The organism is Bradyrhizobium sp. WCU1 (genome assembly GCF_053474805.1).
On sequence record NZ_CM130280.1, the window covers coordinates 4,140,716 to 4,198,386 of the forward strand.

A 57,671-nucleotide genomic window follows, 5' to 3' on the forward strand; every position below is an offset into this window, starting at 1 on the left:
CGGCGCTTTCGCGGCATCCGTTGCAGTTCTTCGCCGCGGCGCTGTCGGTCGGTTTCTCTTCGGTCGCCGTGCAGATCCTGATTCCCTATGCGGGCCATCTCGCGCCCGAGCGCATCAGGGGGCAAGTGGTCGGCAACGTCACGAGCGGGTTGATGATCGGCGTCATGCTGTCCCGACCGGCGTCGAGCTTCATCGCCTCGGCGTCGTCCTGGCACGTGGTCTACTGGATGTCGTCGGCGCTGATGGTGCTGCTCGCGTTGCTGCTGCGCAGGACTTTGCCGCCGCGCGTTCCGCGCACCAGGCTCGGCTATCGCACGTTGCTGAGCTCGATGGTGCACCTCGTCCGCAATACCCCGGCGCTGCGGCGGCGCGCGCTCTATCAGGCCAGCCTGTTCGGCGTCTTCAGCTTGTTCTGGACCACGGTGCCGCTGGTCCTTGCCGGCCCCGCCTATCGCCTGTCGCAATCCGGCATCGCGATCTTCGCGCTTCTGGGTGTCGCCGGCGCCGTGGCCGCGCCGATCGCGGGACGCGTCGCGGATCGCGGCTGGACCCGTCCGGCGACGGCAGGGGCGATGTTGCTGACCAGCGGCGGCTTCCTGCTCACTTCGCTCGGTCGGCCGGGTTCGACGCTCTCGCTGGCCTTGTTCGTTGCCGGCGCGATCGCGATCGATTTCGGCGTGCAGGCCAACGTCGTGCTCGGCTTCCGGTCGCTGTTCGTGCTGGGCGCCGAAGCGCGCAGCCGGCTCAACGGACTCTATATGGCGACGTTCTTCCTCGCCGGTGCGGCGGGCTCGGCGGTCGGCGCCTGGGCCTATGCCGTGGGCGGCTGGATGCTCGCGACCGCGATCGGCGCTACTCTGCCGTTATGCGCGCTGATCTATCTTGCGACGGAGCGTGACTGAGATGCGAAGCGTGGCCGTTACACCTGAACCCACGGCTTCTCGCCATGGCGTTCGGACAGCGTGAAGATCTCGACGCCGTCGGCGGTGACGCCGACCGAGTGCTCGAACTGGGCTGACAGCGAGCGGTCGCGGGTCACCGCGGTCCAGCCGTCGGACAGGATCTTCACATGCGGCTTGCCGAGATTGATCATCGGCTCGATGGTGAAGAACATGCCGGGCTTCAGCGGCGCGCCTTCGCCGGGGCGGCCGATATGGATGATGTTCGGCTCGTCGTGGAACAGGCGGCCGAGGCCATGGCCGCAGAAGTCGCGCACCACGCTCATGCCCTGCGGTTCGACGAAGCTCTGGATGGCGTGGCCGATATCGCCTGTCGTGGCGCCGGGCTTCACCGCGGCGATGCCGCGCATCATCGCTTCATAGGTCACCTCGATCAGCCGCTCCGCCTTCCGCGCGATCGCGCCGATCGCATACATGCGGCTCGAGTCGCCGTACCAGCCGTCGACGATGAAGGTGACGTCGACATTGACGATGTCGCCTTCCTTCAGCGGGCGGTCGCCCGGCATGCCGTGGCAGACCACATGATTGATCGAGGTGCAGGTCGAGTAGCGATAGCCGCGATACATCAGCGTCGCCGGATAGGCGCCGTGGTCGAAGGCGAACTTGCGGACGAACTCGTCGATCTCGGAGGTCGGAACGCCCGGCTTGACGATGTCGGTCAGCGCATCGAGGCATTTCGACACCAGCGCACCCGCCTTGCGCATGCCGGCAAAGCCGCTCGGTCCGTGCAGCTTGATCTGTCCGGTCTTGCGAAGCGAGGTGTCGGTGGCGTCGATATAGCTCATGGGCGGGATGTTTCTGCGGGCAAGAGGCTGATTTCAGGCTCTAATTTAATGATCGGCGCGCCCGGCGCAAGCCAAGCTTGGGCATGGGGACAATGTCGAAACGGCTTGATTTCCCAGCTTGAACCGGAACGGCGGCGGCCGCCATCCCAAAACAAGCCACACTTGAACCGCCAAAGCGCGATGAGTCTAGCTGAATCGGCTTGGCGTGGCCTCGGTTCACCTCTCCCCGTCAGGGAGAGGTCGGATTGCGAAGCAATCCGGGTGAGGGCACCTGCTCTCTCGTTAGGCCGCAACCCCTCACCCGATTTGCTTCGCAAATCGACCTCTCCCAAAGGGAGAGGTGAACTTCCGACGCCGTTCCAGCTCGGCTCTTGCCGAGCTTTAACTGGAGACCTCGACCACGCTCTCGACCGGCAGCGCGCCGCCGCGGATGCGGAGTTCCCGCACCGGGTAGGGCACCTTGATGCCTTGTTGCTTGAAGGCGTCCCACAGCGACAGCATGACGTCGCTCTTCACACCGTCCATGCCATCGGGATCGGCGATCCAGAAGGTCAGCGAGAACTTCATGCCGAGTTCGGCGAATTCGGTCAGGATGCAGTTCGGCGGCTTGCCCTTGAGCGCTCGGGCGTGGGCCGTCGCGGTATCGATCGCGAGCTTGCAGACCAGCCTCGGATCGGCGTCGTAGTTGGCGGCGAAGGCGATCTTCACCAGCGTATTCTTGTCGGTGTAGGTCCAGTTGGTGACCTTCTGTGTCACCAGGTCCTCGTTCGGGATCAGGAACTCGCGGCCGTCGCCGGCGGCGACCGAGATGTAGCGGGTCTTCATCGCACTGATACGGCCCTGGCTGTCGCCGATGGTGACGAGGTCGCCCGGCTTCACCGATTTGTCGACCAGCAGAATGATGCCCGAGATGAAGTTGGCGACGATCTTCTGCAGGCCGAAACCGATGCCGACGCCGACCGCGCCGGACAGCACCGCAAGCGCCGACAGGTTGATGCCGACCGCGCTCAACGCAATGGCGACCGCGATCACCATCAGGCCGATGCGAATGATCTTGACCAGCAACACCTGGATCGACGGGGTCAGGTCGGTCGAGCGCGTGATCTGGCCGTCGATGAAATTGCTGGCGATATTGCTCAGCCACAGTGCCACGATCAGCAGCGCGCCGGCCTTGATCAGCAGCAGTGGCGTCAGGCGCAGGCCGCCGACCACGACGGCGAACGAATCCAGCGTATCGGCCGCCCAGTCGAGCTGGCCGACGATGCTGAGCGCGGCGACCACCCAGGCCGCGATCGAGACCAGTTTGACGATGAAGGCATTGTCGATCACCGAGGTCACGAGGCGGATCACGAGCCAGGCCAGCGCCAGCTTGGCGGAAACCGCGATCAGATAGCTGCGGCTCGGCCAGGTCGCGTGCCACATCACGATGCGCGAGATCACCATCAACACCGCGAACACCGCCGTCGAGGCGCTCGATACCATCACGCGGGCGAAGTGCCGGAGCGGCAGCGGCCAGCGGCTCGCCAGTGTCGCCATGTTGACCCGCGCATGAATGGCGGTATCGGCGGCATAGGCGAGGCCAGCGGCGGCGAGGATGATGCCGAACTGCAGATAGAACCACGGCGAGGCGACCTCGGCGCCGACCGAGCGCGCCGCCAATTGGATCGATTCCAGGATGTCCTTCCAGCTCATGTCCATCGGCAAAGTCTCAACTTGAAGCGCGGGTCAGGCAAATGTGATTCGAATGCGAGGGGAGAATCCCGCAACGGCGCTCACCCGACCATCGATACACCACAGTGTCGGGGTGACCTAGGGCAAGGCGGGCGGATTGCCGCTGACGGCAGAAATCGGTTGGCGTCCCAGTGTGGCGACGATAAGGATGCAATTGCAAGTATTTGAGACTTCCGAAGGCGCATGGCATCCCTCGACTCCGTCAGTATAGCGATCCTGCTCGGCGCGGTGCTGGTGATGGCCGGCATCCTGTCCAGCCTGCTGGCGTTGCGGTTCGGCGCCCCCCTGCTGCTGGTGTTCTTGCTGGTCGGCATGCTGGCGGGCGATGCCGGGCCGGGCCATCTCCAGTTCGACGACGTCCGAACCACCTATCTGGTCGGCTCGGTGGCGCTGGCGCTGATCCTGTTCGACGGCGGGTTGAAGACGCGGTTTGCCAGCATTCGCACCGTGCTGGCGCCCTCGATGATGCTGGCGACCGCCGGCGTGCTGCTGACCGCGCTGATCACGGCGCCGGTCGCCCGCTATGTGCTCGACCTCAACTGGACCGAGTCGCTCTTGGTCGGCGCCGTCGTGGCTTCGACCGACGCCGCGGCGGTGTTCCTCCTGGTGCATACCCAGGGCCTGCGGCTGCGCCCCCGCGTCGGCGCCACCCTGGAAGCGGAATCCGGCACCAACGATCCGTTTGCGATCTTCCTCACCTTGATGCTGGTCGAGTTCATTTCGGTCGGCCAGAGCTCGGCGTCGCACATCGCGATGGAGTTCATCCAGGAGGCCGTGTTCGGCGCCATCATCGGGGTGATCGGCGGCCGGCTGGTGGTGATCGCACTAAACTATGTGGCGCTGCCGCAGGGCCTGCATGCGCCGTTCGTCACCACGGCGGCGCTGGTGATCTTTGGCGGCTCGCAGATCGTGCATGCCTCCGGATTCCTCGCGGTCTACCTCGCCGGTATCATCATCGGCAATCGGCCGACGCGCGCGCATAATTCGGTGGTGACCTTCCTCGACGCCGCGACCTGGCTGGCCCAGATCGTGATGTTCGTGCTGCTGGGCCTCTTGGTGTCGCCGCATCGCCTGCTCTCCAGCGCCGGCGGCGCGGTGCTGGTGGCATTCGCGCTGATGCTGGTGGCGCGCCCGCTGGCGGTTCTGATCTGCCTCGCGCCGTTCAAGTTCAATTGGCGCGAGAAGGTCTTCATCGCCTGGACCGGCCTGCGCGGCGCGGTCGCGATCTTCCTCGCCTCGATCCCGATGCTGGTCGGCCTGTCGAAGGCCTATCTGTATTTCGACGTCGCCTTCGTCGTCGTCATCATCTCGCTATTGTTGCAGGGCTGGACCCTGGCGCCGGCGGCGCGCCGTCTGCATGTCGCGCTGCCGCGCGCCGAACGCGGCCCGCGCCGCGTCGAACTGGATCTGCCCGGCCAGCTCGAGCAGCAATTGGTCGGCTATCCGGTGCGGCCGAAGAGCCTGTATTTCCGTCGCGGGCTGATCCCATCCTGGTCGAAGCCGACGCTGGTGATCCGCGAGGAACGCATCCTGACGCCCGTCGAGGCCGATCCGGTCGCGCCCGGCGACTACATCTATCTGCTGGCGCCGCCGGAGCGCGCCGAGGCGCTCGACCGCTTCTTCGTCGACATGGCGCCGTCGAGTGCGCCCGATCCGCATCTGCTCGGCGACTTCATGGTGTCGGGTGAGCATACGCTCGGCGAGCTCGCCGAGATCTACGGTGTCAAGGTCGACGAGAACGCCGCCAAGCTGACGCTCGCGGATTATTTCGACATCAATCTCGACCGCGCGCCGAAGGAAGGGGCCGAGCTTGCGCTCGATGAGATCGTGCTGGTGGCGCGCAGCATCAGCGGCGGCCGCGTCAACGTCGTCGGCCTGCGCCTGCCGGAGGAGGATGAGGTGGTCGTGCCGCAGACGCGGATGCAGACCGTGCGGCGTAAGCTCGCCGACATCTGGGCGTCGGTGGCGGGGGTTTAGAGCATGATCCGGAAAAGTGCGAAGCGGTTTTCCGACAAGATCATGCACAAACAAGCAACTGAGGCGCGATGACGATTCAACCCAATCTTATCGCGCTTTAGGTCGCCGTCACTGCTTGCGCAGGAAGTTCGAATCCGGCGCGAATTTCTTGACCATGTCGGACAGCCCGTCGTCGGCCGGCGGGTCCTTGGAGGCGGCGTCCGGCTTGGACTCGCCCTTGAGCTTTTGGCCGGAAATCTCGGCCAGCGCTGCGAGCAGCGTCTCGTCGAGATTGTCCGCAGCTGTCTTCGCAGGCGCTGTCTTCGCGGCCGCCGGGCTGGTTGTGTCCGCCCGCCTGGTGGCGGCCTCGCTGACGGCGGCGATCGGCGACGCTTCGAGGTTGGCGGATGTCTCCATCGGCATGGCCGGTCGTGCAGCCGGCATTGGTGGTGGCTCGGCGGGCTTCGCGTCCCGGGGGGCACGACCGAACAGCGGCTCCCGCTGGCTCGCCGTCGACGACCGGCTGTCGCTGGCCTTGTCCTTGGCAGGCTTGAAGAGACCGGCGCGTTCGGCGGCGATCCTGGCGGTAGCCTCCTCGACCGTGGCGAGCAGGGATGCTTCCAGCGCATCGGCAGGATTGCTCGGCGAAGCCGTCGGCTTGGCGGCAGGAGCGGGCGCCTGAGGCTCCGGCCGGGGCGGCAAGGGCGGTGGCCGCGATCCTTCGACCGGCGCGGGCGGCGGGGCCGGCTGGCCGCCCCGGGCTCGCGCGATGATGCCGTCGACGATGGCCGAGAGGCGGCTCTTGTCGGGCGCGGCCAGATAGCTGGTCGCGAGCTCGTCGACATATTGCGGGCCGTAATCGGACAGCACCTTGGCGATCTGGGCGAGATCGGGATCGCTTTCGACCAGCCGGCGCCAGGCCTGCCGATCATAGGGCGCCTCCCCCTTCTTGTCCGGCCAGGCCACCCGGCGGGGCTGACGTTGGGGCCCGGTGTCCTGGCCGGCGACCGGGTCGAGGGTGGGCGGCTGCAGCCCCGGGCTGAGACGCGGAGGGGTAAATCCTGTGGTCCCGGCCGGCACGGCACGATCCTCGCGGCGTCGCCGACGCTCGGCGACCTGCAGCGAGATCAGGCCGATGCCCATCAGCAGGAAGCCGAGCGCTGCCCACGAAATCGTGGCGCATAGCAGCCCGCCGATCAGCAGCAATACCCAGCCAGTCAGTCGCACGATGCACCTTTCCCCATGCCTGATCGGGATGCCCCGACGCGGGCCTAGCAGACAAGATGGGCTATCTTATGCCGAGTTTCGGAAAAACGGCCAGCTACCCGCCCGCCGTCAACACCTTAACACCGCCGAACGCGGTGACCTGGCCGCGGCGCAGCATCACGATCTGGGTGGCGAGCTGGCGCAGCTCGGCCGCGTCGTGGCTGACATAGACCATCGGGACGCCGGCCTCGTCGCGCAGGCGCACCAGATAGGGCAGGATCTCGAGCTTGCGGCTTTCGTCGAGCGCACCCAGCGGCTCGTCGAGCAGCAAGAGCCGCGGCTTGGACAGCAGCGCCCGGCCGAGCGCGACGCGCTGCCGCTCACCGCCGGAGAGCTTGCCGGGGCGGCGGTCGAGCAGGGCGCCGATGTCGAGCAAATCGACGACGCGCTTGTGCTGCGCGGGGTCTTCAGTGAGGCCGTTCATGCGGCGGCCGTAGTCGAGATTCTGCCTGATATCGAGATGCGGAAACAGCCGCGCGTCCTGGAACACGTAGCCGATGCGGCGGCGCCAGGTCGGCACATGAATGCCGGAAGCGGTATCGTCGACCGTCTCGCCGTCGATCATGATGGTGCCGCGATCTGGACGCAGCAGCCCCGCGATGGTGTTGATCAGCGACGTCTTGCCGGAGCCGGATGCGCCGAACAAGCCGGTGACGCGGCCCTCGCTGGCGAACGCTGCCGCGAGCGAGAACTCGCCGAGCTGCTTTTGAATGTCGACGCGCAGCATGGTTATTGCCCGTGCAGGCGCGCGGTGGCGCGGCGTGCAAACACTTCGGCCCCGATCAGCGCGCCCATCGCGATCACGATCGAGACGATCACGAGCCGTGCCGCGGCGGTATCGCCGTCAGGCGTCTGGATCAGCGAATAGATTGCCGACGAGATGGTCTGGGTCTCGCCGGGTATGTTGGAGACGAAGGTGATGGTCGCGCCGAACTCGCCGATCGCCTTGGCGAAGCCGAGCACCATGCCGGCCAGCACGCCCGGCAGCGCCAGCGGCAGCGTCACCGTCGCGAACACCCGCCACGGCGCGGCGCCGAGCGTCTCGGCGGCCTGCTCGAGGCGGCGGTCGACGGCTTCGATCGACAGGCGGATCGGCCGCACCAGCAGCGGAAACGACATCACGCCGCAGGCGAGCGCCGCGCCGGTCCAGCGGAACGCGAACACGATGCCGAGATGATCGGCGAGCCAGCCGCCGACCAGTCCGCGCTTGCCGAACGTCAGCAACAGCAGGTAGCCGGTGACGACCGGCGGCAGCACCAACGGCAGGTGCACGGCGGCATCGAGCAGCGACTTGCCCCAGAAATCGCGCCGCGCCAGCAGCCAGGCGAGCGCAATCCCGAACGGGGTCGCCACCAGCGTTGCGATGACGGCGACCCGCAGCGACAGCAGGATCGCCGTCCATTCGGTCGGCGAGATCTCGAACATCAGGTCGTCGGACTGATCAGGAACTTGAAGCCGTATTTCTCGAGGATCGTCTTCGCCGCGGACGAGCGCAGGAAGACGAGATAGTCTGATGTCTCGGGCTTTGCAGTCGTGGTCGCCGCCACCGGATAGATGATCGCCGGATGGGTGTCGGCCGGGAAGGTGCCGACGACCTTGACGCCGGGCTCGACCTTGGCGTCGGTCGAATAGACGATGCCGAGCACGGCCTCGCCACGCGCCACCAGCGTCAACGCCGCGCGCACGCTCTCGGCCATCGCGAATTTCGGCTCGGCGGCCTGCCAGGCGCCGAGCTTCTCCAGCGCGGCCTTGGCATATTTGCCGACCGGCACCGCCTTGACGTCGCCGGTGGCGATTCTGCCGTCACCGGCGAGCTTGGCGAGGTCGAAGCCGGGTCCGATGTTGACGTTGTCGATCCTGGAATCCTTCGGCGCGATCAGCACGATCGAGTTGCCGAGCAGATTGACCCGCGTCGGCTCGTTGATGTTCTTCTGCTTGACCGCATAGTCCATCCAGTCGGTGTCGGCGGAGACGAACACGTCGGCCGGCGCGCCCTGCTCGATCTGCTTCGCCAATGCCGAGCTCGCCGCATAGCTGGCGCTGATCTTGACGCCGGTCTTGGCGGTATAGGCCGCATCGATCTCGTCGAGCGCGTTCTTCATCGAGGCGGCGGCGAAGACGGTGAGCGTCTTGTCCTCGGCGCGCACCGGCGAATCGATCGCGCCGAGCAGGATGACGAAGGCAGTGAGAAGGCCGGCGAGCCTTGAAACGGAAAGTCGTGGCATGGAAGCGCTCCGTGCGAGATCGCGCGCAAGCGAGCGCGCGCAAATCAGGCGTTCAATGAGGTCTGGGCGCGACGCACGGAAGCGCTGTTCCGCGGGTCCCCGACGGACTTACGGTCCTCGGGGATATCGCTCGGAAAACATAGCAGGCTGGGGCTTACGGTAAAGCCACTCTTTGTCGAACGGATCGTCCTATTCACTCGACGGCTGGATCGCGATCGACAGCGCGTTCTCCTTTGAGCCGCTGACCTGCAGCACGAACGGGCTGGCGGCGAGGTCGTATTTCATGGTCTTGCGGATGCCGTCGCAATCGGTCGCGCCGCTGAACGCCTTCGGCTTCAGGACATGCCCGTCCTGCACCAGGTCGACCCAGGCGCCGGCCGAGAGGCTGACGGTATAGAGCCCGGCCTTTGGCGCGGCCTTGAAACTGGTGAAACCGGCGAAGGTGCCGTCCTTCGGCGCGCGCTCCGGCGGCGAGGGCAATTTGGCATCGGTAGGAGCAACCAGCGCCAGCGTGATGGCGGTCGGCGGCAGCGCCGCCTGTTCGCTGCCCGAGGCAAGCTTGGCGCGATCCGGCGCGGTGAGCGCGGCGCGGGCGCGGTCGATCGACCATTTGAACTTGTCGCAACCGCTCGGCTCCTCTGCCGCGAAGGCGGGAGCCGAGACGAGCAGCAGCGATGCGGCGATGAGCGATTTGCGCATGTCTGATCCAATGCAATTATGACGGATGAAACAGATCGGCGCCGCGATCCATGGCTCGATCGCGCTTACGGCGCGACGACGCGGGATCATAACGTACTTCCAGCCGGCCGGCATAGCCGCCTGACGAAGATGTTATTGCTTGGATGTCACTGCTTGGCGTCGGCTGCGTTCAGCACCGTCCTGCAGTCCGCCGGCATCTGCGCCAGCGTCATCGGCGGGCGCGGTTTCGGCGGCTTCGGCGGCGGCTTCGGATGCAGCACCGAATCCTTGAACCAGAAGGCGAGATCGGACGGCTTGCAGCCTTCGCCCTCCGCCTGCGGCTTCTGTCCCTCGCAGGCGGGGCTGCCGGCCGGACATCGCATGCGGATGTGGAAGTGGTAGTCGTGGCCCCACCACGGCCGGATCTTCGACAGCCAGCTGCGGTCGCCCTTGGCCTCACGGCACAGCGCCTTTTTGATCGCCGGATTGACGAAGATCCGCTGCACCGCCGGCTCGCGCGCCGCGTCGCGGATGACCAGCACATGACCTGATGTGAACACGCGCGGATCGATATCGAGCCGGTCGTCGCGCACCATCATGACGGCCGACATCTCCTCGCGATCCTCGCGCGACAATTTGCGATCGGGCATCGGCGTCAGCCAGATGTCGGCGTCGAGCCCGATCTGGTGGCTGGCGTGACCGGACAGCGCCGGGCCGCCGCGCGGCTGGCCGATATCGCCGACCAGGATGCCGGGCCAGCCGGCGTCCCTGTGCGCGTTGGCGGCCAGCCGCTTCAACAGCGCGATCATGTCGGGATGGCCCCAATAGCGGTTGCGCGACAGGCGCATCACCTGCCAGGTGTCGCCGTTGAGCGGCATCTGTGCGGCGCCGGCGAGACAGCCCTTGGTGTAGCCGCCGATCGATCTCGTCGGCATCGCTGCCGGCAGCACCTTGCGTGCGAACAGCTGCTTCGCTCCGATCGTCGGATCGTTGGGGTTGGCGAGCGGCGGCAATGGCTGCGGATTGAGCGAGCCCTTGTCCTGCGCCCGCGCGGAGATGGTGCAGGCGACGAGGGCGGAGATCAGGAGCGGGATCAGACGCAGGCAGGATGTCATTTGGATCACTCTGTCCACGCAAGGCTAGCACGGATTCGTGGCAGACGAACCGCACTCCCATCCCATTTGCTTGATCGCCCACAGGGCGGATTGAGCTTGCCTGCGGCGATCTGCTGTAGTTGCTCTGGCTTTCGTGAGAGCCATGGTGGGAGAATGAAATGCCGATTGACACAGGTTCGGTTCGAGTGAGAGAGGCAACCCGATCAGACCGCGACTTTCTGTCCGCGCTCTCTCCGCGTCTTTCAGGCGTCCCCGGTCCCGCGTGGCATGGCTTGGAAGCGATGGAACAGTTTCAAGACCGCTACATGGCCGCCACCGTGAACCAGGCCGTCGAAAACTCCCGGACGCTCATCGCCGTGTCGGACGATGATGTGCGGTTGGGCTACATCCATATGCAGCCCGGAAAGGATGGCGTCACCGACGAGGCATGTGGCTACGTCGCGATCCTTGCCCTCACGGAGGAGGCGGAGGGGCAGGGCATCGCGAAACTGTTGATGAGCCACGCCGAGGATTGGGCGCGCGACATGAAGTATCGGTTCCTCAGTCTCGATGTGTTCGCCGACAATCGGCGCGCGATTGATTTCTATGAGCGCGGTGGTTTTCGTTCGGAGACGATCCGCATGGTCAAACCGCTATAGCCCGCAATCGGAAGTCGCCGCTTGGGTGCTGCCTTAACCCTGCGATAACCCTGTCACACATTGGCAAACATTCGAGCGCTCGAGGCACTTTCGGTGCATTCATTGTGCAGCCGCGCGTGGATTTACGCTTCCTTCACCACGCGCCGGCTCTGCCACGCCGCAAATCCGCGCCGTGCGTCACTTGCATACCGGCAGCAAGTCGCTCCCGGCACGAACTCGCCTCCTAAGCAGGCATGCTGCGGCTTCTCAACGCGCGCAGCTATTCGTCAAGAGATACCAATTTTTCAGAGACTTATCGCAGAAATGTCGCCGAACTGGAATGCGCGTGGGGCGTGCGATGCCGATGATGCGGCCGAAGAAGATCAAGAAACCAAAGCAGGCCAAACTGTCGGTCCCGCCGGGCCGCCGGTCCAAGCCGGTGCCGAAAATGTCGGGCCGTTCACGCCGTCCCGCGGTCGAGATCGGTGAACTGGTGCGCCAGCGCGCGCAGGCCGAGGCGGCGATCGCCGAGGCGCGCAAGTCGAACGCGCGCCTGCGTGAGGCGATCGACATCCTGCCGCAAGGCATCGTGTTCCTCGACCCCGAAGGCCGTTACACCCTCTGGAACAGGAAATACTCGGAAATCTACAAGCGCAGCTCCGACCTGTTCGAGCGCGGTGCGCGCCTCGAAGACACCATCCGCATCGGCGTCGCGCGCGGCGACTATCCCGAGGCCGCCGGGCGCGAGGAAGAGTGGATCGCCGAGCGACTGCAGAAGATGTACCAGCCGGGCGAGCGGCACGAGCAGGTCCTGGCCGATGGCCGTGTGGTCCTGATCGAGGAGCGGTTGACCTCTGATGGCGGCATCGTCGGCCTGCGTGTCGACATCACCGAACTGAAACAGCGCGAGGCGTCGTTCCGCCTGCTGTTCGACGGCAATCCGGTGCCGATGATCCTGTGCGCGCTCGACGGCGAACGGATCCTCGCGGTCAACGACGCCGCGATCGCGCATTATGGTTATGTGCGTGCCGAGTTCGAGAAGATGACGATCAAGAGCCTTCAGGCGTTCGACGCCGAATTGCCCTGGGCCGCCGGCCGCAGCAGCGACGAGCAGGCGGCGCGGACCTGGAAGCATGTGCGCGCGGACGGCACGCTGATCGACCTTGCGATCTATTCGCGCCAGCTGATGCACGGCGACCAGCCGGCGATGCTGCTCGCGCTGATGGACATCACCGAGCGCAAGCGCGCCGAGGCGCGGCTGGCCTTCATGGCCCAGCACGACAGCCTGACCGGCCTGCCCAACCGTAACCTGCTGCGCCAGCAGATGGACGAGATGCTGCAGCATACCCGCCGCTCGACCGACAAGGTCGCGGTGCTGATGCTGGGGCTCGACAATTTCAAGGCGGTCAACGAGACGCTCGGCCACGGCATCGGCGACAAGCTGCTGCGCGCCGTCGCCAAGCGTCTGCGCTCGACGCTGCGCGAGGAAGATGCGCTGGCCCGTCTCAACTCCGACGAATTCACCATCGTGCAGGGCGGCGTGATGCGGCCCGAGGACGCCGTGCTGCTGGCGCGGCGGATCCTGGATGCGATCAGCGAGCCCTATCTGCTCGAGGGGCATTCGGTGGTGATCGGCGCCAGCATCGGGATCGCGATGTCGCCCGGCGACGGCGAGGATTCCGAAAAGCTGCTGAAGAGCGCCGACATGGCGCTGTCGCGCGCCAAGAGCGATTTCCGCGGCACCTTCTCGTTCTTCGAGGCCGAGATGGATGCGCGCGCCCAGAGCCGCCGCAAGATCGAGATCGACCTGCGCGATGCGATCCAGAACGAAGGCCTGCAGCCGTACTACCAGCCGCTGGTCGATCTCAGCAGCGGACGCATCACCGGGCTCGAGGCGCTGGTGCGCTGGCCGCATCCGGAACGCGGCATGATCTCGCCCGGAGAGTTCATCCCGGTGGCCGAGGAGACCGGCCTGATCAATCCGTTGGGCAGCTTGATGCTGCATCGTGCCTGCATGGACGCCGCGCAATGGCCCGACGACGTGCGCGTCGCGGTCAATCTGTCGCCGCTGCAATTCCGCACCGGCAATCTGCTGGCGCTGGTCACCGATGCCTTGCGGCAATCCGGCCTGCCGGCGCGGCGGCTCGAGCTCGAGATCACCGAGACGCTGCTGCTCGAGAAGAGCAGCCAGGTGCTGGCGACGCTGCACGCGCTGCGCGCGCTCGGGGTGCGGATGTCGATGGACGATTTCGGCACCGGCTATTCCAGCCTCAGCTATCTGCGCAGCTTCCCGTTCGACAAGATCAAGATCGACCAGTCCTTCGTGCGCGACCTCGGCGCCAACCCGGACGCGCAGGCGATCGTGCGGTCGATCGTCAGCCTCGGCGTCGGGCTCGGCGTCACCATCACCGCCGAGGGCGTCGAGACCGAGGCGGAGCTGAGCTGCCTGCGCGCCGAGGGCTGCCACGAGGGCCAGGGCTTCCTGTTCAGCCGCGCCCGGCCGAACGCCGAGGTCATCAGCCTCTTGAAGGCGCAGCGGGTCGCCACGGCGCTGGTGGCGTAGGAAGCTGCCACAACGTCGTTGCGCTGGATCGTGCCACAAATTCAGCGTCGTCCCGGCGAAGGCCGGGACCCATAACCCCAAATGCCGGTCGTTGCGCGCCGCCGGAATGACGAGTCCCATTCACAACATCCGCCGCGGCGTATGGGTCCCGGCCTTCGCCGGGACGACGATTATTTCTCAGTCGTGCTGGCGAAGCCGACCTTGCAGGGTGAACAAGGCGTGGGCGCCCACCATGGTGAGCACCACGTGAATGGTGGGCACGTCGCTGCCTCCTTTGCCCGCCCTGCGAGATCACTCGTTGGGGCTCGCCTTCCGCCGCAAATGATACGTCAGCGCCAGCCCAATGCAGTGGCGCAACGCCGCCTCCGGCAGCTTGCCTCCGACATCGAGCAGGATCGCGCGGTTGCCGCTGTAGCTGAGCTCGGGATAGAGCTCGCGGAAGGTCTCGACCAGATTGGTCTGGCAGTGGAAGTACAGCGCGACCTGATCGGCGGCCGGCTTCACCTGATCGATCCGGACCGTGCTGCCGCTGCCGGTCTCCGGCGTCAAATAGCTCGGCTGGCCCCATTTCAGCGTCTCTTCCAGCGCCCCGACGCCTTTGGTCGCCTTCGCGGTCTCGAAGATCAGCCGCCGCAACGCCAGCAGCTTGGCTTTGACGGGGGCAGGGTAGGCGCCGAACAGCGCATCTGCCGATCTTGCTTGCGCACGCCCTGCCGCCTTGCTGGTCGATGTTGCCGGCTTGCGCATGGAGAGGCTCCGCGAGGGCGTGTGGCGTCTATCTACCACAGTGCCCTGTACGTCACATAGCGCAGCCCCACCGGTCAGGCCGCGTTGCGCAGTCCGGCGAGGAACGTGTCGACGCTGTGCGACAGCGCGGCGGCGTGGTCGCCGAGCTGGCCTGATGTATCCAGCACGTTGCCGGTGAGCGCGCGGGACTGGCCGGCGGCCTCGCTCGCGCCTGCGATATTGGCGGAGACCTCGACGGTGCCGGAGGAGGCCTGCTGCACGCTGCGGGCGATCTCCCGGGTCGCCGAGTCCTGCTGCTCGACGGCGGCCGCGATCGCGGTGGCGATGCCGGAGATCTCGCGGATGGTGCCGCTGATGTCGCCGATCGCGCTGACGCAATTGCCGGTGGCGGACTGGATCGCACCGACCTGGCCGGCGATCTCGTCGGTCGCCTTCGCGGTCTGGCTCGCCAATCCCTTCACCTCGGCGGCAACCACGGCGAAGCCGCGGCCGGCCTCGCCGGCACGCGCGGCCTCGATGGTGGCGTTGAGCGCCAGGAGATTGGTCTGGCTCGCGATCGCGCTGATCAGGCGCAGCACGTCGCCGATCTTCTCCGCGGATGCGGCAAGGCTCGTCACCATCTCGGTGGTCTCCGCAGCCTTGGCGACCGCGCTGTCGGCGACGCGGCTGGAATGGGTGACCTGGCGGCCGATCTCGGTGATCGACGACGCCAGCTCCTCGGTCGCCGCGGCGACCGCGTTGACGCTGGCCGACGCCTCCTCGGATGCGGCGGCTGCCGCGGAAGTCCGTTCCGAGGTGCCGTTGACGCTGGCCGTGATCTCGCCTGCGACGCGCTGCATGTCGCCCGACGAGCGCGCGACGGCGGCGACCATGCCCTTGACGTCGGCTTCGAAGCGGTCGGCCATCTGCCGCTGCAGCGCCTGCTTGTCGGCCGCGGCCTTCACCTTGTCGGCCTCCTGCGCGTCGCGCAGCGACGAGGTCTCGATCATGCTGCGGCGGAACACATCGACGGCCTTCGCCATCGTGCCGAGCTCGTCGCGGCGCTCGCTGCCGGGGATGGTGACGTCGGTGTCGCCGCTGGACAGCCGGTTCATGATGGCGGTGATCGCGGTGAGCGGCCGCGACAGGCCGCGGCCGAGCAGGAACGCGAGCAATATGGCGGCGGCCAGGATCGCGACCACGCCGAGGATCAGATTGCGTTGCGCGCTCGCCGCAGCGGCGGCATAGTCGCTGGTGTCCTTGATGATCTCGAGCACGGCGACGGGCTCGCCGGCATAGTTCTTGATCTGGCCGAGATAGAGCTCCACCGCATGGCCGTCGAGAACGGCGTCGCGCAGCACGGCCGCGCCGTTCATCACGCTCTTGAGCTCGTCCGGGGTCGCGACCACGCTGTCGCCGAAGGTGGACGACAGCCGCTTGAAGTTCTGGCCGTCGAACGAATGCACGGCGAGGTCGATGCCGAAGCGCTTCTTGGCGCGGTCGACGAATTCCTTGCCGAAGGCGACGCCGATATCGACATTGCCCAGCGTCTTGCCGTCACGCATGACCGGGGTCATGCCGAAGATCGAAAGCGCCTCGCGGGCGGGCTCGACGCCGACGATCGGTCTGCCGGCCTTGATCGATTCCACCACGGTGATGCGCCGTGTGGAGGCGTCGTCGCCGAAGATTTTCGGGGTGTGGATCCGGTAGAAGCTCGTCGCCGGGGCCTGCCAGAACGAGATCAGCGGGATGCCCTGCGCCTTGATCGCCGCCCAGGGGGCGCCGAGCAGCTTGCCGAGCCCATCGCGGTCGCCCTTGGCGATCGCCTCTTCGACCGGCGGCAGGGCAGCGATGACGGCGGAGACCGCAAGCGCGGTGCGGCCTTCATAGTCGATGGCGGCGATCACGCTGTCATATTGCAGCTTGAGCTGCTGATCGAGCGCGAGCCGGGTCAGCGCACGCTGCTGGCTGATCGAGAAGCCGCCGAGGATGGCGCAGGCGACCGCGACGGTCAGTGAAATCGCCAGAATCAGGCGAGCGGCAATCGATCGAAGCTTGAACATGGGACCAGCGGAACTCCAGGCATTTGCGCCGCCGGGAAGGTCTCAGAAAAAGCTTAACAACCGTATGTTGCGCCGCCGAAATTCGTGCCCGGACCAGCGTCGCCGGGGCCTACTTTCGTACCATGCGGCTGAGTCGAGATGAGTCCGGTTGCCTCAATCGGACGGCAGACTCGCTTCGCCGCTCCCTGCAAGCGGCAGGGCAATCGCGTATGGGAGAAATCGGTGAGGAGCGTTCCTGTGGCCATCCTTCGAGACGCCCGCCTTTGGCGGGCTCCTCAGGATGAGGTCTGGATTTGCGGCATGGTAGTAGACCCTCATGGTGAGGAGCGCCGCTTGCGGTGCGTCTCGAACCACGAGGCCGAATACGTGCGCAGCCGCCTAGTGAGTAGCCCGCGTGAGCGAAGCGATATGCGGGATTGATCTTGCGATCTGCGTGCCGGTCCCGGATGTCGCTTCGCTCTTCCGGGCTACGCTTGCTGATATGGTTCGAAAATGACCTGAAGCGGAAGCGCTCACTCAGTCCGTCTTCCTTTGCTGAATGGTCACGTGCTCACGCATGTAGTGTTTGTCGACAAGTTTATCGACAAGTTCGACGCACCTTTTCAGCTTGCTCGCTTTTATCTCCCGAATTCGCAGGAAGTTCGTCACAGCATCGGCCTCAGTCATAGGCAGAAATCCCAGCTCTGACCTTTCGAGTTCGCGGCTCAAGTCCTCCGCGAAGATCCAGACCTTGAAGCTGTCAGCCTTATCCGAGAAGGACAGCTCGATTGCGCGGCTCATAGCGCACCTCCCTGCGTAGTCCGTGCGCACCCGGCGATGTTCGGATTTAGGGGCAGGGCCGACATGGCAGATGAGCGCGCGCTCCGGTTCAATCCGATTTCATCGCGCCTCAGCGCGCCGTGGGCGGGGCTGCGAGATTGCCCGACAGGATTGCCTTGCCGGCGTCTTCATACTGCGTGTCGCGGGCCTGGATCTGCTGTGCGATCGCGTGCATGTCGCGAAACCGTCGCTCGAACGGATTTTTCGCGAATACCGCGGTCGCGCCCGACACGTGATAGGCGATGTCGACCACCGCGGCCGACTGGTGGATGGTCCAGGTCGAGGCGATGCGGATCGCGATGCGGTGCGCCTCGGTGATGGGACCGCCGCTCGCAAGATCGCTCCAGACCTCGTGGGCGGTCGCGTACAGATAGGCGCGCGCGGCGCGCAGGCTGGCTTCGGTGCGGCCGATCTGGCCCTGCACCGAATTGTTGTCGCGCATCGCTTTCAGGCCCTGCGGGGTCTTGCCCCGCGCCAACTCGGTCGCCGCATCCAGCATGGCGCGCGCGACGCCGAGCGAGGTCGCGGCGAAGCCCATGCTGAACACCATGTTGGTGGAGAGCTTGTAGAGCGGCCCTCCCTCGCGGCACGCGCTGGGATCGTCGCGCAGCGCGGCGAATTTTTCAGGGATGAAGAGGTTGTCGACCGAATAGGAATCGGTGCCGGTGCCCTTCAGGCCGATCACATCCCAGACGTCGTACATCACAGCGTGCGACATCGGGAACAGGATGGTGCGGATCTCCGGCGAGCCGTCGGCCTTCTTGCGCGGCGAACCATCCGCTTCGACGATGCGGACATGGGCGCCGAGCCAGCTCGCCTGCCGCGAGCCCGAGGCGAAATCCCAGCGCGCGCTGGCGCGGTAGCCACCGGGCTCGGCGCGGACTTCATGGGCGATCGCGCCCCAGGCGAGAATCCCGGGCGCGGTGTTGAAGATCTCGTCGGCCACGTCGGGCTCGAGATAGGCCGCGGTCATGGCGCAGACGCTGCATTGGCCGAGGCACCAGGCGGTCGATGCGTCAGCCTTGGCGATCTCCTCCTGCATCTGCATGAAGGCGTCCAGCGTCGCCTCGGCGCCGCCGAAACGCTTCGGCAGCAGCGCGCGGTACAGTCCGTTCTCGACCAGCGCCGCCGTGACGGCAGGTGTCAGTCGCCGGGTCCGTTCGATCTCGTCGGCCTCGCTGATGATCAGCGGCGCCAGCGCGCGCGCCCGCTCGACAAGGTCTACTCCCTGCGGCCTGTTCATGCGTGTCCTCGGCCCGTTCTGACATTCTTGTTGAGGGCGCGCGATGGTGACCCATCCGGCAGGGGAGGGCAAGGCGGGACGGCGCCGATGCAGGCCGGCTATCCATCACCGACGCGCGAGCGCGGCTGACGCATCCGCGCTCAGGCGGCAGCGCGGCCGAGATCGAGCGAGGGTCGGTGCTTGGTCGAGAAACTCAGCGCCACGGCGACGGCGGCGAGGCCGATCGCGAAGGAACCGGCGTGCAGCCACGTATAGCCATGGAACGTGTCGAACACGTAGCCGCCGGCCCACGGCCCGAGCGCCATGCCGAGGCTCGCGAACGCCGACACCGCGCCGAACACCGTGCCCATGATGCGCGCGCCGAAGAACTCGCGCACCAGCACGGCATAGAGCGGCATCACGCCGCCATAGGCGAGGCCGAACACGACCGACAGCGCGTAGAACTCGCCGAGCTGCGCCACCGCGAGATAAGTCGCGATCGACAGTGCCTGCACCAGCAGGCCGCCGACCAGCACCGGCTTGGCGCCGAGCCGATCCGCCAGCACACCAAGCAGCAGCCGGCCGCCGAGCCCGGAGAAGCCGGCGAGGCTGTAGACCGTGACCGCGGTGAGCGGCGCGATGCCGCAGACCATGGCGTAGGACACCATGTGGAAGATCGGCCCCGAATGCGCCGCGCAGCAGGCGAAATGCGCCAGCGCCAGCGTGATGAATTGCGGCGTGCGCAGCGCCTGCGCCACGGTCCATTCGGTTTGCGGCGCGCTCGCAGCCGTTGGCATCGCGACGTTCGTTCCCTGCGGCGCCGGGCGCACCAGGAACGAGGCAGGGATCAGCAGCACCCATGCGGCGATGCCGATCACGAGCATCGCGAAGCGCCAATCATAGGCCGTGATCAGCCAGCTTGCGGAGGGGGCGACCGTCAGCGGCGAAACGCCCATGCCGGCCGACACCAGCGCGACGGCGAGGCTGCGATGCTTGTCGATCCAGGCGCTCGCAAGCGCCATCATCGGCGCATAGAAGCTGCCGGCGGCGATCCCGATCAGCACGCCGAAGCAGAGCTGGAATTGCCACAGGCTCTGCGCCTGGCTTGCGGTCACCAAGCCAAGCCCGAGCAGCAGGCTGCCGGCCAGCACCACGATGCGGGTGCCGAAGCGATCCGACAGCGCGCCCCAGGCGAACGCCGCAAAGCCCATGCAGAGGAAATCCAGCGTCGCCGCGGCCGACACCCCGGCGCGCGACCAGCCCATCGCATCGGAGATCGGCTGCAGGAACACGGCGAGCGACAGCATGGTGCCGAAGCCGACGCAGGTCATCAGCGCGCCCGCGCCGACGACGACCCAGCCATAATCGAACCGAGCGGCCTTGCTCATGCGTTTCCCCGTTGCGCGGTCTTGCTGTTGTTGGTCCGCGCTTAGGGTGATCGTGGCGCATCCGTCCGCCGCGGGCAAGCTGGCCTGCTCGACGGCCGGACTTCCCGCTATGCATGGACGGCGATTAGCCTAGCCGCACTCCCAGGCGCGCCCGATCGGTGTCCAGACCCAGCACGGGCCGTAGCTGCCGCCATTGTAGCGTCCCCCGCCATGGAATCCGGGGCGGCCGAAGTAATGCCAGTCGCCGCCATACCAATATTGCGGTGAAAAGTCCGGGTAGCCCCGGGCGGCGCCGCGCGGGCCGAGCACCGGAATGGTCTGATTGGGCGGCTGCCGGTAGCCGGGCAGGAAGCCATAGCCATGCCAGCGCGCGCTCTGCCGCTTTTTCGAGGACGCGGCCGAACTCGGGTCCGGCTGCAGCAATGCGAGGATGACGACGAGGAGGGACAAGATGCGCAACATGGCAGGAGCTTAGTCGGGCCGTCCTGCGAAGGCGATTCAAATCATGGTGCGTTTTGTTGCTGGGACAAGAACGGGCAACATGCGCGCATGCGGCGGCGTGTCGCTATCCGCCTCCAGCTGCTTTGCATGGGGTTGTTTTCGAGATTTTTGCTGAGAGCCGGGCTGGCGCGATCATATCAGGCAGGCCGGCGACAGTCCGTGACGTCGCCTCAGCTATCCACCTTGAGCGCGGCGATGAAGGCTTCCTGCGGGATGTCGACCTTGCCGAACTGCCGCATCTTCTTCTTGCCTTCCTTCTGCTTCTCCAGAAGCTTGCGTTTGCGCGTGATGTCGCCGCCGTAGCACTTCGCGGTGACGTCCTTGCGCAGCGCGCGGACGGTTTCGCGCGCGATCACCTTGCCGCCGATCGCCGCCTGGATCGGGATCTGGAACATGTGCGGCGGGATCAGCTCCTTCATCTTCTCGACCATGGCGCGGCCGCGGCCTTCGGCGCGGGTCCGATGCACCAGCATCGACAGCGCGTCGACCGGCTCGGCATTGACCAGAATCTGCATCTTGACCAGATCCGCCGGCTTGTAGTCGGTCAGGTGATAGTCGAACGAGGCATAGCCCTTGGAGACCGACTTCAGCCGGTCGTAGAAATCGAACACCACCTCGTTGAGCGGCAGATCGTATTTCACCATCGCGCGGGAGCCGACATAGGTCAGCTCCTTCTGTGCGCCGCGGCGGTCCTGGCACAGCTTCAGCACGCTGCCGAGATATTCGTCCGGGGTGAGGATCGTCGCTTCGATCCACGGCTCCTGGATCTCGGCGATCTTGACCACATCGGGCATGTCGACCGGGTTGTGGATTTCGAGCTCGGTGCCGTCGGTCAGCTTCATCTTGTAGATGACGCTCGGTGCGGTCGCGATCAAATTGAGGTCGAATTCGCGCGACAGCCGCTCCTGGATGATTTCCAGATGCAGCAGCCCGAGGAAGCCGCAGCGGAAACCGAAGCCGAGCGCGGCCGAGGTTTCCATCTCGAAGGAGAAGCTGGCGTCGTTGAGGCGCAGCTTGCCCATCGCTGCGCGCAGCGTCTCGAAGTCGTCGGCATCGACCGGGAACAGGCCGCAAAACACGACTGGAATGGCGGGCTTGAAGCCCGGCAGCATTTCGGTGACCGGCTTGCGGTCGTCGGTGATGGTGTCGCCGACGCGGGTGTCGGCGACTTCCTTGATCGCCGCGGTGATGAACCCGATCTCGCCGGGGCCGAGCTCCTCGACCTGCTGCATCTTCGGCGTGAAGAACCCGACGCGCTCGATGTCGTAGGCGGCACCGGTGCCCATCATGCGGATGCGGCTACCCTTCTTCATCACGCCGTCGACGACGCGGATCAGCACGACCACGCCGAGATAGACGTCGTACCAGCTGTCGACCAGCAGCGCCTTGAGCGTGGCGTCGCGGTCGCCCTTCGGCGGCGGCAAGCGGGTGACGATTGCCTCCAGCACGTCGGGCACGCCGATTCCGGTCTTGGCCGAGATCATCACGGCGTCGGACGCGTCGATGCCGATCACGTCCTCGATCTGCTGCTTGACCTTCTCGGGCTCGGCCGCGGGCAGGTCGACCTTGTTCAGGACCGGCACGATCTCGTGATTGTTGTCGAGCGCCTGGTAGACGTTGGCGAGCGTCTGCGCCTCGACGCCCTGGCTGGCGTCGACCACGAGCAGGGAACCTTCACAGGCCGCCAGCGACCGCGAGACCTCGTAGGCGAAGTCGACGTGGCCGGGCGTGTCCATCAAATTGAAGATGTAATCCTTGCCGTCCTTGGCGCGGTAGTTGAGGCGCACGGTCTGCGCCTTGATGGTGATGCCGCGCTCGCGCTCGATATCCATCGAATCGAGCACCTGCTCCTTGCCCGCCATTTCACGATCCGACAGGCCGCCCGTCATCTGGATCAGGCGGTCGGCCAGGGTCGATTTGCCATGGTCGATATGGGCGACGATGGAGAAGTTGCGGATGTTGGAAATCGGGGCAGTTGTCATGGGGCGCGGGATAGCATCCGCACCCCCGCGCGGGCAACCATATTGCGGTATTTTGCAGGGATGTGACGGCGAATCACGGGGTGTTTCCCGTAGCCTTGCAATGATCGATTTCCGGGCATGTTTCTGCTAGGTCTTTCGGCCCGAAATCCGTGGATCTGACGATGCGCTGGACCCTTCTCGCCGCCGGATTGCTCGCCATCTTGTTCGCGGCGCCCGCGGCCGCCGACAAGCGCGTGGCGCTGGTGGTCGGCAATTCGACCTATCAGAACGTGTCGCGGCTGCAGAACCCGAAAGGCGACGCGCAGCTGGTGGCCGAGACGCTGCAGCGGCTGGGCTTTGCGCTGGTCGGCGGGCAGGCCCAGGTGGATCTGGACAAGGCCGGCTTCGATGCCGCGATCCAGCGCTTCGGCAGCCAGCTGATGGGCGCGGACGTCGCGCTGTTCTATTACGCCGGCCACGGCATCCAGGTTCGCGGCACGAACTATCTGGTGCCGGTGTCGGCCAATCCGACACGCGAGGCCGATGTCGATTTCCAGATGGTCGATGTCGGCCTGGTGCTGCGGCAGATGGAAGGCGCGGGCACGCGGCTCAACATCGTCGTCCTCGACGCCTGCCGGAACAATCCGTTCGGCGGGCGCGGCCTGCGCGCCGCCGACGGCGGCCTCGCCCAGATCCGCGCGCCCGAGGGCACGCTGTTGTCCTATGCGACCCAGCCCGGCAACGTCGCGCTGGACGGCGATGACGGCCACAGCCCCTACACGCGCGCGCTGGTCGACACCATGCAGAAGCCCGGGCTCGACGTGCTGCAGGCCTTCAATCAGGTCGGGCTCGTCGTCAAGCGCGCGACCGGCAGCGCGCAGCAGCCCTGGGTCTCGACCTCGCCGATCGACGGCTCGTTCTATTTCGCCGGCAATGCGCCGGCACAGGTCGCGACCGCCGATCCGCCGGCAACGGTGATTCCGCCGCAGCAGAACCTGCCGCCGCCAAGTGCGTCGCCGTCGGCGCCGCAAGTGGCGCGCACGCAATCGGACTTCATCATTCCGGATTCCGACAGCCGCCTGCTGTCGGAGATCGATCTCAGCGCGCTCAGCAAGGACGATCTGCGGATTGCCCGCAACGAGATCTTCGCGCGGCGCGGACGCTATTTCAACGCGCCGGACCTGACCGCGCGCTTCAGCAGGTTCGCCTGGTACGTCCCACGCTCATGGGATCCGCCGCTCAATGCGGTCGAGAGCGCCAATGTCGCGCTGATCGATCGCTTTGAATCCGGCGGCGGCGCACCAAGCGGATTCATCTTCCCGGATTCCGACCGGCGTCTGCTGACGCCGGCCGATCTGCGGCGGTTGTCGCGCGATGAATTGCGGATTGCCCGCAACGAGATCTTTGCCCGCAGGGGCCGCTATTTCGATTCCGCCGATCTCAAAGCGTATTTTTCGCGCTTCCCCTGGTATGCGCCGAACAGCTGGAATCCGAAGCTGAACGCGATCGAGGAGGCCAATGTCGCGCTGATCGATCAGGTCGGGAAACGCTGAATGGCCGCGCGAGGGGCGGCCTGCATCGTTGCCCTGCTGGCGCTGCTGCCGCCGCTTGCGCATGCTCAGAGCAAAAGCGAACTGCTCGACCGCCTGGTGCGCGCCTATCCCGATGCGCTCGCCACCCATGACGACACCACGATCACCTGGCGGGACGGCACGGTGATGCCGGTCGACGATGGCGTCTCCGACAAGCCGTTCGATCAGATGCTGCGCAATGCATCGATCCTCGACCAGATGCGGCTGCCCTATCCGTTGGGGCCGGCGGCGCCGCCGGCTGTGGATGTCGATCCCGGCCGCTTCCGCAACGAGGCCTTCTTCAAGAAGATGTATGGCGACTGCAACACCGGTGAGGTCAAGCGGAACCTGGTGACGATCACCTGGCTGCCGAAATCCTGGGGCAAGCCGGTTCAGGTCACACGGGCCAACGGCGTCGCCGAGCGGCTGAAGCAGGTCTCCGCCGAGATCGACGCGCTCGATCCGGCGCTGCGCGCCGCGGCGTTTCCGATCGCGGGTGTGCTATCTTGTCGCGCCGTCGCCGATACCGGGCGGATGAGCATGCATGGCTATGCCGCCGCGATCGACCTCAACCTGAAGGTCTCGGACTACTGGCTGTGGGCGGGCAAAGGTAAAACCATCCCCTACAAGAACCGGATGCCGCAAGAGATCGTCGACATCTTCGAGCGCCACGGCTTCATCTGGGGCGGCAGGTGGTATCACTACGATACCATGCATTTCGAGTACCGGCCTGAGCTTCTCGAGAAGTGAACGGGCTCGTTGGAGGCGTTCTCACGCCAAGCTGATTTCACTGGCCACAAAAACGCGCTAAAGCGCGCCGATGTGCTGGTGAGCAATCACTCATCGCACGTCCGCTTCCACTCGGTATGATCCCTCCGGAAAGCCACGCTCCCCTTTTCCGGGTCATGCCTCAGGCACAGGCCATGTCGACCGCTTCCATTCTTCCTGCCGCCCGGCGCACCACTCGCAGGCTGACGATCCGCCGGATCGCGGCCTGGATTGCCTCACGGGCCATCGATCCCAGAGCCAGCCTGTGGTTCGTGATCGGCTTCGCATTGGTCCACGCGTTTCTCTGGACGCTTATCCTGGTCAAGCTGAAGGCCGCGCAGGACGTCCATATGGACGTCGCGGAGGCCTATGCCTGGGGGCAGCGTTTCCTGCTCGGCTATGGCAAGCATCCGCCGCTGTCGGGCTGGATCGCCGGGGTCTGGTTCAGGATCTTCCCGGTCACCAACTGGTCGACCTATGCGCTTGCGATGGCGACCGTCAGCTTCGCGCTCGTGGTGTGCTGGCTGATCGCGCTGCGCGTCGTGGATCGGCGCCGCGCGTTCTTCATGGTGGTGATGCTCGCGCTCTACCCGATCTTCAACTTCAAGGGCTTCAAATACAATGCCGACCTCGCGCAGCTGGTGCCGCTGCCGCTGTTGGTGCTGGCCTATCTGAACGCGTTCGAGAAGCGCAGCTTCAAATCGGGTCTCTGGCTCGGCTTCGCCGGCATGCTGGCGCTGATGACCAAGTACTGGGGGGTGACGATGATCGGCGCCATCGGGCTTGCCGCGTTGATCCATCCGCAGCGGGCCCAGTTCCTGCGCTCGCCGGCGCCATGGGTTGCGATCGGCACGATGATCGTGGCGATGATTCCGCACCTGGTGTGGCTCGAGGAGGTGAACTTCGTGCCGTTCACCTATGCCGGCGACGTCTATGCGCTGTCGAGCCGCGAGCTCAACGTCCAGCTCGTGATCGGGTATATCATCCACAATCTCGGGCTGCTCGCGATTCCCGTCGTGCTGGGCCTCGTCGCGCTGCTGCTGGGCTCGGTGCCATGGCGGCCGTCGGACGTGCTGGCGCGGATCTGGTCGCGCAGACCCAATCCGGCCGTCAACCTTCCGCAGGCGTTCAACGTCTGGATCATCCAGGCGATCGTCGCGATCGGGCCGCCGCTCGGCGCGCTGGCATTCACCGTCTATATCAAGACCGACTGGGGCATTCCGCTGTTCTTCCTGGTGCCGCTGGCGCTGGTTGCGATCCCCTCGCTGCGTTTCCCCCGCATGGCGCTGTTCTCGATCATTGCGGTCTGGTTGGTGGCCACGATCGCGACGCTGATGGCCGCGCCCTCGATCGCCACGCAGGAGATCGCGTCCAACCGTACCGGCGGCTCGACCTACGCCGCGCGCTCCGAATTGGCGCGCGAGCTCACCCAGACCTGGCAGGCGAACTTCCATTCGCGCTGGGCCGTGGTCATCGCACGCTCGGACATCGGCGAGCCGATGACGTTCTACAGTCCGGATCATCCGGCATCGCTGGTGCCGGGCGAAGCATGGTCATCGGGGCTGACGTCGCTCGACGAAGCCAGGCGTCTCGGCTTCATCGGCATCTGCGACACCACCGATCCGGTGTTCCTGCAACCATGCGAGGCGTGGATGGCCGAGCATGCCAAGGATGCCGAGCCGCTGGTGATGACCACCATGCGCTTCTTCAACGGCCATCCCGGTCCGTCGACGGCGTGGAAAGTCTATCTGGTGCCGCCGGCGAAGTAGGGTTTCCTCACGGGTCGAGCGCGCCGTTACGTGCCTTCCTCGTTGAACTTGCTGGCGACGAGTTCAGCGATGGCGTCGAGCGCTTGTTGCGCCTCTTCGCCCTTGGCGGAGACAACGACGGTGGTGCCGGGCCCTGCGGCCAGCATCATGAGGCCCATGATCGAAGTGCCGCCGACGGTCTCGCCGCCGCGCGTGACCCAGACCTCGGCGTTGAAGCGCTCGACCAGCTGCACGAATTTCGCGGATGCCCGCGCATGCAGGCCGCGCTTGTTGACGATCAACAGTTCACGGGAAATGGCGCCCGCTGGCACGCCCGGGCCGACATGGTTTTCGCCCGGGGCCTCGTCGCTCATTTGCCTGCGAGAACGCGGCTGGCGATGGTGACGTATTTGCGGCCGGCTTCCTGCGCCATCGCGATCGCGTCGGGCAGCGAACGCTCCTCGCGAACCTTGGCAAGCTTGACCAGCATGGGAAGATTGATGCCCGCGAGCACTTCCACCTTCGGGCGGCTCATGCAGGAGATCGCGAGGTTCGACGGCGTGCCGCCGAACATGTCGGTGAGGATCGCAACGCCGTCGCCGCTATCGACGCGGTTCACCGCCTCGATAATGTCGCTTCGACAGAGATCGGAATCGTCCTCGGCACCGATCGTAATCGCTTCAATTTGTTTCTGCGGACCCATGACGTGTTCGAGCGCCGCCCTGAACTCGTCGGCAAGGCGCCCATGGGTCACCAGCACTAGACCAATCATCGGAAACTCCTCGCGGGCGCCCATTGGTGCACCGCACGAACGCGCCACTTTGACCATCCAGAGGCCCTGCGCAAGAGGGCATCTTGGCTAGTCTCCCGGTTCCTGGCGGTAGAGAGGGGAGGCTGCGCCGGCAAAATCCGACGCGATTGTGGATGTGATATGGTTACCAATTCCCTTCCCACAATTGGCCGCAAGATTACGGGACGATGAACTTTCAGGTTGTCGTCAGCGCAGCGACAACCAGCGGCAGGGGTTGGAAGCCTGCCGCAACGGGAATTCGCGGTATCAAAACACCATTAAGCCGAGCCTGGAGCGCCTCGGGGGGCGGCAGCCGCTCGGCATCTCCGGCGGCAAGGTCGACGACCAGGCCGAGCACGGCCTCGTCCGCGAACGGACAATGGCGGATTCCGAGGCCCCGGATCTCGATCAGACCGGCCAATTGCCGCACCGGACGCACCCACAATTGTTCGCCGGCTGTGTCGAGATGGACACGGTCATCCCCCACCAAAATGGCCGGCGGCAGGGCTCCGGTGCGCCCGGCGAGAATCAGATCGAAGGCCAGGCGCGACTTGCCGGCGCCCGACGGGCCGCGGATCAGCACCGCACGCTCGCCGACCAGAACGGCGGATGCGTGCACGCTTGAATTGTCGCTCATAGGGTCGGCAGCCTGACCACGAAGCGTGCGCCGGCCACTGTTGGCTTGCCGTCTTCGTCCGCGGGGCCGGGGCGGTTCTCCGCCCAGATCCGTCCGCCGTGCGCTTCGATGATCTGCTTGGAGATCGAGAGCCCGAGGCCGGAGTTCTGGCCAAAGCCCTGGTGCGGCCGGTCGGTGTAGAAGCGCTCGAAGATCCGCTCCAGCGCGTCCTCGCCGATGCCGGGCCCGTCATCGTCGACCACGATCTCGACCTCGCCGCGGGTGCGGCGGCAGACGATGCGCACCTTGTCGCCCGGCTTGGAGAATGATTGCGCGTTCGACAGCAGGTTCGAGATCACCTGGCCGAGCCGGGAATCATGGCCGGGCACCGAGAGCGTGTCGGTCGGTCCACGGCCCTCGAAGCGGACCTCGACGGCGACGTCGTGGCCGAGCCTTGTCTCATTGGCGACGCTGGTCAGCGTCGTCAGCAGCCGGCGCAGATCGACCGGCGCCATATCCTGGCGCTGCATTTCGGCATCGAGCCGGCTTGCATCTGATATGTCGGAGATCAGGCGGTCGAGCCGCTTAACGTCATGCTCGATCACGGCGAGCAGCCGTGCGCGGCTGTTCTCGTTGCGCGCCAAGGGCAGCGTCTCGACCGCCGAGCGCAGCGAGGTCAGCGGGTTCTTCAGCTCATGGGCGACATCGGCGGCGAACATCTCGATCGCTTCAATGCGGCTGTACAGCGCGTTGGTCATGTCGCGCAGCGCGCCGGAGAGATGGCCGATCTCGTCGCGCCGCCCGGTGAAGTCGGGAATCTCGACGCGGGTCTGGATGCGGTGACGGACGCGCTCGGCGCTTTCGGCAAGCCGCCGCACCGGGCCCGCGATCGTGCTCGCGAGCAAGAGCGACAGCATGATCATGACGGCGGAGGCGACCCCGCCGATCTTGAGAATGGCGAGGCGCTCCGACATCACCAGCTGGTCGATGTCGTCGCCCTGCGTCGTCAGCATCAATGCGCCGCGCACGGCGCGGAAATGCTGCACCGGAACCGCAACGGACACGATGATCGCGCCGCGGTCGGTGACGCGCACGGCGCTGCCCTTCATGCCCTCGAGCGATTGCGCGACTTCGGAGTAGCCCTTGCCGCCCTCGGGGCCGAGCTCGCGGTAGATCGGCAGGTCGCCGCGGTTGAGCCAGGTCTTGATGGTGGCCTTGGTCGTCTCATACAGCGACGGCTTCTCGGACGGCGGCGGCAGCTCCATGCGCAGCACGTCGCCGCGCGCGAACAGGTTGCGGCTGTCGAGGATCAGGCCGCCGTCGCGGTCGAAGATGCGGGCCCGCGTCTTGGTCGGCGCGATCAGGCGGCGCAGGATCGGCGCGACGCGTTCGGGATTGATCGGGAAGTCAGCCGATTCATCCGGCTGGCCGAAGCTCTCGCCGGGCTTGAGGTCGAGCAGCCGGTCGGGATCGATGGTGACGGTGTTGCCTTCGACGGTCGCAGACGCCGCGATCGCCTCCGAGATGATCTCGGCATAGACCAGCAGGCTCTGGGTGCGGGCCTCGATCAGGCCGGCGCGGAATTGCGACAGATAGAGGATGCTCGCGACCAGCGCGACGAGACCGGCGAGGTTGAGCGAGACGATGCGGCGCGTCAGGCTCGAGAACGACAGCGCGAAGAAGAACTGGCCGGCGCGGCGCAGCCAGCCGAGCGGCCGGCGCCAGCCTTTCTCCGTCGGATCGTCGGCCACGGCCTCGTGATCGAGGAGCTGTGAGGCGTCCTCGGTGTTCAGGCCCTGCTCGAGCTGCGTTCGATCAAGCACTGGCAAAGCTGCCGGTTGGTATGGATGTCGTCCCGCGAAGCATTTGATGGCCCGAGCTTACCTCAGCCGTGCGGAGCCTGTCAGTCAACAAGCCGCCCGGGAAGCGCAGATCAGGCTTCCTTGAAGCGATAGCCGACGCCGTACAGCGTCTCGATCATCTCGAAGTCGTCGTCGACCACCTTGAACTTCTTGCGCAGCCGCTTGATGTGGCTGTCGATGGTGCGGTCGTCGACATAGACTTGGTCGTCATAGGCCGCGTCCATCAGCGCGTTGCGGCTCTTCACCACGCCGGGGCGGGTGGCGAGCGCCTGCAGGATCAGGAATTCGGTCACGGTGAGCGTCACTGGCTCGTTCTTCCAGGTGCAGGTGTGGCGCTCCGGATCCATCCGCAGCAGGCCGCGGTCGAGCGCGCGGGCGTCCGGCTCCTTCGGCGCGGCAGTCGGGTCCTTGGGCTGGCCGCGGCGGAGCACGGCCTTGACGCGTTCGACCAAGAGGCGCTGCGAGAACGGCTTGCGGATGAAATCGTCGGCGCCCATTTTCAGGCCGAACAATTCGTCGATCTCTTCGTCCTTCGAGGTGAGGAAGATCACCGGCAGGTCGGACTTCTGGCGCAGCCGGCGCAGCGTTTCCATGCCGTCCATGCGCGGCATCTTGATATCGAGGATCGCAAGATCGGGGGGCGACGTGCGAAACCCATCCAGCGCCGACGCACCGTCCGTGTAGGTCATGATGCGGTAGCCTTCGGCTTCAAGCGCGATCGAGACCGAAGTGAGAATGTTGCGGTCGTCGTCGACCAGGGCGATTGTGGGCATGAGCTGCTTTCACAATGAGAGTGGCTTAAACGGCGGGCACTCGGGCGACGCGCCGTGGAAATGGGCTTCGAACGCGGTCAACGAGCAATGCAAGCTGGGCTGAAGTGTGACCGAGTTCCGCAAAAAATACGCTTCTGCGACCCATGCGATGGACCCCATATACCACCCTGAGACCATGAAAACAGGCCCTTTTTTCATGCGGAACCGGCCCGATTCGCCCTCAAAATGACCCGACAGGCCTATGCAACCGACCACCGACTTCGATCCTGCCCACCTTGCCCGCTCGCTGCTTCGGCGCAGCCGCCAGGGCGCGCTCGCCACGCTGACGGCCGGCTCCGGCGATCCCTATTGCTCCCTGGTCAACCTCGCCAGCCATCCGGACGGCTCGCCGATCCTGCTGATTTCCCGGCTGGCGCTGCACACCAGGAACATCCTGGCCGACAGCCGGGTGTCCCTGATGCTGGACGAGCGTGCCGAGGGCGATCCCTTGGAGGGCGCCCGGATCATGCTGGCGGGAAAGGCCGAGGAGGTCGCCGAGGCCGGGCGTGAGCTCGCCCAACGGCGTTATCTCGCTGCCCAGCCGTCGGCGGAAGTCTTTGTAGAATTTAAGGATTTTTCGTTCTTCGTGATCCGGCCGAGCGGCGCCCATCTGGTCGCCGGGTTCGGCCGCATCGTCGACCTCAAGCCCGCCCAATTCCTGACCGATCTCGGCGGCGCCGAGGCGCTGCTGGAGGCCGAGCCGGGCGCGGTGGCGCACATGAACGAGGACCACCGCGAGGCGATGAACCTCTACGCCACGCGGCTGCTCGGCGCCGACAGCGCCGATTGGCTGTGCACCGGCTGCGACCCCGACGGCATGGACATGCAGGCCGGCCGCGCCACGCTGCGGCTCGATTTCCCCGAGCGGGTCAGCAACGGCACCGAGCTGCGCAAGATGCTGGTGCGGCTCGCCGGCGAAGCGCGGGCCAAGGGCTAGGGGAATGCGCGCTGGCGGCGCCGACGATGGTGCTGCGCCTGGCGAGGCATCGTGTCGCATGATGCGTGCAGGCAGAGGCTGCGTGCGGGGCTTTTGATAGCGCGATCAATTCGGTCCCGGCGCGGCACGTCATCGCTGATCGGCTCGATGCGCATGTGGGATTTTCTGCAGCATCGGAAAATCATTCGGACCCCGGGGCTCAGGCCGCGACGACACGCGGGCGTCAGATGTTGATTGCGTTACCATCGATCGTAACGGCCCGCGATCTGTCCAAAGGGCGTTGCGGAACATTGGCCGATGCCGGGCATTGAACTCACCCAGCTTCGACGAAGCATGCTGAGCTCAACCGAACGCAGCTCGATCCACGTGCACCACGATCGTGGGCGACGTCCTCGGCAGCGCAGCGCAGCGTCAACTCGCGGCAGTCCATTGCAACGACACATCCTCAGCGCGAAACGCATACCCGGCATTCCCCTTGTCTTATGCAGCAATCGGCGAACGCACACGCTAATCGCTGGCACTCTTTGTGCATCGCAAGGCCTCGTTCGCAGCGGGAAAGCGGCGAAACGTCGCTCGAACGCGGTGAAAACAATACGAAAGCGAAAGCGAAGCGAAAGGGTTTCGCGCTGCGGTATTTGCGCCGGATGATGTACCCCTGTTGGAATAAACCAAAAGCCGATCGACTGGCTTGGCAAGCCCGGCGATCCCCACTATTAGGTCGCCGGACCGGGGCCGAGAGGCTATATTCTGATGACGGTCATCACCGCGACGGGGCGCGACTAGCGACATTCGCGCGAACAAGGATACGCGGGTTCGAGGAGGTGCTTCGTGCAAGAGACGGGCGTGCATAACGGTGCCTTCGGCGCCGACAAATTCGGCTTAAAAAATCTCAAGGGCGTGCATTGGAACTATGGTGCGCCGCAGCTCTACGAGCACGCGTTGCGCAATGGCGAAGCGGTGCTCTCGGCCGATGGCGCGCTTTGCGCTGACACCGGTGAGTTCACCGGCCGCAGCCCGAAGGACAAGTTCACGGTCCGCGACGGCCTGACCGACAAGAGCATGTGGTGGGCCGGCAACCAGTCGATCACCTCGGAGCAGTTCGCAACGCTGCATGCCGACTTCATCAAGCATGCCGAAGGCATGACGCTGTTCGCGCAGGACCTCTATGGCGGCGCCGATCCGAAGCATCGCATCAAGACGCGCGTCTTCACCGAGCTCGCCTGGCACTCTCTGTTCATCCGCACGCTGCTCATTCGTCCTGAGACGTCCGAGCTCGCGGGCTTCGTGCCGGAGCTCACGATCATCGATCTGCCGAGCTTCCGCGCCGATCCGAAACGTCACGGCTGCAAGTCGGAGAACGTCGTCGCGATCGATTTCGCCCGCAAGATCGTCCTGATCGGCGGGTCTTATTATGCCGGCGAAATGAAGAAGAGCGTGTTCACCACGCTGAACTTCTACCTGCCCGAGAAGGGCGTGATGCCGATGCACTGCTCGGCCAATGTCGGCCCCGACGGCGACACCGCGATCTTCTTCGGCCTGTCCGGCACCGGCAAGACCACGCTGTCCGCCGATCCGAAGCGCACGCTGATCGGCGACGACGAGCATGGCTGGAGCGAGGACGGCGTCTTCAATTTCGAAGGCGGCTGCTACGCCAAGTGCATCAAGCTGTCGGGCGAGGCCGAACCGGAGATCTATGCCGCCAGCAAGCGCTTCGGCGCGGTGCTGGAGAACGTCGTGCTCGGCGTCAATGATCGCGTGCCTGACTTCGACGACGGCTCGAAGACCGAGAACACCCGCTCGGCCTATCCGCTCGATTTCATCCCGAACGCCTCGCGCACCGGCCGCGCGCCGCATCCGAAGAACGTGGTGATGCTCGCGGCCGACGCCTTCGGCGTGATGCCGCCGATCGCCAAGCTGACGCCGGCGCAGGCGATGTATCACTTCCTGTCCGGCTACACCGCGAAGGTCGCCGGCACCGAGCGTGGTCTCGGCAACGAGCCGCAGCCGGAATTCTCGACCTGCTTCGGCTCGCCGTTCCTGCCGCGCGATCCGTCGGTCTACGGCAATCTGCTCCGCGAGCTGATTGCAAAACACGATGTCGATTGCTGGCTGGTCAACACCGGCTGGACCGGCGGCAAGTACGGCACCGGCCGCCGCATGCCGATCAAGGTGACCCGCGCGCTGCTCACCGCGGCGCTGAACGGCAGCTTGCGCAACGCCGACTTCCGCACTGACAAGTATTTCGGCTTCGCGGTGCCGACCTCGTTGCCGGGCGTCGAGCCGCACATCCTCGATCCGATCAAGACCTGGGCCGACAAGGCCGAGTTCGACAAGACCGCGCGTGCGCTGGTCGGCATGTTCCAGAAGAACTTCGCCAAGTTCGAAGCGCAGGTCGACGCCGAAGTCCGCGCCGCCGCGCCGGAAGTGAAGCTCGCGGCGGAGTAAGCCGCGCAAACGATACGCGATTGGAAAGGGCGGCCTTCGTGGCCGCCTTTTTGTTTGCCTAGTCGGCTCGCCAAATATTCCGCTGTCGTCCCGGCGAAGGCCGGGACCCATAACCACCGATAGTCATTGTTGCGCGTCGGCGGAATGACGAGTCCCACCCACAACATCCGCTGCGGAGTATGGGTCCCGGCCTTCGCCGGGACGACATCGAGTGTGTTATTCCGCTACTCGCCCATCTCCGGCAGCACCGCGTTGCTCGGCGTCTGCCTGTCGGTGATCTGAAGCCCGAACAGGCTGCCGGTCAGTTCGACCGCGACGCGCGCGGTGCGGCCGCGCTCGTCGAGGAACGGATTGAGCTCGACGATATCGAGCGAGCGCACCAGCCCGGAATCATGCAGCAGCTCCATGATGAGATGCGCTTCCCGATAGGTCGCGCCGCCCGGAACCGTGGTGCCGACGCCCGGCGCGATGTCGGGATCGAGGAAGTCGACGTCGAACGAGACATGCAGCACGCCGTTCTTGGCCTTGACGCGTTCGATGACGCGGCGGGTCAGCACAGCGACGCCGAACTCGTCGATCTGGCGCATGTCCGCGATCGAGACGTTGCGTTGCCGCAGCAGCTTGCGCTCCAGCGGATCGACCGACCGGGTGCCGATCAGCGCCAGCTGATCCGATGGGATCGAGGCGCGAGGCAATCCGCCCAGCAGGTCGTCCAGCCCGTCCTCGCCGCACAGGAACGCCGCCGACATGCCGTGCATGTTGCCGGTGATGGTCGTGGCCGGTGTGTTGTAGTCGGCATGGGCGTCGACCCACAGCGCGAACAGCGGCCGGTCTCTCTCTTTCCAGTAGCGGGCAACGCCGTTGATCGACCCCATCGACAGCGAGTGATCGCCGCCCATGAAGATCGGGATCGCGCCGGAATGCGCCAGCCAGTAGGCGCGCTCGGAGACCGCGCGGGTCCAGGTCTTCACCTCGTCATAGAACTTGGTGTTGGCCGGCACCGGGCCGTCGGCGACCACAGCCGGGATCGCAAGGTTGCCGTGGTCGTCGACCTGGAAGTCGAGCTGCTCGAGCAGGCGCGCGATGCCTGCGGTGCGCAGCGCGTCCGGTCCCATCAGCGGACCGGGCTGCGATGCGCCGATCTCGATGGGAACGCCAAGCAGCGCGATGCGCGAGGGCTTCGAAGTGTCGGCTTCGGACATGCGGCAGTGCTCCCAAGGGTGTGGAACAGAAGCGACGCGCCAATGTTCCCCCAACCCTTGAAATAGGCAATGCGGTCCCAGCAGACCAATGTGGATATTTGACTACGCCTTGACTTGACGCGTTTTCTTCACGCGAACCGGTACCCACTTCGCTCGAAAACGCTACGCCTTGAAATAGGCGATCTGCGTCGTGGTGGCGAGCAGGCGGCCGGAGGGCGACCACAATTCGCCGTGCTGGTCGCCATAGCTCTTGTGGAAGGTCTTTGCGTCGGCCGTGGCGAGCACGCGGGTGGTATCCTCGGCATCGAGGTCGGCCGCGTCGGCGTGGAAATAGGTCGTCAGCGACACCGTGCCGAACGGCACCAGCTCATGCCGGGCGTGGAAGACGCGGCCGAAGAACGCATCCGACATCGACATCAGCGACAGCGCGTCGAGCTTGCGCGGCACGCGGTCGGCAATCCACAGCTTCGAATAGGGGCTCGACGGCACCTTTGCACCGCCGCCACCGGCGAATTTCGGCTCGCCCTCGGCGAAGCGGAAATCGTACTGGTTGGGCCAGGTCATCGCGAGCTTCGGATAGGGCCGCAGCTGCTCGAACGGCACGGCGCCCGGAAATTGCGCCGGCTGGTGCGACCAGGAGGGGCGACGCTCAGCGAACACCGCGGTCGCCAGCGTCGTGACCTCACCGCCGCCTTGCGTCATCTCGACCGACCAATGCTGGCTCGAGCGGTTGGCCTTGACCAGGCGGACATCGAGATCGAACACGCCCTCGGCGACCGGCGCGCAGTAATTGACCGTCAGCGCCAGCGGATCGCCCGCGCGCTGCGGATGCTGCATCAACGCGCGCAGGATGGTCGCCGCTGTGCAGCCGCCGAACGGGCCGACGAAGGCCCAGTAATCCGGGCTGGTGCGTCCCTGCCAGCGGCTGTCGCCGGCAGTCACGGCGGTGGCTTCATCGAAAAGGTGCGGGGTCTTGGTGAGCATGTAAATCCTTGGATCGAAAATGCGCGGCGAAGCAATCCAGCGTGCCGCATATCCGGATGGGTGGATTGCTCGTCGCTTCGCTCCTCGCAACGACGGCGTGCGTTCACAATGAATATCGCGGGCCGTCGCGCCGAATTCAATGATGTCGCACGTAATCGATTTCCGTGCCCCGGGATTACCCCTTCGCCTCGCGCTGGTTACCCAGCTGCGGCGCGGCGCTCGGATGCACTGGAACGTGCCAGATGTCCTCGGCGTATTCGCGGATGGTGCGGTCGGAGGAGAACCACGCCATGCGCGCCACGTTGAGGATCGAGGCGCGGGTCCAGGCCGGCGGCACCTGCCAGCGGGCGTCGATGCCGCGTTGCGCATCGTAGTAGGAATCGAAGTCGGCGGAGACCATGTAGTGGTCGAGATAGCGCAGCGCGTGCCCGATCGAGGCGAAGCGCGCGGCATCGCCCGGCGAGAACTCGCCGCTCTCGATGGCGCGGATCGCGCGCTCGAGCCGCGGCGATTTGCGGATCACGTCACTGGCATCGAGCCCCTGCTTGCGGCGGACCATGACGTCGCCGGCCTCCAGCCCGAAAATCGCGATGTTCTCGGGGCCGACCGCGTCGCGGATCTCGATATTGGCGCCGTCGAGCGTGCCGATGGTCAGCGCGCCGTTCAGCGCGAGCTTCATGTTGCCGGTGCCGGAGGCCTCCATGCCGGCGGTCGAGATCTGCTCGGAGAGATCGGCGGCCGGAATGATCACCTCGGCAAGGCTAACATTGTAGTCGGCGAGGAAGACCACCTTCAGCCTGCCGCCGAGCGAGGCGTCGTTGTTGACCACCTCGGCGACGTCGTTGATCAGCTTGATGATCAGCTTGGCGTAGCGATAGCTCGCCGCCGCCTTGCCGGCGAAGATTTTTACCCGCGGCACCCAGTTTGCGGCCGGGTCGTCCTTCATCGCGTGATACAGCGCGATCGTCTCCAGGATGTTGAGCAGCTGCCGCTTGTATTCGTGGATGCGCTTGATCTGCACGTCGAACAGCGCCGACGGGTCGACCTTGACGTGGTTGCGCTCGCCGATCAGCCGCGCCAGCGCCAGCTTGTTGTGATGCTTGACGTCGCGGAACCGCTTCTGGAATTCGAGGTCGCTCGAATGCGCCTCGAGCCGATCGAGCAGCGAGAAGTCGTCGAGCACGGCTTCGCCGCAGGTCTCGCGCAACAGCGCGGTCAGCCGCGGATTGGCCAGCATCAGCCAGCGGCGGAAGGTGATGCCGTTGGTCTTGTTGGTGATGCGCTGGGGATAGAGATGATGCAGATCGTGGAACACGGTCTCCTTCATCAGGTCGGAATGCATCGCCGAGACGCCGTTGATGCGATGCGAGCCGACGAAGGCGAGTTGGCCCATCCGCACCCGGCGGCCGCTGCGTTCGTCGATCAGCGAGACCGACGCACGATACTCGATGTCGCCCGGGAAGCGCTCCTCGGCGAGCGCGAGATGCGCCACGTTGATGCGGTAGATGATCTCGAGATGCCGCGGCAACAGCCGCTCGAACAGTTCGACCGGCCAGGTCTCGAGCGCCTCCGGCAGCAGCGTGTGGTTGGTGTAGGACAGGGTTGCTACCGTAATCTTCCAGGCCTCGTCCCAGCGGAAATTGTGCAGGTCGACCAGGATGCGCATCAGCTCGGTGACGGCGAGGCTCGGATGGGTGTCGTTGAGCTGCACCGCCGCCTTCTGCGCGAGATTGCGCAGGCCGCCGTCGGAGGCGAGATGGCGGTTGATGAGATCCTGCAACGAGGCCGAGACGAAGAAATATTCCTGGCGCAGCCGCAGCTCGCGGCCCGCCGCACTCTCGTCGTTCGGGTAGAGGAATTTGCAGATCGCCTCCGCGCGCGCCTGCTCGGCGCTGGCCGAGACGTAGTCGCCGGTGTTGAAGACGTCGAGCTTGAGCGGGTCGGGCGCATGCGCCGACCACAGCCGCAGCGCGTTGACGTGCTGGCCGCGCCAGCCCACGATCGGCGTGTCGTAGGCCATCGCCTCGACGGTTTCCGCCGGATGCCAGGTGGCGCAGTCGCGGCCGCGGTCGTCGACATGCTCGACATGGCCGCCGAAATGGACGTTGTAGACCACCTCCGGCCGCTGGAATTCCCAGGGGTTGCCGAACGCCAGCCATTCGTCGGGATATTCCTGCTGCCAGCCCTGGTTCATGATCTGGCGGAACAGACCGAAATCGTAGCGGATGCCGTAGCCGGTTGCGGGGATCGCCAGCGTCGCCATGCTCTCCATGAAGCAGGCCGCGAGCCGCCCGAGGCCGCCATTGCCGAGCGCGGCGTCCGGCTCGCATTTGCGCAGGTCCGAGAGATCGACACCGAGGTCGCCGAGCGCGGCCTCGAACAGCGGCAGCAGTCCCATATTGTTCAGCGCGTCGGTGAACAGCCGGCCGATCAGGAATTCGAGCGAGAGATAGTAGACGCGCTTGGCGCCGGCATCGTAGCTCTGCTTCTCGGCGGTCAGCCAATGGTGCACGATGCGGTCGCGCAGCGCCAGCGTCGCCGCCTTGTACCAGTCGCGCCTGGTCGCAACAGTGGCGTCCTTGCCGATCGCAAGCCGCAGCTTGGCCAGGATCGCACCCTTGATCTCGGTCAGCGCCAGCTCGTCGATCGGCTGGTTCAGTGCCGGGTAGTTTGTCTGTTCCTGCAACGCCAATCCCCGCCGTTCAAACTCACCGCAATGATACGCGCGTTGCGCTGCAACCGAAACCGTCGAGAGCCGCCATGCACCGCACCTGCCGCGATTTTATGCAAGGACCGGGCCGATTTCAGGCATTCGGGCCTGCTGGTTGCAGTGCTGTCGTCGTCCGTGAGCGCCGAGATTTTGCGACAATTTTGCCGGCCGCGCGCTGCGCCGCCATCAAGCGACAATGCGGCGGCAAGTTTGACGCGAACGCTTGCGGCGACAGGTTGCTGTCGGCGAATTGAACACCGCGCAACGCGGCTTCATGCGCGGGTCGGAAACACCGTGATGATACGGATTTCCAAGGTTTAACGAGGTCTTTACAACCAGAGCAGTCGCTCGTGGGGCGGGCACATATTTTAGCTCCGACGCATTTCATTTCGAAGCCATTTTCAACGGGCCGCTGACTTAAGTCAGCGGCCCGAATTGCTTTTGGGGGGCTGGCAGTTTCATTGCGGCCGCCTTTTCATGAGGCGAAGACAGTCACCGCAAATTCGTCGCCCCGGCGAAGGCCGGGGCCCATAACCACAGCCATCAGAGAAGGTGGGACAGGTCGCCCCACTCCGGATTGTCTTGCTCGATCAGGCGAATCTTCCAGTCGCGGCGCCATTCCTTGAGCGCTTTTTCCCGCGCGATCGCCTCCTGCGGTGAAGCGTAGGCCTCCGTGTAAACCAGACGTGTGACGCCGTACTTCTTGACGAATTGCGAGCCGCGTCCGGAGCGATGGAGCGTCAGCCGATTGAGAAGATCGTTGGTGACGCCGATGTAGAGTGTCCCGTGGCGACGGCTCGCGAGAATGTAGACGTAATAGACTGTGGCGTTCATTTTGCGGCACCTCTCACGTGAGATGTCGGATTGCGGTGGTTATGGGCCCCGGCCTTCGCCGGGGCGACGTTGCAGATAATTTGCAAACCAACTAGAACGAATTAAGAACACTTTAGCAAGTCTTTGATATATCATCATGATTCGGCGCTGCGCCGATACAATATCTAGGGTCTCCCAGCCTTCGCGAGGACTACATGTCCACCATCGCCTTCGATCAGTTCGCTCTCACCCGCATCGCGGATTTCGCCCGCTCGCTGTCGCGACTGCACCAGGTCTCGCGGCGCCAGCCGATCGACGACGATCAGCTCGATCGCGAGTTCAACGCGGTCTGCATGTCGATCTGGGGCTACACCACGGATGATTTCAGCGACGAGCTGTTTTCGCTCGAGGATCACGCCTGGCTCGATTCGCTCGACGAGGCGCATGCGCGCCTGTTCGCCGCCGAGCAGGGCTACGACCTGGTCGACGATCACGGCATGCTGACGGATTGGTGGGGCTATTGCTGGATGATCCTCGCCGAGAAGCGCGGGCTCCTCAACCCGGAGAACCGCGCCGCCGCGCGGGCCGCGATCGAGGAGAAATACCTGGCCGCGCCGAACGTTATCGGCGTGATCGTGGCGCGTTAATTCGCCTCGGCGCGCTTGCCGGACTTTGCCGCGTTGCCCTTCGGCGCGACGGACGACGGCGCGACATCGCGGCCGGTCTCCGGCAGCGGCGCGTCGCTCGCGAGTTCGGCGCTGACGGGCGCAACCTTCATTTCGCCGAGCCGCGCGCGGACCGCTGCGGTGAGCCCGGGATAGGACGCGACCGGCGTGAAGTCGAACGACTGCTCGTTGCCGACGCGGACGCCGGTATAGGCGACGAGACCGTCGGTGGTCGCGATCACGTCGCCGGCTTTCAGCGAGGCATCGAGCGCGAGATCGACCGGGGCGAGCCCCGCCGGGTCGCGGCCGTTGCAGGTGCAGTCGGCGCGCAGCGCCTTGCGATAGGCGAAGGCATTCTCGCTGTCGGTGTAGCGCTCGCCGGTGCTCGATGCGGAGCTGTCGATATGGCTGCCGTAATAGACCTTGGTGGCGCTCGCCGGACAGAACGCCTGGCAGAGCTGCGCCGGCGTCGCGTTGCCGCGCATCGTCAGCGGAAAATATTTGCCATCGCAGCTGCGCACGCAATAGGCCGGTCCGGAACCCGCGACGCGCGGCGCCGAGGCGGGCGCGGACTGCTGCCGTTCCGGCTGCTGGTTGAGGCCGAACGGATCGGCGAAGAAATTGGCCTGCGGCGGAGCCTGCCGGCCCTGCTGCTTCTGGGCACCGCCGAAGAACAAGTCGAACAGCCCTTCGGCCGAGACGGGAGCGGGCACGACCAGGACGGAACCCGCAATGGCTGCGGCGGCAAGCATCACGCAGCGCCGCACGCGCCGATCACTCAACTCTGTACGCAACGCCAACTCCACCCGACGCGCCGCGGCAAGGTGCCCCGGCGGATTCACCCTACGGTGGGATGGTAAACGAGCGATTGATCGGGCGTGACGGCGTCACAAGAAACGGGGATGGCGCGGCCTATGCATCTGGCCGCGACGGCTGCGAAAGAACCTCAGTCCTTCAGGAACTCGCCGGCCTTGTACAGCGCGCGGAACGGCAGGCCGGCCTCGGCGAACGTTTCGGTGGCGCCTTCCTCGCGGTCGACCATGGTGAAGACCAGCGCGATCTCGCCGCCGGCCTCGCGCACCGCTTCCACCGCCTTCAGCGCCGAGCCGCCGGTCGTGGTGACGTCCTCGACGATCACGATGCGCTTGCCGGCCAGGCTCTCGCCCTTGGCGAGGCCTTCCACCGCGAGCCGCGCGCCGTGCTCCTTCGGCTTCTTGCGCACGAAGAAGGCCGCGATCGGATGACCCTTCAGCCAGGACAGCTGCGCGATCGCGCCGGCGAGCGGCACCGCGCCCATCTCCAGCCCGCCGACGAAATCGAGCTTGTCGTCCTTCAGCGCCTCGTAAGTGAGCTCGGCGAGCAGCGCTGCGCCCTCGGGATCGAGCATCGTCGGCTTCAGGTTGAAATAGAAGTCGCTCTTGCGGCCCGACGCCAACGTGATCTCGCCGCGGCCGAACGAGCGCTTGCGGATGATCTCGGCGAGGCGGGCGCGGGAGGCTGATTTGGACAAAGACTTTTCCCTTGAGGGTTTGAGGCGGGCGGCAATCTATCCACGCTGACCGGCACATTCCAGCGCGGAAATCGGGCCGTCAACAGCGCCCATGCCGCGATTTCCGCGGGCGAGCTTTCCGGAAAGCGCGGTTGTGCGGCCGTTCCAATCCCCGTAAGCAGGCACCAAACACTCTGCCAAACACTTGCACGGGAAGCGGAAATGACCATCGAGCTGCACACCTGGAACACGCCCAATGGCCTCAAGATCTCGGTGGCGCTGGAGGAGATGGGGCTGCCCTACAAGGTGATCCCGGTGAACATCGGCAAGGGCGAGCAGATGGCGCCCGCCTTCCTCGCGATCAGCCCGAACAACAAGATCCCGGCGATCGTCGATCCCGATGGTCCCGGCGGCAAGCCGGTCAGCATCTTCGAGTCCGGCGCGATCCTGCTCTATCTCGGCGAGAAGACCGGCAAGTTCCTGCCGAAACCGCTCGCCGAGCGGATTCCGGTCTATGAATGGCTGATGTGGCAGATGGGCGGTTTCGGCCCGATGCCGGGCCAGGTGCATCATTTCATCGCGCTGGAGAACGAGCAGGACCGCGCCTACGGCCTGAAGCGCTACATGGCCGAGACGCGACGGCTCTATGGCGTGCTGGATCGCAGGCTGGATGGCCGCGACTTCGTCGCCGGCGAGCTCTCGGTTGCCGATTTCGCCATCCTCGGCTGGGCCTGGCGCCATCCGCGCCACAAGGTCGAGCTATCAGACTTCCCCAACGTCAAGCGCTGGTATGAGACGCTGATGGCCCGCCCCGCGACCAAGCGCGGGATGGAAGCGAAGCTGGATTGAGGGGCGGTGGGCGCTCTTCCCTTCTCCCCCGTGGGAAAGTCAGTAGTGGAAATAACTTAGCAACATCAATCTACGGTCGTTCGGAATGTATTGCCTGTGCAAAAACAGAAATTCCGCTGATACTGGTGGGAAATGGTACTCGACTTAACCTGCTATGGTCAGGTCAGTGCCCTGATAGGGGTGCGCGGAACAACCAATGAGCACTACATCTCTAGAGATCGGCGCAAGGGTTATTGCAGTTCGGAATTTTGGGCCTGTGAAAGAGGGGCAGCCAGGTATTGTAACCGGCATTGCCGAAGAACGTTGGTTCTGGAAGTCGAAACAGATCTATCTTTGCACGTTTGCGGACAACGTAAGAATTGCTGCGCGCCCAAGAGAGATCGAGGGTTACGACCACAGTTATAGTCTTACCGATCTGGAAGCTCCAAACTTTCTGTCGGCGATGGCCGCACGGCAGCGCGACAAATTGAAAGCGCGAAGGCCGGGATGACGGACCATGCTGTCTGTCTTACTCGCCGCTCGCGGGCTGACCGGCGAGGTGCTCGGCTCGCTGCACGCACTTGATGAAGTTTTCGCGCACATCGCGGGTTGGGCGGCGCGCGATCCGTGGATCACAATAGCTGTGGCAGAGGAATGATGCACCTTGCGCGAGCGGCGGTGCTACGCTTGAATGCCGCCCTTTCCGATGAGGCGATAGCGAACTCCTGGCCAAAGGACGGAAATTTACATGGCAGAAAAGTCAGTGGTCGATGCAATAGTCGCATCACCCTCTGAGAGCTTAACGGTGGAGATCAAGACTTGGATTGATCCGACGCAGCCCGCAGGAATTGCAAAAATCGCTAAGGGAGCAATGGCGCTTCGCAATCGTAATGGGGGCTTTTTTGTTATCGGCTTCGACGACAAGACCTTGACGCCAGATACGGCCAAGCGACCAGCGAACGCTGAGGCGCTTTTCCATGTCGATGTCATTCAGGGGATAATCTCAAAATATGCCTCTGAGCCATTTGAGGTCACGGTGAATTGGAGCGAACGCCAGGGGGCATCGTACCCAGTGCTATCCGTGCCATCCGGCGTCAAAGTACCTGTCGCGGCTAAACGCGAGTTGAAAGACGGTTCGCAAATCCTGATAAGAAACAATACCGTCTATTTCCGGTCACTTTCATCGAATGGCACTGTAAGTACCACTGAGGCGCTAGCACGCGATTGGCCAGAAATAGTTGAGATTTGCTTTGATAATCGAGAAGCGGACGTAGGACGGTTCATTCGCCGCCATTTGCCGGGGCTTGATTTAGGTTCATTGTTGAAGTTTTCGACGAGCCAGCCACAGGCACCCACGCTCTGTGATCGAGCGTTGAGCGTCATAGATGCGGGTGAAAGCCGATACAAAGAGCGCATAAAAAATCGGAAGCTTTCTGCCGAGGAGAAGCCACTTGTCGGCCGCGCCTTTTGGAGTGTTGCCCTCGTCGTTGATCCACCTCGGCAGAACGCCATCGCCAATCAGGAGGTCCTAGATCGCTTAGCTGTCAGCAATCCTCGGTATACTGGATGGCCTATCTGGATGGACGCTAGAACGATGTCCGATGCAGAGAATCGCACGAAGGTGCGGGAGGACGCATTTGAATACCTCGTCGTGTCCGCGTCACCGGAATTTTCGGACCACATCGATTTTGCGCGCCTTGACCCTAAAGGTGAGTTCTTTCTTCACCGGCTTTTACAGGATGATGGCGTGCCTGCCCGAATTCGGCCGGGCCGTGTACTCGATCCGACGCTAATGATCTTGCGAGTGGCAGAAGCAATGGCGGTCGGCATTGCGCTGTCGAAAGCTTTGGGCTGCGAGCCGGAGAAAACTACTCTTGGTTTTGCCTTCCGGTGGCACCAGCTATCAGGTAGATCGCTGACCAATTGGGCAAACCAGCAATACATCTTTCGGGATGGTGGCAAAGCGCACGATGACGTTGTCGAAACGTGCGTTCAATTCCCGCTTGAGACGCCGCTTTCAGCTCTTCCTCAATTTGTCGATGAAGCGACAAAGCGCCTATTTGCCGCTTTTGACGGTGCAACTGTGCCCATCATCACCACCGAGGACCTAGTCAAGAAGCTCATCGAGCGCCGCTTATTGTGATCCGCCGCGTCCGAAAGATGCGAGCCGGATGAGGGAGTTCTCTCCGCGGATGCAAACTCACCCGGCTTCATCTCGCTCCGCTCGATTGTGCCATCCTCTCCCACAAGGGGAGAGGGTACTTATTAGGCCCGCCGCGCTTCAAGCGCCATCTTCATCGCAAGCCCTGCGAGCACGGTGCCCATCAGCCAGCGCTGCACCAGGAGCCAGGTCGGGCGGGTGCCGAGGAACACCGCGATCGAGCCGGCGGCGAGCGCGATCATCGCGTTGACGCTGACGCTGATCACGATCTGGATCGAGCCGAGCGCGAGCGACTGCGTCAGCACGCTGCCGCCGGCGGGATCGATGAACTGCGGCAGCAGCGCCAGATAGAGCATCGCGATCTTCGGATTCAGCAGATTGGTGAGGAAGCCCATTGCGAACAATTTGCGCGGGCCGTCGACCTTCATCGCCTTGACCTGGAACGGCGAGCGGCCGCCGGGCCTCACGGCCTGCCATGCCAGCCAGAGCAGATAGGCCGCACCGGCGAAGCGCAGCGCGTCATAAGCGTAGGGGATCGCGAACAAGAGTGCAGTGATGCCGAACGCTGCGCACAGCATGTAGAACACGAAGCCGAGCGCGACGCCGCCGAGCGAGACGATGCCGGCCGCCGGCCCCTGCGTGATCGAGCGCGAGATCAGGTACATCATGTTCGGTCCCGGCGTCAGCACCATGCCGAGGCAGACGAGCGCAAAGCCGAGCAACGCGGATGTGTGGGGCATGATGGGTCTCGCGAGGGGATGCACGCACTTCTAGCGCGTCATCCGCCGCGCGGCCATGCTGGAATTGCTCTCGGAGCAATGTGGATTGCAGCTCTCCCCGATCTCTCGCCGTCATTCCGGGGCGTGCGAAGCACGAGCCCGGAATCCATCGGGCCACATAACGTGCGGATGAATGGATTCCGGGCTCTCGCCTTCGGCGATCTCCGGAATGACGATGAGGCCGAGGCAAGGTAGACTCTAATGCGCCTCGTCCCAATTGTTGGCGGCGCGGGCATCGACCTGGAGCGGCAGCGACAGGATCACGGCCGGGAACGGCGCGTCCTGCATCACCTTCTGCACCACCGGCAGCGTCGCCGCGACCTCGTTGTCGGGCACCTCGAAGATCAGTTCGTCATGCACCTGCAAGAGCATCTGCGCCGAGAGCTTCTTCTCGGCGAGCGCGTCCTCGACCCGGATCATGGCGCGGCGGATGATGTCGGCCGCGGTGCCTTGCAAGCGCGCGTTGATCGCGGCGCGCTCGTTGAAGGCCCGGTGCGAGGCGTTCGATGCCTTGATCTCGGGGTAGTACATTTTGCGGCCGAACAGCGTGGTGACGTAGCCGTTCCTGCGGCAGAACTCCTTGGTCTCGTCCATATAGGCGCGGATGCCCGGGAAGCGCTCGAAATACTTCTTGATGTAGGCCGAGGCTTCCTCGCGGGCGATGCCGAGCTGGTTGGCGAGGCCGAACGCCGAGATGCCGTAGATGATGCCGAAATTGATCGCCTTGGCACGGCGCCGCACCTCGCTCGGCATGTCCTTGATCGGCACGCCGAACATTTCGGAGGCGGTCATCGCGTGAATGTCGAGCCCGTCGCGGAACGCCTGGCGCAGCACCGGCACGTCGGCGATCTCCGCAAGCAGCCGCAATTCGATCTGCGAGTAGTCCGCCGACACCAGCTTGTGCCCGGGCGTCGCGATGAAGGCGCGGCGGATCTTGCGGCCGTCCTCGGTGCGAACCGGGATGTTCTGCAAGTTCGGCTCGTTCGACGACAGCCGCCCCGTGGTGGTCGCGGCCAGCGCGTAGGTGGTGTGCACGCGATGGGTCTGCGGGTTGACATAGGTCGGCAGCGCGTCGGTGTAGGTCGACTTCAGCTTGGAGACCTGGCGCCACTCCAGGATCTTGCTCGGCAGCGCGTGGCCCTGCTCGGCGAGGTCGTCGAGCACCTGCGCGGTCGTGGACCACGCGCCGGTCTTGGTTTTGGTGCCGCCGGACAATCCCATCTTGCCGAACAGGATGTCGCCGATCTGCTTGGGGCTGCCGACATTGACCGGCTCGCCGGCGATCTCCTGGATCTCGGCTTCCACGCGTGCGGCAGTCTGGGCGAAATCCCCCGACAGCCGCGACAGCACCTGGCGGTCGATCGAGATGCCGCGGCGCTCCATTCGCGCCAGCACCGCGACCAGCGGCCGCTCCAGCGTCTCGTAGACGGTCCCCATGCGGTCGGCGACCAGGCGCGGCTTGAGGATACGCCACAGCCGCAAGGTCGCATCGGCGCTCTCGGCCGAATATTCGGTCGCCCTGTCGATGGTGACCTGGTCGAAGGTGAGCTTGCCCTTGCCGCTGCCGACCAGCGCGCCATAGGCGATCATGGCATGGCCGAACGAGCGCTCGGCGAGCGCTTCCAGCGCGTGCGAGCCGCGGCCGGCATCGAGCGCGTATGACATCAGCTGCGCATCGTCGGTATTGCGCAGGGTGATGCCGTGTTGCGCCAGCAGCACGCTTGCGAACTTGACGTTGAAGCCGACCTTGAGAAGCCCCGGGGACTCCAGCAGCGGCTTGAGTGCCGCGAGCGCGTCTGAAGCCTTGATCTGGTCGGGCGCCAGTCCGGCATCGAACAGCCCGGCGCCGCCGCCGGCCTGCTTGTGGCCGAGCGGGACGTAACCGGCATCGCCGGCGGCGAGCGCGAGCGCGATGCCGGAAATCTCCGCCTGCATCGGATCAATCTGGTCGCTCATCACCTCGATCGCGAAATGACCGACGTCGGGCACGCGGGCGATCCAGGCCTGCAGCGCCTCGATGCTGCGGATCGTCTGGTACTTGCTGCGATCGAACGGCAGCTTCCGCATCGCGTCCGCATGCGCCTCGGTCAGCGCGGCCGGCGTGCCCTTGAAACTCGAGGACTTGTCGCCCTTGCTGCCACTCTTTGCAGTCGGGGCGGGGCTTGCAAAGAGATCGCCGGACGAGCCGGCCGCCTTGGCAGGCCCGTCGGCCGCAGCGGATTTCGTGCTCGCGCCGCTCTTGTTGCTCGCGTCGGCGTCGACATTGGCGGGATCGATCTGCGCATAGTCGGCGACGCGACGGGTGAGGGTGGTGAACTCCATCGCCTTGAGGAAGGCGATCAGCCGGCGCGAGTCCGGCTCATGCACTGCGAGGTCGTCGAGCGGCACCTCGAGGTCGACCTTGTCGTCGAGCAGCACCAGCTGGCGCGAGATCCGCGCCTTCTCGGCATTCTCGAGCAGCGCCTCGCGCCGCTTCGGCTGCTTGATCTCGGTGGCTCGGAACAGCAGCTGATCGAGATCGCCATACTCGATGATCAGCTGCGCTGCGGTCTTGATGCCGATGCCGGGCACGCCGGGCACGTTGTCGGTGGAATCGCCGGCCAGCGCCTGCACCTCGACCACCTTCTCCGGCGGCACACCGAATTTCTCGATCACCTCCGGGATGCCGATGCGGCGATCCTTCATCGTGTCGTACATCACGACCTTGTCGGTGACGAGCTGCATCAGGTCCTTGTCTGACGAGACGATGGTCGTGGTCGCGCCGCGTTCGGTCGCGAGCCGCGCATAGGTCGCGATCAGATCGTCGGCCTCGAAGCCGGCCTGCTCGAGGCAGGGCAGGTCGAAGGCGCGCACCGCTTCGCGGATCAGCGCGAATTGCGGGATCAGATCGTCCGGCGCCGGCGGCCGGTGCGCCTTGTAGTCCGGATAGAGCTTGTTGCGGAACGTGATCTCCGACTTGTCGAAGATGATCGCCAGATGGGTCGGCCGGTTGTCCTCGGGCATGTCGCGCAGCAGCTTCCACAGCATGTTGCAGAAGCCGAGCACGGCGTTGACCTGCAGCCCGTCGGACTTGCGGTTGAGCGGCGGCAGCGCGTGATAGGCGCGGAAGATGTAGCCCGAGCCGTCGACCAGAAAGATATGGTCGCCCTTCGCCGCCGCCCTGCTTGCAACCGGTTTGGCGGCGACGGGCTTCGGGGCGGTGTTCGGGGTGGGCTTCGCGGGGTCTTTGGAGGCTGTTTTCGGCATGGCCGAAACTTAGGGATTTTTGCGCGGATTGACAGCCTTTGTGTCGATGAATTCGCTCTTGCCACACAACGATTTGTCGTCCTGGCGAAGGCCAGGACGACATTGAGAGGCGGGATAATTTTCGCGACGCTACGCCTTGTCCCCGGTCGGCGAGAACAGGTAGCCGCCGCCGCGGATGGTGCGGATCACCGATGGCTTGGTCGGATCGAACTCGATCTTGCGGCGGATGCGCATGATGCGCAGGTCGACGGCGCGGTCGAAGGCTTCCGCATCGCGGGCATTGGCGAGTTCCAGCAGCCGCTCGCGCGACAAGACCCGCTTCGGATTGGCCGCGAACACCTTCAGCAGGCCGAATTCGGAGGCGGTCAGCGGATGCTCGTTGCCTTCGTCGTCGCGTAGCGCCTGGGCCTCGAGATCGAGCCATTTGGTGCCGAACCGCACCAATTGCTCCTTCTCGGCCTTCGCGCTCGCCGGTTCCGGCGCGGCAGACTTGGCCGGCCCGCTCCGGCGCAGCACCGAGCGGATGCGCGCCATCAGCTCTCGCAGCTCGCAGGGTTTGGCCACGTAATCGTCGGCTCCGATCTCGAGCCCGACCACCCGGTCGATCGGGCTGGCAGTAGCTGTCAGCATGATGACGGGGACGTTGATCTTGCTCTTGAGGTCGCGAATGATCGACAGCCCGTCTTCCTCGGGCATGTTGAGGTCCAGCACCACGAGATCGGGCGTGCTGCTCTCGATCTCCTTGCGCAGGCTCTTGCCGCCATCGCACAGCGTCACGCCGAAGCCGTGCATCTTGAGGTAATCGCCGACCATCTCGCGGGCCGGCGCCTCGTCGTCGACGATGAAGATATGCGGGTTCTGGTTCATGTCTCTGTCGCCGGGAGTGTAACCGTAAAGGTCGACCCCTGTCCGGGGCCCGGGCTCTGGGCGGTCACATGGCCGCCATGCATGTCGATGATGCGCTTGACGATGGAAAGGCCGAGGCCGGTCGAACTCTCGCCCGCGGTCGGCTTGGCCGACAGCCGCTGGAACCGGCCGAACAGCCGGCCGAGATCCTCCGGGCTGAGGCCGGGCCCCTGGTCGGAGATCCGGATCACGGTGTCTTCGCCCTCGTGGCTGACCGCGACCGTGATCTTGCCGCCTATCGGCGAATATTTGATGGCGTTGCTGACCAGGTTGTCGATCGCCTCGCGGATCCGGTCGGCGTCGCACATCGTGACGAAGTGCTGCGGCCCCGAGACCGAAATGCTCTGCTGCTTGTTGACGGCCGAGGGCAGATTGGCCTCGGTAACCTCGTTGACCAGGGCTGCGACATCGACCGGCTCGCGGCGGATCGTGATGTCGAACGCGTCGGCCATCGCATCCGAGATCAGGTGGTCGACCATCGAGGTCAGCCGCTTGGTCGCATCGCGGATGTGCTCGACCTGCGCGGTGACGTTTTCCTTCGGCGAGCCGGCGCCGATCAATTCGGTCAGCATCTCGGTTCGGCCGAGGATCACGCCGAGCGGATTCTTCAAATCGTGGGCGACGGTGCCGAGGATCTCGTTCTTGAAGCCGTTGGCGCGCTGCAGCCGCAGCCATTGCGCCGACAGCCGCCGGTTGGCCTGCATCAGCGCGCGGGTGCGCTGCGCGACGCGGTCCTCGAGCTGGGTGTTGGCCTCGTGCAGCTGCTGGTAGAGGATCACGTTGTCGAACGCGATCGAGAGCCGGCTCGAGAAGATTTCGACCAGCGCGCGGTCGGTGTCGGAGAGCTGGCGCTCGGCCTGCAGCAACACCACGACCTCGCGGCCAGAGCCGGTGCGCGAATAGAGCACGCTGCGATGGTCGGCGAACTCGTTCTTTCGGCGCTGGAAGGCCTCTTCCACCATGTGCCTGAGGTCGGCGTCGAGCGCTCTCGATGACGTGGTGCCGATGAAGCGGCTGTAGCAGCCCGAGCAGGCCAGCACCGAGAAATCGCATGCGGCGGCGTTGCCGTCGTCGCGCAGCACCAGAATGCCGGCGCAATCGACATTGAGCAGCGAGGCGAGCTGGGTCAGCACGCCCTCGGCCAGCCGCTGCATCGACTTGAAATCGTACAGCGTCGAGGCGGCGTCGATGATGATCTCGAGCCCGCGCCTGGTCTGCACCATGCGCTCGAGCTGCTGATAGCTGCGCAGCGCCGCGGTCAGCGAGGTGAACAGCTTGTCGGCGGTGAGCTCGGTCTTCGCTTTGTAGTCGTTGATGTCGTACTGCACGATGACGCGCCGTTCCGGCGCCTGGCCGGGCTGGCCGGTGCGCAGGATGATGCGGACGGTCTCGTTCTTGATCTCGTTGCGGATGTATTCGACGAGCTCGAGGCCGGCGACGTCGGTCTCCATGATGACGTCGAGCAGCACGGCCGCGATGTCGGGATTGTCCCGCATCAGCGTGCGGCCTTCGGCCGCAGAGTAGGCCGACAGGATCTCCAGCGTTGCGCCGTTCAGATTGTAGTCGCTCAGCGCGAAACGGGTGCCCTCATGAACGGCGTGATCGTCGTCGATCACGGCGATCTTCCATTTCCGTACCGGCGAGTCCTCCGGGGGGCTCTCGGTGTCGTCGATCAGTTGGAGGACATCGTCCTGTTCGGCCATTGACTGGTTCCGTCGGCTGCTGCGTCAGTGATCGTGGGCTCGCCCTCGGCAGCCCCCATGGCAGCCCCCTTGGCGATCCTGGGCATGATAATGCGAAAAGTGGTGCCTTGTCCTACCCTTGACTCCAGCATCATGCGTCCACCGAGCTGCTGGGTGACGAGGTTATAGACGATGTGGAGGCCGAGGCCCGTACCACCTTCGTTGCGGCGGGTCGTAAAGAACGGGTCGAACGCCTGCCGCTGCACGTCCGGCGTCATGCCGGCCCCGTCGTCAGCGAAGATGATCTCGACATCGTCGGCGCCGCGCCCGCGCGCCGAGATCGTGATGTTGCCGGAGCGGCCGTCGGCGAAGGCATGATTGACGGCGTTGAGGAAAAGATTGGTTAAGATCTGCCCATAGGCGCCGGGATAGCCGTCGATCAGCAATCCCTCGGGCACGTCGACCGACAGTGCGATCGCCGCCTTCTTCAGCACCGGCCGCAGGCTCGCCACGATCTGGTCGGTCGCTTCACTCAAGGCAAACTGGCGGCGCTCGGCATGCGAGCGGTCGACCGCGACCTGCTTGAACGACTGGATCAGCTCGCCGGCGCGTTGCAGGTTCGCGACCAGCTGCTGCGATGCGTCACGTGAGGCGCGCACGAATTCGTCGAGCTTAGAGCGGCGCAGCGGCTCGGTCCGAAGGTCGCTCTCGAAGATCTCGCTGCGGCGGGCAAAGCTCGAGGCCACCGTCAGGCTGATGCCGATCGGGTTGTTGACCTCGTGGGCGACGCCGGCGACCAGGCCGCCGAGCGCGGCGAGACGTTCGGCATCGATCAGGTTCTGCTGCGCGGCGTTGAGCTCGAGCAGCGCGCTCTCGGCCTTCTCCTTGGCGGCGCGCAGCTCGTCCTCGGTCTTGCGCTTGGCGATCGCATTTTCGCGGAACACCTCGACGGCACGCGCCATGGCGCCGACCTCGTCCTTGGCCGTCGTGCCCTGTACCGGCCGGTCGAGATCGCCAGAGGTGATGTTGCGCATCGCGGCCATGATCTGCGCCAGCGGCAGCCGGATCGACAATGCGATCATCACGCCGGCGGACATGATGATGCCGAGGAAGATCACCGCGATCGACAGCACCCGGCGCGAGATCGACGTCAGCGTCTTGTCGAAGGTCCCCTGCGCCTTCTGCTCGCGCTGGCGCATCTTCACCGAGAGATCGTCGATCGCGCCGATCGCGTCGGCCTGGCTGGCGTCGATCGAGTTGCGCAGCAGGTCGGTGCGGTTGGTGAGCTGCTCGCTGAGCTGGCCGAGGCCGTCGCGCAGCTCGGCGGTCTTGACCTTGAGCCGGCCCAGCGCCATGCGCTGCAGATCGTTCTCGGCCAGATCGGTCATGACCGGGATCGTCTTCTCGATCGTATCGATGTTGCGGCGGGCTTCCTCGGCCGACGAGGAGGCCAGCGAGAGGTAGTAGGCGTTGGCGGCGACCAGCAGCGAGGTGAAGGCCTCGCGCGACTTGCCGAGCGCCGGCCAGATCAGCGCGTCGCGATGGCCGGTGGCGCCCTCGATGATCGAATACAGCCCGGCCATGTCCTTGGTCGGCGTCAGCACCTGCTCGTCATAGGTCTTGGAGATCTTGGTCTGCAAGGTGCGCAATTCGCCGAAGCCGTCGAGGAAGCGGCTGGTGGCGCGTTCGAGCTGCTCGACCGAGCCCGACAGCATCGGGTCGGTCGAGGCCCGGTTGGTCAAGGTGCCGAGCACGGCCTCGCGGAGCAGCAGGATTTCCGCGAACAGGTCCGGGCTCGGCTGGTTGATGTAGCGATGGATCAGGTTCTGCAGCCGGCTGGTCTCGCTTTCGAGCTTGGCCAGGATCTTGTCGGATTCCCGCACCTGGCGGACATCCTCCCAGGCCGAGCCGAGCACCTTCGAGCCGTTCCAGATCAGCACCGCGAGCACGATCACGACCGCCGAATTGAGCAGCGCGATCGAAAGGATGCGCCAGCGGATCGGCACCGCACGCAGCAACTGGACGATGCGGAAGCGGCCCTGTGGCCCGAAGGCCGCCCGCCGTCGCATCGTCCCGTCCTGTTGGGGTGCGTCCAAGATCCGGTCACTCCACGTTGCGGATGCGTTCGATCAGCGCTGCGATCGCCGGATCGCGTTCGGCCTTGGCATAGATGCCGGCCATCGCCGCCTCGAACGGCTTGCGGTCGAAGTCGGTCACGACCTTGACGCCCGCGAGCTCCGCCTGCTTGCGCGAGCGCTCCTCGAGCTCCCGCCACTTCTCGCGCATATAGATGCTGGAGCGTTGCGCCGCGTCACGGAAGATGACCTGCTCATCCGGCGAGAGGCTGGCCCAGGCCTTGCGCGACATGATCAGCACTTCGGGGCTCACGGTGTGCTGGGTCAAGATGTAGTAGCCGGCGTATTTGTAGTGGCCGGTGGTGACGAAGGACGGCCAGTTGTTCTCGGCGCCGTCGATCAGCCGGTTGGCAAGCCCGGTCAGCACCTGGCCGTAGGGCATCTCGACCGGCTGGGCGCCGAGCGCGCGGATCATGTCCGACATCTGTTCGGATTGCTGGACGCGCAGCCGCAGGCCCTTGAGGTCGTCCAGCGAACGCACCGGGCGGACGCTGTTATAGATCGAGCGGGCGCCGGAATCGTAGAAGGTCAGGCCGACGAAGCCGTGGGCCTCCAGACTGCCGAGGATCTCGTTGCCGATCGGCCCGTCCAGCACATGTTGCAGGTGCTCAAGCGATCGAAACAGGAACGGCATCGCCAGTACGTTCACGGAAGGCACCATGGTCCCGATCAGCGCCACATTGGTCCGGTTCAGATCGATGGCGCCGACCCGAGTCTGTTCCAGCGTCTCCTTTTCCTCGCCGAGCTGGCGGGAATGAAAGACCACGATGCGGTGCCGGCCGCCGGTGCGTTCCGCGATCAGGCGGTCCATGTAGTTCAGCGCCTGGACGGTCGGATAGTCCTCATTCTGGGTATCGGCGGTGCGGAATTCGCGTGCAAAAGCACTCACCGAGACCGCTGTGCACAACAGCGCGACGGCAAGCGTTATTGTCCGCGAAAGGCCGGCGCGGCGGTACACTGGCGACAATTCCCCTTGTGATTTGTGTCCAGGGCGGGAGCAAAAGGTTCAACGGTTTTTAGCAGAATGGCGATGGTTCGCCCATCGGCTAAACGTTAAATCGCGCTACAACCTGCGGTGTCGATTGAATCTGCGGTTGTAGCGCCGTATGACGGCGTGTTGGCATCGGGGAACGACTCGTCGTGAAGCTCGCCTTGAAGCGCGCCTTGAAGCTCTTGCATCTCGCTGTCGCGACCCTGCTGCTTGTGGTACCGGCGCAAGCGGCGACCGAGATCATGTGGTGGCACGCGATGTCGGGCGAACTCGGCAAGCAGCTCGAGAAGCTCGCTGCCGACTTCAACGCCTCGCAATCCGACTACCGGATCGTGCCGGCTTACAAGGGCAACTACACCGAGACCGTCACTGCGGCCATCTTCGCCTTCCGCTCGCGCAGCCAGCCGGCGATCGTTCAGGTCAACGAGATCGCCACCGCAACCATGATGGCGGCGCGCGGCGCGATCTATCCGGTGTTCGAGCTGATGCGCGATCAGTCGGAGGTGTTCGCACCACAGGCCTATTTGCCCGCGGTGGCCGGCTATTATGCCGACGTCGACGGCAACATGCTGTCGTTCCCGTTCAACGCCTCGACGCCGATCCTCTACTACAACAAGGATATGTTCCGCTCCGCCGGGCTCGATCCGAGCCAGCCGCCGAAGACCTGGGCCGAGCTCGGTACGATGGCGAAACGGCTGCGGGCGGCCGGCGCGATGTGCGGCGTCACCACGTCTTGGCCGTCCTGGATCAATGTCGAGAATTTCTCCGCCTTCCACAATTTGCCGATCGCGACCAGGTCCAACGGCTTTGCCGGGCTCGACGCGCAGCTGGTCTTCAACAACCCGATCGTGGTGCGTCATATCGCGCAGCTCGCGCAGTGGCAGACCGACAAGTCGTTCGACTATAGCGGCCGCGGGCAGGCGGCCGAGCCGCGCTTCCAAAAGGGCGAGTGCGGCATCTTCATCGGCTCGTCGGGTACCCGCGCCGATATCAAGGCCAATTCGAAATTCGAGGTCGGCTACGGCATGATGCCGTACGAGGCCGACGTGCAGGGCGCGCCGCAGAACTCGATCATCGGTGGCGCGACCTTGTGGGTGCTGCGCGACCGGCCGCGCGCCGAATATGCCGGCGTTGCGAAGTTCTTCGCCTATTTGTCGCGGCCGGAGGTGCAGGCCGCCTGGCACCAGAACACGGGCTATTTGCCGATCACCCGTGCCGCGTTCGATCTCACCCGCACGCAGGGCTTCTACGATCGCAATCCCGGCGCCTCGATCTCGATCGAGGAGGTCACGCTGAAGCCGCCGACCGACAAGTCCAGGGGGGTCCGTCTCGGCTCGTTCGTGCTGGTCCGCGACGTGATCGAGGAGGAGCTCGAACAGGTGTTCGCCGGCAAGCGCTCGGCACAGGCCGCGATGGACAACGCCGTCGAACGCGGCAACCGCCTGCTGCGCCAGTTCGAACGCGCCAATCCGGACCGGTGATGGGCGCCTCGAGGCGCTCAGCCGCTTCTCCGAGAGACTGCGAATATGTGACTCGCGATGGCGCAACATACTCGATGTCGTCCCGGCGAAGGCCGGGACCCATAACCACCGAAGGCCATTGTTGCGCGGCGCTGCGGCCACAACTTTTTCAACAACTCAACCCTGTGGTTATGGATCCCGGCTTTCGCCGGGACGACGAGAGGAGAGATTGTGCCGTGATTGCATCGTCTCAGAATGCCGGCTGAAAATGCATCTCCCACCCCTCACCACCTACGACAGCTACCGCGCTTGGCGCGGCGACGCGTCGCGCTGGCTGCCGGTTGCGCGCGATATTGCCGATGGCCACGGGCTATCATGGGGCACGCCGCATGTGTTCTCGACCGGCACCAACCTCGTTGTCGGGCTCGGCGATGACCTGATCCTGAAACTGTTCCCGCCGTTCCTGCGCCCGCAATTCGTCTCCGAACGCGGCGCGCTGGCGGAATTGCGCGGACGGCTCGGCATTCCGATCCCCGATCTGATCGCGGAGGGCGAGCGCGACGGCTGGCCCTATCTCGTCATCACGCGCCTTGCCGGCACGGTCGGTTCGGAGGTGTGGCCGTCGCTGTCGGAAGCCGAGCGGGAGCGGGTGCTCGGCGAGATCGGCGCCGTGATTGCCGAAGTGCAGCGGGTGCCGCCCGGCGGCCTGCCGGCGATCGGCCAACCCTGGGACGCCTTCATGCGCGGCCAGGTCGCGCAGTGCCGGGCACGGCACGAACGGCTCGGCCTGCCGGCGAAATTCCTCCGCTCACTCGATGATCTCCTCCGCGACGCCACCGAGTTGATCCCGATGCACGCGCCGCCGGTGATCCTGACCGGCGAGTACATTCCGGAGAATTTCCTGCTCGGGCGCCGGGCCGACGGCTGGCATGTCGCGGGCCTGTTCGACTTCGGCGACGTCCGCACCGGGTGGGGCGAGTACGATCTGCTCGGTCCGAGCGCCTTCATGGCCGCCGGGCATCCGCGCCTTGTGCGCAGCCTGTTCGACGGCTTCGGCATCCCGCAGAGCGAGGTGAATTTCACGCTGAAGCGCCGGCTGATGGCGCTGATGATGCTGCACTCGGCCAGCGATCCGCTCCGCCACATCTGCATCGCGGGCTGGCCGGACCAGGTGGATGATTTCGTGCAGTTGCAGGAACTGATCTGGCCGGGCTAGCTCTTGTCGTGGTGATATCGATCGCCGGCGATAAATCGAGCATCGCTCGGTCGATGCTCATTTATTGAGCAAATGGCCTTCCTTTGTATGCAACGAGGCGCGTGCAATTAGGCGCCTGACCAAGGTACCTTTAGCGCTTCTCTTCGTCTTTCCAGCGCATTAGCCGTTCATAAGCTTTCGTTAAGGGTTGGCACAATCCTTGCGAACTGAGTTCCAGGGCCCGGTTCCGGGCGTTGGAGCATCCCATGAAGCGTCGCGATTTCCTTAAATCGGTCTCTGG

The 57,671-nt window shown here is 65.0% G+C and carries 48 protein-coding genes (2 of these 48 running past the window's edge); 16 read left to right on the plus strand and 32 right to left on the minus strand.

Annotated elements, in window-relative coordinates; genetic code table 11:
• On the plus strand, positions 1 to 902 hold the 3' portion of the coding sequence (locus ACTUWL_RS19225; protein ID WP_021076655.1) for an MFS transporter. 298 nt of this gene lie to the left of the window's left edge; the window shows 902 of its 1,200 coding nt (coding positions 299-1,200); its start codon lies off the left edge, out of view; it ends in the stop codon at positions 900 to 902.
• 17 nt (positions 903 to 919) lie between these two features.
• On the opposite strand, the gene map is transcribed toward ACTUWL_RS19225, so the two are convergent.
• Positions 920 to 1,744: a type I methionyl aminopeptidase gene (gene map / locus ACTUWL_RS19230; protein ID WP_021076654.1), complete on the minus strand. Its 825-nt coding sequence runs from the start codon at positions 1,742 to 1,744 to the stop codon at positions 920 to 922.
• A gap of 381 nt (positions 1,745 to 2,125) precedes the next feature.
• On the minus strand, positions 2,126 to 3,442 hold the full coding sequence (locus ACTUWL_RS19235; RefSeq protein WP_021076653.1) for a mechanosensitive ion channel family protein: 1,317 nt from the start codon (positions 3,440 to 3,442) through the stop codon (positions 2,126 to 2,128).
• 216 nt (positions 3,443 to 3,658) lie between these two features.
• On the opposite strand from ACTUWL_RS19235, the gene ACTUWL_RS19240 reads away from it, so the two are divergent.
• A complete protein-coding gene (locus ACTUWL_RS19240; protein WP_021076652.1) occupies positions 3,659 to 5,452 on the plus strand; it encodes a potassium/proton antiporter in 1,794 nt (597 codons plus the stop codon).
• A gap of 108 nt (positions 5,453 to 5,560) precedes the next feature.
• Here the strand turns inward: ACTUWL_RS19240 and ACTUWL_RS19245 are convergent, their stop codons facing one another.
• The 6 genes from ACTUWL_RS19245 to mepA form a co-directional block, all read right to left on the minus strand.
• The gene (locus ACTUWL_RS19245; RefSeq protein WP_021076651.1) at positions 5,561 to 6,658 is read right to left on the minus strand and encodes a hypothetical protein; all 1,098 of its coding nucleotides are present in this window, start codon (positions 6,656 to 6,658) and stop codon (positions 5,561 to 5,563) included.
• Positions 6,659 to 6,752: 94 nt separating this feature from the next.
• A complete protein-coding gene (gene modC / locus ACTUWL_RS19250) occupies positions 6,753 to 7,424 on the minus strand; it encodes a molybdenum ABC transporter ATP-binding protein (protein WP_021076650.1) in 672 nt (223 codons plus the stop codon).
• A 2-nt stretch (positions 7,425 to 7,426) separates the two neighbouring features.
• The gene (gene modB / locus ACTUWL_RS19255; protein ID WP_021076649.1) at positions 7,427 to 8,122 is read right to left on the minus strand and encodes a molybdate ABC transporter permease subunit; all 696 of its coding nucleotides are present in this window, start codon (positions 8,120 to 8,122) and stop codon (positions 7,427 to 7,429) included.
• Positions 8,122 to 8,922 (minus strand): molybdate ABC transporter substrate-binding protein, encoded by an 801-nt coding sequence (gene modA, locus ACTUWL_RS19260; RefSeq protein ID WP_021076648.1) that lies wholly within the window; start codon positions 8,920 to 8,922, stop codon positions 8,122 to 8,124. Before modA ends, modB begins: the two co-directional genes overlap by 1 nt.
• A gap of 189 nt (positions 8,923 to 9,111) precedes the next feature.
• Positions 9,112 to 9,621 carry a hypothetical protein gene (locus tag ACTUWL_RS19265; RefSeq protein WP_035649880.1) on the minus strand — a complete coding sequence of 170 codons (510 nt, stop codon included), beginning with the start codon at positions 9,619 to 9,621 and terminating at the stop codon, positions 9,112 to 9,114.
• 146 nt (positions 9,622 to 9,767) lie between these two features.
• Complete coding sequence (gene mepA, locus ACTUWL_RS19270) at positions 9,768 to 10,715, minus strand: penicillin-insensitive murein endopeptidase (RefSeq protein WP_021076646.1); 948 nt, start codon at positions 10,713 to 10,715, stop codon at positions 9,768 to 9,770.
• 158 nt (positions 10,716 to 10,873) lie between these two features.
• Here mepA and ACTUWL_RS19275 point away from each other — a divergent pair, with 158 nt between their 5' ends.
• Together ACTUWL_RS19275 and ACTUWL_RS19280 are read left to right on the plus strand one after the other, a co-directional pair.
• Entirely contained in the window at positions 10,874 to 11,353 is a 480-nt protein-coding gene (locus tag ACTUWL_RS19275) for a GNAT family N-acetyltransferase (protein WP_021076645.1), read from the plus strand.
• 337 nt (positions 11,354 to 11,690) lie between these two features.
• Positions 11,691 to 13,895 carry a putative bifunctional diguanylate cyclase/phosphodiesterase gene (locus ACTUWL_RS19280; protein WP_106940022.1) on the plus strand — a complete coding sequence of 735 codons (2,205 nt, stop codon included), beginning with the start codon at positions 11,691 to 11,693 and terminating at the stop codon, positions 13,893 to 13,895.
• Between the two features lie 291 nt (positions 13,896 to 14,186).
• Here ACTUWL_RS19280 and ACTUWL_RS19285 read toward each other — a convergent pair whose 3' ends face one another.
• From ACTUWL_RS19285 to lepA, 7 genes are all read right to left on the minus strand, one after another.
• A complete protein-coding gene (locus tag ACTUWL_RS19285; RefSeq protein ID WP_021076643.1) occupies positions 14,187 to 14,642 on the minus strand; it encodes a DUF1801 domain-containing protein in 456 nt (151 codons plus the stop codon).
• Positions 14,643 to 14,716: 74 nt separating this feature from the next.
• Positions 14,717 to 16,684, minus strand: coding sequence for a methyl-accepting chemotaxis protein (locus ACTUWL_RS19290; RefSeq protein WP_021076642.1), 1,968 nt, complete (start codon positions 16,682 to 16,684; stop codon positions 14,717 to 14,719).
• Between the two features lie 516 nt (positions 16,685 to 17,200).
• Positions 17,201 to 17,464, minus strand: coding sequence for a hypothetical protein (locus ACTUWL_RS19295; protein ID WP_021076641.1), 264 nt, complete (start codon positions 17,462 to 17,464; stop codon positions 17,201 to 17,203).
• Positions 17,465 to 17,573: 109 nt separating this feature from the next.
• On the minus strand, positions 17,574 to 18,746 hold the full coding sequence (locus ACTUWL_RS19300; protein ID WP_021076640.1) for an acyl-CoA dehydrogenase family protein: 1,173 nt from the start codon (positions 18,744 to 18,746) through the stop codon (positions 17,574 to 17,576).
• Positions 18,747 to 18,886: 140 nt separating this feature from the next.
• Entirely contained in the window at positions 18,887 to 20,113 is a 1,227-nt protein-coding gene (locus ACTUWL_RS19305) for an MFS transporter (RefSeq protein WP_021076639.1), read from the minus strand.
• Between the two features lie 129 nt (positions 20,114 to 20,242).
• Positions 20,243 to 20,575 (minus strand): hypothetical protein, encoded by a 333-nt coding sequence (locus ACTUWL_RS19310; RefSeq protein WP_021076638.1) that lies wholly within the window; start codon positions 20,573 to 20,575, stop codon positions 20,243 to 20,245.
• 209 nt (positions 20,576 to 20,784) lie between these two features.
• Positions 20,785 to 22,596, minus strand: a complete 1,812-nt coding sequence (gene lepA, locus ACTUWL_RS19315; protein ID WP_021076637.1) for a translation elongation factor 4 — start codon at positions 22,594 to 22,596, stop codon at positions 20,785 to 20,787.
• Positions 22,597 to 22,757: 161 nt separating this feature from the next.
• On the opposite strand from lepA, the gene ACTUWL_RS19320 reads away from it, so the two are divergent.
• The 3 genes from ACTUWL_RS19320 (at position 22,758) to ACTUWL_RS19330 (ending at position 26,683) form a co-directional block, all read left to right on the plus strand.
• The gene (locus tag ACTUWL_RS19320; protein ID WP_021076636.1) at positions 22,758 to 24,128 is read left to right on the plus strand and encodes a YARHG domain-containing protein; all 1,371 of its coding nucleotides are present in this window, start codon (positions 22,758 to 22,760) and stop codon (positions 24,126 to 24,128) included.
• Complete coding sequence (locus ACTUWL_RS19325; RefSeq protein WP_021076635.1) at positions 24,129 to 24,896, plus strand: M15 family metallopeptidase; 768 nt, start codon at positions 24,129 to 24,131, stop codon at positions 24,894 to 24,896.
• 173 nt (positions 24,897 to 25,069) lie between these two features.
• Positions 25,070 to 26,683, plus strand: a complete 1,614-nt coding sequence (locus ACTUWL_RS19330; RefSeq protein ID WP_021076634.1) for a glycosyltransferase family 39 protein — start codon at positions 25,070 to 25,072, stop codon at positions 26,681 to 26,683.
• Between the two features lie 26 nt (positions 26,684 to 26,709).
• On the opposite strand, the gene ACTUWL_RS19335 is transcribed toward ACTUWL_RS19330, so the two are convergent.
• The 5 genes from ACTUWL_RS19335 to ACTUWL_RS19355 all read right to left on the minus strand — a co-directional run bounded on the left by ACTUWL_RS19335 (position 26,710) and on the right by ACTUWL_RS19355 (position 30,703).
• Positions 26,710 to 27,036, minus strand: coding sequence for an HPr family phosphocarrier protein (locus tag ACTUWL_RS19335; protein WP_021076633.1), 327 nt, complete (start codon positions 27,034 to 27,036; stop codon positions 26,710 to 26,712).
• Positions 27,033 to 27,434, minus strand: a complete 402-nt coding sequence (locus ACTUWL_RS19340) for a PTS sugar transporter subunit IIA (protein WP_021076632.1) — start codon at positions 27,432 to 27,434, stop codon at positions 27,033 to 27,035. The genes ACTUWL_RS19335 and ACTUWL_RS19340 overlap by 4 nt, the downstream gene beginning before the upstream one ends.
• Positions 27,435 to 27,648: 214 nt before the next feature.
• Positions 27,649 to 28,089, minus strand: coding sequence for an HPr kinase/phosphorylase (locus tag ACTUWL_RS19345; RefSeq protein ID WP_021076631.1), 441 nt, complete (start codon positions 28,087 to 28,089; stop codon positions 27,649 to 27,651).
• Positions 28,086 to 29,891, minus strand: a complete 1,806-nt coding sequence (locus tag ACTUWL_RS19350) for a sensor histidine kinase (protein ID WP_021076630.1) — start codon at positions 29,889 to 29,891, stop codon at positions 28,086 to 28,088. The genes ACTUWL_RS19345 and ACTUWL_RS19350 overlap by 4 nt, the downstream gene beginning before the upstream one ends.
• Positions 29,892 to 30,001: 110 nt before the next feature.
• Positions 30,002 to 30,703 (minus strand): response regulator transcription factor, encoded by a 702-nt coding sequence (locus ACTUWL_RS19355; RefSeq protein WP_016843287.1) that lies wholly within the window; start codon positions 30,701 to 30,703, stop codon positions 30,002 to 30,004.
• A 241-nt stretch (positions 30,704 to 30,944) separates the two neighbouring features.
• On the opposite strand from ACTUWL_RS19355, the gene ACTUWL_RS19360 reads away from it, so the two are divergent.
• On the plus strand, positions 30,945 to 31,679 hold the full coding sequence (locus ACTUWL_RS19360; protein ID WP_021076629.1) for a HugZ family pyridoxamine 5'-phosphate oxidase: 735 nt from the start codon (positions 30,945 to 30,947) through the stop codon (positions 31,677 to 31,679).
• Positions 31,680 to 32,507: 828 nt separating this feature from the next.
• Positions 32,508 to 34,124 (plus strand): phosphoenolpyruvate carboxykinase, encoded by a 1,617-nt coding sequence (locus ACTUWL_RS19365; RefSeq protein ID WP_021076628.1) that lies wholly within the window; start codon positions 32,508 to 32,510, stop codon positions 34,122 to 34,124.
• Between the two features lie 224 nt (positions 34,125 to 34,348).
• Here ACTUWL_RS19365 and rocF read toward each other — a convergent pair whose 3' ends face one another.
• The 4 genes from rocF to ACTUWL_RS19385 form a co-directional block, all read right to left on the minus strand.
• Positions 34,349 to 35,326 carry an arginase gene (gene rocF / locus ACTUWL_RS19370; protein WP_021076627.1) on the minus strand — a complete coding sequence of 326 codons (978 nt, stop codon included), beginning with the start codon at positions 35,324 to 35,326 and terminating at the stop codon, positions 34,349 to 34,351.
• Between the two features lie 162 nt (positions 35,327 to 35,488).
• Complete coding sequence (locus ACTUWL_RS19375) at positions 35,489 to 36,310, minus strand: acyl-CoA thioesterase (protein WP_021076626.1); 822 nt, start codon at positions 36,308 to 36,310, stop codon at positions 35,489 to 35,491.
• A gap of 175 nt (positions 36,311 to 36,485) precedes the next feature.
• Positions 36,486 to 39,002 (minus strand): glycogen/starch/alpha-glucan phosphorylase, encoded by a 2,517-nt coding sequence (locus tag ACTUWL_RS19380; RefSeq protein ID WP_373012116.1) that lies wholly within the window; start codon positions 39,000 to 39,002, stop codon positions 36,486 to 36,488.
• 561 nt (positions 39,003 to 39,563) lie between these two features.
• On the minus strand, positions 39,564 to 39,854 hold the full coding sequence (locus tag ACTUWL_RS19385; protein ID WP_021076624.1) for a GIY-YIG nuclease family protein: 291 nt from the start codon (positions 39,852 to 39,854) through the stop codon (positions 39,564 to 39,566).
• A 194-nt stretch (positions 39,855 to 40,048) separates the two neighbouring features.
• Here ACTUWL_RS19385 and ACTUWL_RS19390 point away from each other — a divergent pair, with 194 nt between their 5' ends.
• Positions 40,049 to 40,480 carry a hypothetical protein gene (locus tag ACTUWL_RS19390; RefSeq protein WP_021076623.1) on the plus strand — a complete coding sequence of 144 codons (432 nt, stop codon included), beginning with the start codon at positions 40,049 to 40,051 and terminating at the stop codon, positions 40,478 to 40,480.
• Here the strand turns inward: ACTUWL_RS19390 and ACTUWL_RS19395 are convergent.
• Positions 40,477 to 41,250 carry a DUF2865 domain-containing protein gene (locus ACTUWL_RS19395; RefSeq protein WP_021076622.1) on the minus strand — a complete coding sequence of 258 codons (774 nt, stop codon included), beginning with the start codon at positions 41,248 to 41,250 and terminating at the stop codon, positions 40,477 to 40,479. The two genes, ACTUWL_RS19390 and ACTUWL_RS19395, sit on opposite strands and share 4 nt — an antisense overlap.
• Positions 41,251 to 41,444: 194 nt before the next feature.
• Positions 41,445 to 42,008, minus strand: coding sequence for an orotate phosphoribosyltransferase (gene pyrE / locus ACTUWL_RS19400; RefSeq protein WP_021076621.1), 564 nt, complete (start codon positions 42,006 to 42,008; stop codon positions 41,445 to 41,447).
• A gap of 201 nt (positions 42,009 to 42,209) precedes the next feature.
• Here pyrE and ACTUWL_RS19405 point away from each other — a divergent pair, with 201 nt between their 5' ends.
• From ACTUWL_RS19405 to ACTUWL_RS19415, 3 genes are all read left to right on the plus strand, one after another.
• The gene (locus ACTUWL_RS19405) at positions 42,210 to 42,836 is read left to right on the plus strand and encodes a glutathione S-transferase family protein (RefSeq protein WP_021076620.1); all 627 of its coding nucleotides are present in this window, start codon (positions 42,210 to 42,212) and stop codon (positions 42,834 to 42,836) included.
• A 196-nt stretch (positions 42,837 to 43,032) separates the two neighbouring features.
• On the plus strand, positions 43,033 to 43,326 hold the full coding sequence (locus tag ACTUWL_RS19410; RefSeq protein WP_146160324.1) for a hypothetical protein: 294 nt from the start codon (positions 43,033 to 43,035) through the stop codon (positions 43,324 to 43,326).
• Between the two features lie 237 nt (positions 43,327 to 43,563).
• Positions 43,564 to 44,958 carry a hypothetical protein gene (locus ACTUWL_RS19415; RefSeq protein ID WP_021076618.1) on the plus strand — a complete coding sequence of 465 codons (1,395 nt, stop codon included), beginning with the start codon at positions 43,564 to 43,566 and terminating at the stop codon, positions 44,956 to 44,958.
• A 122-nt stretch (positions 44,959 to 45,080) separates the two neighbouring features.
• Here ACTUWL_RS19415 and ACTUWL_RS19420 read toward each other — a convergent pair whose 3' ends face one another.
• The 6 genes from ACTUWL_RS19420 to ACTUWL_RS19445 form a co-directional block, all read right to left on the minus strand.
• Positions 45,081 to 45,716 (minus strand): LysE family translocator, encoded by a 636-nt coding sequence (locus ACTUWL_RS19420; protein ID WP_021076617.1) that lies wholly within the window; start codon positions 45,714 to 45,716, stop codon positions 45,081 to 45,083.
• 237 nt (positions 45,717 to 45,953) lie between these two features.
• On the minus strand, positions 45,954 to 49,001 hold the full coding sequence (gene polA, locus ACTUWL_RS19425; RefSeq protein WP_021076616.1) for a DNA polymerase I: 3,048 nt from the start codon (positions 48,999 to 49,001) through the stop codon (positions 45,954 to 45,956).
• A gap of 129 nt (positions 49,002 to 49,130) precedes the next feature.
• Positions 49,131 to 49,868 carry a response regulator gene (locus ACTUWL_RS19430; RefSeq protein ID WP_021076615.1) on the minus strand — a complete coding sequence of 246 codons (738 nt, stop codon included), beginning with the start codon at positions 49,866 to 49,868 and terminating at the stop codon, positions 49,131 to 49,133.
• Entirely contained in the window at positions 49,865 to 51,610 is a 1,746-nt protein-coding gene (locus ACTUWL_RS19435; protein ID WP_021076614.1) for an ATP-binding response regulator, read from the minus strand. The genes ACTUWL_RS19430 and ACTUWL_RS19435 overlap by 4 nt, the downstream gene beginning before the upstream one ends.
• Positions 51,580 to 53,658 (minus strand): sensor histidine kinase, encoded by a 2,079-nt coding sequence (locus ACTUWL_RS19440; protein ID WP_021076613.1) that lies wholly within the window; start codon positions 53,656 to 53,658, stop codon positions 51,580 to 51,582. The genes ACTUWL_RS19435 and ACTUWL_RS19440 overlap by 31 nt, the downstream gene beginning before the upstream one ends.
• Positions 53,659 to 53,692: 34 nt before the next feature.
• On the minus strand, positions 53,693 to 54,682 hold the full coding sequence (locus ACTUWL_RS19445) for a TRAP transporter substrate-binding protein (RefSeq protein ID WP_021076612.1): 990 nt from the start codon (positions 54,680 to 54,682) through the stop codon (positions 53,693 to 53,695).
• A gap of 275 nt (positions 54,683 to 54,957) precedes the next feature.
• Here ACTUWL_RS19445 and ugpB point away from each other — a divergent pair, with 275 nt between their 5' ends.
• The 3 genes from ugpB to ACTUWL_RS19460 form a co-directional block, all read left to right on the plus strand.
• Positions 54,958 to 56,196: a sn-glycerol-3-phosphate ABC transporter substrate-binding protein UgpB gene (gene ugpB / locus ACTUWL_RS19450; protein WP_448214178.1), complete on the plus strand. Its 1,239-nt coding sequence runs from the start codon at positions 54,958 to 54,960 to the stop codon at positions 56,194 to 56,196.
• Between the two features lie 247 nt (positions 56,197 to 56,443).
• A complete protein-coding gene (locus ACTUWL_RS19455) occupies positions 56,444 to 57,391 on the plus strand; it encodes an aminoglycoside phosphotransferase family protein (protein ID WP_021076610.1) in 948 nt (315 codons plus the stop codon).
• Positions 57,392 to 57,636: 245 nt separating this feature from the next.
• Positions 57,637 to 57,671, plus strand: the 5' portion of a protein-coding gene (locus ACTUWL_RS19460) for an ABC transporter substrate-binding protein (RefSeq protein ID WP_021076609.1). 1,588 nt of this gene lie beyond the right edge of the window; the window shows 35 of its 1,623 coding nt (coding positions 1-35); its start codon is at positions 57,637 to 57,639; the stop codon falls past the right edge of the window.

Coding starts and splice junctions, on each gene's coding strand:
- map (WP_021076654.1), bottom strand. CDS start 1,744: ATGAGCTATATCGACGCCACCGACACCTCGCTTCGCAAGACCGGACAG.
- ACTUWL_RS19235 (WP_021076653.1), bottom strand. CDS start 3,442: ATGGACATGAGCTGGAAGGACATCCTGGAATCGATCCAATTGGCGGCG.
- ACTUWL_RS19240 (WP_021076652.1), top strand. CDS start 3,659: ATGGCATCCCTCGACTCCGTCAGTATAGCGATCCTGCTCGGCGCGGTG.
- modC (WP_021076650.1), bottom strand. CDS start 7,424: ATGCTGCGCGTCGACATTCAAAAGCAGCTCGGCGAGTTCTCGCTCGCG.
- modB (WP_021076649.1), bottom strand. CDS start 8,122: ATGTTCGAGATCTCGCCGACCGAATGGACGGCGATCCTGCTGTCGCTG.
- modA (WP_021076648.1), bottom strand. CDS start 8,922: ATGCCACGACTTTCCGTTTCAAGGCTCGCCGGCCTTCTCACTGCCTTC.
- ACTUWL_RS19265 (WP_035649880.1), bottom strand. CDS start 9,621: ATGCGCAAATCGCTCATCGCCGCATCGCTGCTGCTCGTCTCGGCTCCC.
- mepA (WP_021076646.1), bottom strand. CDS start 10,715: ATGACATCCTGCCTGCGTCTGATCCCGCTCCTGATCTCCGCCCTCGTC.
- ACTUWL_RS19275 (WP_021076645.1), top strand. CDS start 10,874: ATGCCGATTGACACAGGTTCGGTTCGAGTGAGAGAGGCAACCCGATCA.
- ACTUWL_RS19280 (WP_106940022.1), top strand. CDS start 11,691: ATGCCGATGATGCGGCCGAAGAAGATCAAGAAACCAAAGCAGGCCAAA.
- ACTUWL_RS19285 (WP_021076643.1), bottom strand. CDS start 14,642: ATGCGCAAGCCGGCAACATCGACCAGCAAGGCGGCAGGGCGTGCGCAA.
- ACTUWL_RS19290 (WP_021076642.1), bottom strand. CDS start 16,684: ATGTTCAAGCTTCGATCGATTGCCGCTCGCCTGATTCTGGCGATTTCA.
- ACTUWL_RS19295 (WP_021076641.1), bottom strand. CDS start 17,464: ATGAGCCGCGCAATCGAGCTGTCCTTCTCGGATAAGGCTGACAGCTTC.
- ACTUWL_RS19300 (WP_021076640.1), bottom strand. CDS start 18,746: ATGAACAGGCCGCAGGGAGTAGACCTTGTCGAGCGGGCGCGCGCGCTG.
- ACTUWL_RS19305 (WP_021076639.1), bottom strand. CDS start 20,113: ATGAGCAAGGCCGCTCGGTTCGATTATGGCTGGGTCGTCGTCGGCGCG.
- ACTUWL_RS19310 (WP_021076638.1), bottom strand. CDS start 20,575: ATGTTGCGCATCTTGTCCCTCCTCGTCGTCATCCTCGCATTGCTGCAG.
- lepA (WP_021076637.1), bottom strand. CDS start 22,596: ATGACAACTGCCCCGATTTCCAACATCCGCAACTTCTCCATCGTCGCC.
- ACTUWL_RS19320 (WP_021076636.1), top strand. CDS start 22,758: ATGCGCTGGACCCTTCTCGCCGCCGGATTGCTCGCCATCTTGTTCGCG.
- ACTUWL_RS19325 (WP_021076635.1), top strand. CDS start 24,129: ATGGCCGCGCGAGGGGCGGCCTGCATCGTTGCCCTGCTGGCGCTGCTG.
- ACTUWL_RS19330 (WP_021076634.1), top strand. CDS start 25,070: ATGTCGACCGCTTCCATTCTTCCTGCCGCCCGGCGCACCACTCGCAGG.
- ACTUWL_RS19335 (WP_021076633.1), bottom strand. CDS start 27,036: ATGAGCGACGAGGCCCCGGGCGAAAACCATGTCGGCCCGGGCGTGCCA.
- ACTUWL_RS19340 (WP_021076632.1), bottom strand. CDS start 27,434: ATGATTGGTCTAGTGCTGGTGACCCATGGGCGCCTTGCCGACGAGTTC.
- ACTUWL_RS19345 (WP_021076631.1), bottom strand. CDS start 28,089: ATGAGCGACAATTCAAGCGTGCACGCATCCGCCGTTCTGGTCGGCGAG.
- ACTUWL_RS19355 (WP_016843287.1), bottom strand. CDS start 30,703: ATGCCCACAATCGCCCTGGTCGACGACGACCGCAACATTCTCACTTCG.
- ACTUWL_RS19360 (WP_021076629.1), top strand. CDS start 30,945: ATGCAACCGACCACCGACTTCGATCCTGCCCACCTTGCCCGCTCGCTG.
- rocF (WP_021076627.1), bottom strand. CDS start 35,326: ATGTCCGAAGCCGACACTTCGAAGCCCTCGCGCATCGCGCTGCTTGGC.
- ACTUWL_RS19375 (WP_021076626.1), bottom strand. CDS start 36,310: ATGCTCACCAAGACCCCGCACCTTTTCGATGAAGCCACCGCCGTGACT.
- ACTUWL_RS19385 (WP_021076624.1), bottom strand. CDS start 39,854: ATGAACGCCACAGTCTATTACGTCTACATTCTCGCGAGCCGTCGCCAC.
- ACTUWL_RS19390 (WP_021076623.1), top strand. CDS start 40,049: ATGTCCACCATCGCCTTCGATCAGTTCGCTCTCACCCGCATCGCGGAT.
- ACTUWL_RS19395 (WP_021076622.1), bottom strand. CDS start 41,250: ATGCTTGCCGCCGCAGCCATTGCGGGTTCCGTCCTGGTCGTGCCCGCT.
- ACTUWL_RS19405 (WP_021076620.1), top strand. CDS start 42,210: ATGACCATCGAGCTGCACACCTGGAACACGCCCAATGGCCTCAAGATC.
- ACTUWL_RS19410 (WP_146160324.1), top strand. CDS start 43,033: ATGAGCACTACATCTCTAGAGATCGGCGCAAGGGTTATTGCAGTTCGG.
- ACTUWL_RS19415 (WP_021076618.1), top strand. CDS start 43,564: ATGGCAGAAAAGTCAGTGGTCGATGCAATAGTCGCATCACCCTCTGAG.
- ACTUWL_RS19420 (WP_021076617.1), bottom strand. CDS start 45,716: ATGCCCCACACATCCGCGTTGCTCGGCTTTGCGCTCGTCTGCCTCGGC.
- polA (WP_021076616.1), bottom strand. CDS start 49,001: ATGCCGAAAACAGCCTCCAAAGACCCCGCGAAGCCCACCCCGAACACC.
- ACTUWL_RS19430 (WP_021076615.1), bottom strand. CDS start 49,868: ATGAACCAGAACCCGCATATCTTCATCGTCGACGACGAGGCGCCGGCC.
- ACTUWL_RS19435 (WP_021076614.1), bottom strand. CDS start 51,610: ATGGCCGAACAGGACGATGTCCTCCAACTGATCGACGACACCGAGAGC.
- ACTUWL_RS19440 (WP_021076613.1), bottom strand. CDS start 53,658: ATGCGACGGCGGGCGGCCTTCGGGCCACAGGGCCGCTTCCGCATCGTC.
- ugpB (WP_448214178.1), top strand. CDS start 54,958: ATGTGGTGGCACGCGATGTCGGGCGAACTCGGCAAGCAGCTCGAGAAG.
- ACTUWL_RS19455 (WP_021076610.1), top strand. CDS start 56,444: ATGCATCTCCCACCCCTCACCACCTACGACAGCTACCGCGCTTGGCGC.